Source organism: Bradyrhizobium sp. 191 (genome assembly GCF_023100985.1).
Lineage (GTDB): Bacteria > Pseudomonadota > Alphaproteobacteria > Rhizobiales > Xanthobacteraceae > Bradyrhizobium > Bradyrhizobium diversitatis.
This window is the reverse complement of the sequence record NZ_CP064692.1, coordinates 5,116,906-5,174,576: the sequence shown is the minus strand read 5'-3', so window position 1 is coordinate 5,174,576 and position 57,671 is coordinate 5,116,906. Positions and strand designations below refer to the sequence as shown.

General features: G+C 63.8%; 49 protein-coding genes (2 of these 49 only partly in view). 18 read left to right on the top strand and 31 right to left on the bottom strand.

The annotated features are described in order from the left end of the window. The 5 genes from IVB23_RS24000 to IVB23_RS23980 form a co-directional block, all read right to left on the bottom strand. On the bottom strand, window positions 1-780 hold the 5' portion of the coding sequence (locus IVB23_RS24000) for a dihydrodipicolinate synthase family protein (RefSeq protein WP_061881254.1). 162 nt of this gene lie to the left of the window's left edge; the window shows 780 of its 942 coding nt (coding positions 1-780); its start codon is at window positions 778-780; the stop codon falls past the left edge of the window. Between the two features lie 125 nt (window positions 781-905). Further along, entirely contained in the window at window positions 906-2,987 is a 2,082-nt protein-coding gene (locus tag IVB23_RS23995) for a methyl-accepting chemotaxis protein (protein ID WP_247800297.1), read from the bottom strand. 112 nt (window positions 2,988-3,099) lie between these two features. Beyond that, the gene (locus IVB23_RS23990) at window positions 3,100-3,870 is read right to left on the bottom strand and encodes an enoyl-CoA hydratase (protein ID WP_247800296.1); all 771 of its coding nucleotides are present in this window, start codon (window positions 3,868-3,870) and stop codon (window positions 3,100-3,102) included. Next, window positions 3,867-4,334: a MarR family winged helix-turn-helix transcriptional regulator gene (locus tag IVB23_RS23985; RefSeq protein WP_247800295.1), complete on the bottom strand. Its 468-nt coding sequence runs from the start codon at window positions 4,332-4,334 to the stop codon at window positions 3,867-3,869. Before IVB23_RS23985 ends, IVB23_RS23990 begins: the two co-directional genes overlap by 4 nt. A gap of 44 nt (window positions 4,335-4,378) precedes the next feature. Further along, complete coding sequence (locus IVB23_RS23980) at window positions 4,379-5,038, bottom strand: TetR/AcrR family transcriptional regulator (RefSeq protein ID WP_247800294.1); 660 nt, start codon at window positions 5,036-5,038, stop codon at window positions 4,379-4,381. 91 nt (window positions 5,039-5,129) lie between these two features. Between IVB23_RS23980 and IVB23_RS23975 the strand changes: the two genes are divergently transcribed. Together IVB23_RS23975 and IVB23_RS23970 are read left to right on the top strand one after the other, a co-directional pair. Beyond that, complete coding sequence (locus IVB23_RS23975) at window positions 5,130-6,377, top strand: HlyD family secretion protein (protein ID WP_247800293.1); 1,248 nt, start codon at window positions 5,130-5,132, stop codon at window positions 6,375-6,377. Between the two features lie 61 nt (window positions 6,378-6,438). Beyond that, window positions 6,439-7,938, top strand: a complete 1,500-nt coding sequence (locus IVB23_RS23970) for a DHA2 family efflux MFS transporter permease subunit (protein WP_247804959.1) — start codon at window positions 6,439-6,441, stop codon at window positions 7,936-7,938. A gap of 115 nt (window positions 7,939-8,053) precedes the next feature. Here IVB23_RS23970 and IVB23_RS23965 read toward each other — a convergent pair whose 3' ends face one another. From IVB23_RS23965 to IVB23_RS23925, 9 genes are all read right to left on the bottom strand, one after another. After that, the gene (locus IVB23_RS23965) at window positions 8,054-9,715 is read right to left on the bottom strand and encodes a tannase/feruloyl esterase family alpha/beta hydrolase (protein WP_247800292.1); all 1,662 of its coding nucleotides are present in this window, start codon (window positions 9,713-9,715) and stop codon (window positions 8,054-8,056) included. Between the two features lie 92 nt (window positions 9,716-9,807). Continuing rightward, window positions 9,808-11,262 carry an SLC13 family permease gene (locus IVB23_RS23960; protein WP_247800291.1) on the bottom strand — a complete coding sequence of 485 codons (1,455 nt, stop codon included), beginning with the start codon at window positions 11,260-11,262 and terminating at the stop codon, window positions 9,808-9,810. Window positions 11,263-11,265: 3 nt separating this feature from the next. Then, window positions 11,266-12,285, bottom strand: a complete 1,020-nt coding sequence (locus tag IVB23_RS23955; protein WP_061881203.1) for a patatin-like phospholipase family protein — start codon at window positions 12,283-12,285, stop codon at window positions 11,266-11,268. 160 nt (window positions 12,286-12,445) lie between these two features. Then, window positions 12,446-13,690: a phosphoglycerate dehydrogenase gene (gene serA / locus IVB23_RS23950; protein ID WP_061881255.1), complete on the bottom strand. Its 1,245-nt coding sequence runs from the start codon at window positions 13,688-13,690 to the stop codon at window positions 12,446-12,448. 344 nt (window positions 13,691-14,034) lie between these two features. Next, on the bottom strand, window positions 14,035-15,267 hold the full coding sequence (locus IVB23_RS23945) for a rhodanese-like domain-containing protein (protein ID WP_247800289.1): 1,233 nt from the start codon (window positions 15,265-15,267) through the stop codon (window positions 14,035-14,037). Between the two features lie 96 nt (window positions 15,268-15,363). After that, the gene (locus IVB23_RS23940) at window positions 15,364-16,653 is read right to left on the bottom strand and encodes a DUF1963 domain-containing protein (protein ID WP_247800287.1); all 1,290 of its coding nucleotides are present in this window, start codon (window positions 16,651-16,653) and stop codon (window positions 15,364-15,366) included. 154 nt (window positions 16,654-16,807) lie between these two features. Then, window positions 16,808-17,998, bottom strand: a complete 1,191-nt coding sequence (locus IVB23_RS23935) for a PepSY-associated TM helix domain-containing protein (RefSeq protein ID WP_247800285.1) — start codon at window positions 17,996-17,998, stop codon at window positions 16,808-16,810. Window positions 17,999-18,000: 2 nt separating this feature from the next. Continuing rightward, window positions 18,001-20,328 carry a TonB-dependent siderophore receptor gene (locus IVB23_RS23930; RefSeq protein ID WP_247800283.1) on the bottom strand — a complete coding sequence of 776 codons (2,328 nt, stop codon included), beginning with the start codon at window positions 20,326-20,328 and terminating at the stop codon, window positions 18,001-18,003. 212 nt (window positions 20,329-20,540) lie between these two features. Beyond that, a complete protein-coding gene (locus IVB23_RS23925) occupies window positions 20,541-21,425 on the bottom strand; it encodes a dihydrodipicolinate synthase family protein (RefSeq protein WP_247800281.1) in 885 nt (294 codons plus the stop codon). A 165-nt stretch (window positions 21,426-21,590) separates the two neighbouring features. Between IVB23_RS23925 and IVB23_RS23920 the strand changes: the two genes are divergently transcribed. Both IVB23_RS23920 and IVB23_RS23915 read left to right on the top strand, forming a co-directional pair. Further along, the gene (locus IVB23_RS23920) at window positions 21,591-23,003 is read left to right on the top strand and encodes an FAD-binding oxidoreductase (RefSeq protein WP_247800279.1); all 1,413 of its coding nucleotides are present in this window, start codon (window positions 21,591-21,593) and stop codon (window positions 23,001-23,003) included. Window positions 23,004-23,010: 7 nt separating this feature from the next. Further along, entirely contained in the window at window positions 23,011-23,676 is a 666-nt protein-coding gene (locus tag IVB23_RS23915; RefSeq protein ID WP_247800278.1) for a GntR family transcriptional regulator, read from the top strand. Between the two features lie 6 nt (window positions 23,677-23,682). Here IVB23_RS23915 and IVB23_RS23910 read toward each other — a convergent pair whose 3' ends face one another. Beyond that, complete coding sequence (locus IVB23_RS23910; RefSeq protein ID WP_197966529.1) at window positions 23,683-23,847, bottom strand: hypothetical protein; 165 nt, start codon at window positions 23,845-23,847, stop codon at window positions 23,683-23,685. 194 nt (window positions 23,848-24,041) lie between these two features. Here IVB23_RS23910 and IVB23_RS23905 point away from each other — a divergent pair, with 194 nt between their 5' ends. Continuing rightward, window positions 24,042-26,063, top strand: coding sequence for a YgiQ family radical SAM protein (locus IVB23_RS23905; RefSeq protein WP_247800276.1), 2,022 nt, complete (start codon window positions 24,042-24,044; stop codon window positions 26,061-26,063). Window positions 26,064-26,906: 843 nt separating this feature from the next. On the opposite strand, the gene IVB23_RS23900 is transcribed toward IVB23_RS23905, so the two are convergent. Both IVB23_RS23900 and IVB23_RS23895 read right to left on the bottom strand, forming a co-directional pair. Beyond that, on the bottom strand, window positions 26,907-27,329 hold the full coding sequence (locus IVB23_RS23900; RefSeq protein ID WP_247800275.1) for an HD domain-containing protein: 423 nt from the start codon (window positions 27,327-27,329) through the stop codon (window positions 26,907-26,909). Window positions 27,330-27,377: 48 nt separating this feature from the next. Further along, window positions 27,378-27,929 (bottom strand): cysteine hydrolase, encoded by a 552-nt coding sequence (locus IVB23_RS23895; protein ID WP_247800273.1) that lies wholly within the window; start codon window positions 27,927-27,929, stop codon window positions 27,378-27,380. A gap of 206 nt (window positions 27,930-28,135) precedes the next feature. Here IVB23_RS23895 and IVB23_RS23890 point away from each other — a divergent pair, with 206 nt between their 5' ends. The 3 genes from IVB23_RS23890 to IVB23_RS23880 all read left to right on the top strand — a co-directional run bounded on the left by IVB23_RS23890 (window position 28,136) and on the right by IVB23_RS23880 (window position 30,195). Further along, complete coding sequence (locus tag IVB23_RS23890) at window positions 28,136-28,627, top strand: GNAT family protein (protein ID WP_247800272.1); 492 nt, start codon at window positions 28,136-28,138, stop codon at window positions 28,625-28,627. Between the two features lie 702 nt (window positions 28,628-29,329). Continuing rightward, entirely contained in the window at window positions 29,330-29,545 is a 216-nt protein-coding gene (locus tag IVB23_RS23885; RefSeq protein ID WP_247800270.1) for a hypothetical protein, read from the top strand. Continuing rightward, window positions 29,521-30,195 (top strand): aminoglycoside phosphotransferase family protein, encoded by a 675-nt coding sequence (locus IVB23_RS23880; protein ID WP_247800269.1) that lies wholly within the window; start codon window positions 29,521-29,523, stop codon window positions 30,193-30,195. Before IVB23_RS23885 ends, IVB23_RS23880 begins: the two co-directional genes overlap by 25 nt. Before the next feature lie 301 nt (window positions 30,196-30,496). Here IVB23_RS23880 and IVB23_RS23875 read toward each other — a convergent pair whose 3' ends face one another. Then, window positions 30,497-31,849 carry a transposase gene (locus IVB23_RS23875; RefSeq protein WP_247800268.1) on the bottom strand — a complete coding sequence of 451 codons (1,353 nt, stop codon included), beginning with the start codon at window positions 31,847-31,849 and terminating at the stop codon, window positions 30,497-30,499. A gap of 160 nt (window positions 31,850-32,009) precedes the next feature. Here IVB23_RS23875 and IVB23_RS23870 point away from each other — a divergent pair, with 160 nt between their 5' ends. Both IVB23_RS23870 and IVB23_RS23865 read left to right on the top strand, forming a co-directional pair. After that, a complete protein-coding gene (locus tag IVB23_RS23870; protein WP_247800267.1) occupies window positions 32,010-32,543 on the top strand; it encodes an ATP-binding protein in 534 nt (177 codons plus the stop codon). A 295-nt stretch (window positions 32,544-32,838) separates the two neighbouring features. Beyond that, window positions 32,839-33,885, top strand: a complete 1,047-nt coding sequence (locus IVB23_RS23865; RefSeq protein ID WP_247800266.1) for a lytic transglycosylase domain-containing protein — start codon at window positions 32,839-32,841, stop codon at window positions 33,883-33,885. 130 nt (window positions 33,886-34,015) lie between these two features. Here the strand turns inward: IVB23_RS23865 and IVB23_RS23860 are convergent, their stop codons facing one another. Continuing rightward, window positions 34,016-34,309 (bottom strand): antibiotic biosynthesis monooxygenase, encoded by a 294-nt coding sequence (locus tag IVB23_RS23860; RefSeq protein WP_247800265.1) that lies wholly within the window; start codon window positions 34,307-34,309, stop codon window positions 34,016-34,018. Between the two features lie 556 nt (window positions 34,310-34,865). Beyond that, window positions 34,866-36,446: a winged helix-turn-helix domain-containing tetratricopeptide repeat protein gene (locus IVB23_RS23855; RefSeq protein WP_247800264.1), complete on the bottom strand. Its 1,581-nt coding sequence runs from the start codon at window positions 36,444-36,446 to the stop codon at window positions 34,866-34,868. A gap of 1,421 nt (window positions 36,447-37,867) precedes the next feature. Here IVB23_RS23855 and IVB23_RS23850 point away from each other — a divergent pair. Then, window positions 37,868-38,533, top strand: coding sequence for a hypothetical protein (locus IVB23_RS23850; RefSeq protein ID WP_246515438.1), 666 nt, complete (start codon window positions 37,868-37,870; stop codon window positions 38,531-38,533). Between the two features lie 220 nt (window positions 38,534-38,753). Here the strand turns inward: IVB23_RS23850 and IVB23_RS23845 are convergent, their stop codons facing one another. The 5 genes from IVB23_RS23845 to IVB23_RS23825 form a co-directional block, all read right to left on the bottom strand. Further along, window positions 38,754-39,677 carry an acetamidase/formamidase family protein gene (locus IVB23_RS23845; RefSeq protein WP_247800263.1) on the bottom strand — a complete coding sequence of 308 codons (924 nt, stop codon included), beginning with the start codon at window positions 39,675-39,677 and terminating at the stop codon, window positions 38,754-38,756. 73 nt (window positions 39,678-39,750) lie between these two features. Then, a complete protein-coding gene (locus IVB23_RS23840; RefSeq protein WP_247800261.1) occupies window positions 39,751-40,578 on the bottom strand; it encodes an ABC transporter permease in 828 nt (275 codons plus the stop codon). Between the two features lie 20 nt (window positions 40,579-40,598). After that, on the bottom strand, window positions 40,599-41,426 hold the full coding sequence (locus IVB23_RS23835) for an ABC transporter ATP-binding protein (protein WP_239627777.1): 828 nt from the start codon (window positions 41,424-41,426) through the stop codon (window positions 40,599-40,601). Next, window positions 41,423-42,466, bottom strand: a complete 1,044-nt coding sequence (locus IVB23_RS23830; RefSeq protein ID WP_197966520.1) for an ABC transporter substrate-binding protein — start codon at window positions 42,464-42,466, stop codon at window positions 41,423-41,425. The genes IVB23_RS23835 and IVB23_RS23830 overlap by 4 nt, the downstream gene beginning before the upstream one ends. Before the next feature lie 306 nt (window positions 42,467-42,772). Further along, window positions 42,773-43,165, bottom strand: a complete 393-nt coding sequence (locus IVB23_RS23825; RefSeq protein ID WP_247800260.1) for a transposase — start codon at window positions 43,163-43,165, stop codon at window positions 42,773-42,775. Window positions 43,166-43,345: 180 nt separating this feature from the next. Here IVB23_RS23825 and IVB23_RS23820 point away from each other — a divergent pair, with 180 nt between their 5' ends. The 3 genes from IVB23_RS23820 (at window position 43,346) to IVB23_RS23810 (ending at window position 45,568) form a co-directional block, all read left to right on the top strand. After that, on the top strand, window positions 43,346-44,284 hold the full coding sequence (locus IVB23_RS23820; protein WP_197966518.1) for an acetamidase/formamidase family protein: 939 nt from the start codon (window positions 43,346-43,348) through the stop codon (window positions 44,282-44,284). Between the two features lie 115 nt (window positions 44,285-44,399). After that, window positions 44,400-44,858: an Rrf2 family transcriptional regulator gene (locus IVB23_RS23815; protein WP_197966517.1), complete on the top strand. Its 459-nt coding sequence runs from the start codon at window positions 44,400-44,402 to the stop codon at window positions 44,856-44,858. A gap of 26 nt (window positions 44,859-44,884) precedes the next feature. Next, on the top strand, window positions 44,885-45,568 hold the full coding sequence (locus tag IVB23_RS23810) for a class I SAM-dependent methyltransferase (RefSeq protein ID WP_247800259.1): 684 nt from the start codon (window positions 44,885-44,887) through the stop codon (window positions 45,566-45,568). Window positions 45,569-45,583: 15 nt separating this feature from the next. Here the strand turns inward: IVB23_RS23810 and styB are convergent, their stop codons facing one another. Next, window positions 45,584-46,069 carry a styrene monooxygenase NADH-dependent flavin reductase subunit StyB gene (styB, locus tag IVB23_RS23805; RefSeq protein WP_247800258.1) on the bottom strand — a complete coding sequence of 162 codons (486 nt, stop codon included), beginning with the start codon at window positions 46,067-46,069 and terminating at the stop codon, window positions 45,584-45,586. Between the two features lie 23 nt (window positions 46,070-46,092). Beyond that, the gene (gene styA / locus IVB23_RS23800; RefSeq protein WP_247800257.1) at window positions 46,093-47,343 is read right to left on the bottom strand and encodes a styrene monooxygenase subunit StyA; all 1,251 of its coding nucleotides are present in this window, start codon (window positions 47,341-47,343) and stop codon (window positions 46,093-46,095) included. A gap of 103 nt (window positions 47,344-47,446) precedes the next feature. Here styA and IVB23_RS23795 point away from each other — a divergent pair, with 103 nt between their 5' ends. The 4 genes from IVB23_RS23795 (at window position 47,447) to IVB23_RS23780 (ending at window position 51,092) form a co-directional block, all read left to right on the top strand. After that, window positions 47,447-48,376, top strand: coding sequence for a LysR family transcriptional regulator (locus tag IVB23_RS23795; protein WP_247800256.1), 930 nt, complete (start codon window positions 47,447-47,449; stop codon window positions 48,374-48,376). A gap of 30 nt (window positions 48,377-48,406) precedes the next feature. After that, the gene (locus IVB23_RS23790; protein WP_061879567.1) at window positions 48,407-49,429 is read left to right on the top strand and encodes an LLM class flavin-dependent oxidoreductase; all 1,023 of its coding nucleotides are present in this window, start codon (window positions 48,407-48,409) and stop codon (window positions 49,427-49,429) included. Between the two features lie 99 nt (window positions 49,430-49,528). Continuing rightward, the gene (locus tag IVB23_RS23785) at window positions 49,529-49,990 is read left to right on the top strand and encodes a DUF2846 domain-containing protein (protein WP_247800255.1); all 462 of its coding nucleotides are present in this window, start codon (window positions 49,529-49,531) and stop codon (window positions 49,988-49,990) included. Between the two features lie 28 nt (window positions 49,991-50,018). Next, window positions 50,019-51,092, top strand: coding sequence for a M48 family metallopeptidase (locus tag IVB23_RS23780; protein WP_247800253.1), 1,074 nt, complete (start codon window positions 50,019-50,021; stop codon window positions 51,090-51,092). Window positions 51,093-51,466: 374 nt separating this feature from the next. On the opposite strand, the gene IVB23_RS23775 is transcribed toward IVB23_RS23780, so the two are convergent. From IVB23_RS23775 to IVB23_RS23760, 4 genes are all read right to left on the bottom strand, one after another. After that, window positions 51,467-52,786 (bottom strand): aminotransferase class V-fold PLP-dependent enzyme, encoded by a 1,320-nt coding sequence (locus IVB23_RS23775; protein WP_247800251.1) that lies wholly within the window; start codon window positions 52,784-52,786, stop codon window positions 51,467-51,469. 201 nt (window positions 52,787-52,987) lie between these two features. Further along, window positions 52,988-54,241 carry a GGDEF domain-containing protein gene (locus IVB23_RS23770; RefSeq protein ID WP_247800249.1) on the bottom strand — a complete coding sequence of 418 codons (1,254 nt, stop codon included), beginning with the start codon at window positions 54,239-54,241 and terminating at the stop codon, window positions 52,988-52,990. 164 nt (window positions 54,242-54,405) lie between these two features. Then, the gene (locus IVB23_RS23765; protein ID WP_247800247.1) at window positions 54,406-56,550 is read right to left on the bottom strand and encodes an exopolysaccharide transport family protein; all 2,145 of its coding nucleotides are present in this window, start codon (window positions 56,548-56,550) and stop codon (window positions 54,406-54,408) included. 187 nt (window positions 56,551-56,737) lie between these two features. Further along, window positions 56,738-57,671, bottom strand: the 3' portion of a protein-coding gene (locus IVB23_RS23760) for a gamma-glutamyltransferase (RefSeq protein ID WP_061879572.1). It continues 677 nt past the right edge of the window; 934 of the gene's 1,611 nt are visible here — the last part of the coding sequence; the start codon falls outside the window, past its right edge; the stop codon is at window positions 56,738-56,740.

Below are 57,671 nucleotides of genomic sequence, written 5' to 3'. Positions count from 1 at the left end.
ACGGTTCTCGTAGTTGATCAGCGGCAGCCAGCGCTCATAGGCGGCCTTCGCTTCCTCGCGCTTGCCGGCGAAATAGGGATCGATGATCTGGCGGATGCCGTCGGGATAGCCGCCGCCGGTCATGGCGCCGGTGGCGCCGGCGTCGAGATCGGCCAGCAGCGTGATCGCCTCCTCGCCGTCCCAGGGGCCTTCGATGTCGCCGCCGCCCGCCTCGATCAGGCTGCGGAGCTTTGCAGCCGCGCCTGCCACCTCGATCTTGAAATAGCGGATATTGGCGAATTCGCGCGCCAGCCGCGCCAGCAGCTCGACCGACAGCGGCGTGCCGGCCACCGGCGCGTCCTGGGTCATGATGGGGATGTCGATCGCGCCCGAGAGCACCTTGAAGAATTCGACGATGCCCTTCTCGGGGACCCGGAAGGTCGCGCCGTGATAGGGCGGCATCACCATCACCATGGCGGCGCCGGCCGCCTCGGCCTGCTTGCTGCGCGCCGCGCACACGGCCGAGCTGAAATGCGTGGTGGTCACGATCACGGGAACCCGGCCAGCCACATGTTCCAGCACCGCATGCATCACGGCCTCGCGCTCGGCGTCGGTGAGCACGAACTGCTCGGAGAAATTGGCGAGGATGCAGATGCCGTGCGAGCCGGCATCGATCATGAAATCGATGCAGCGGCGCTGGCCCTCGAGATCGAGCTCGCCGCGCTCGTCGAAGATGGTGGGCGCGACCGGGAACACACCGCGATAGGGGCGCTGGGCCTTGTGTTGGGGCGTGACCGGCATCGAACTCTCCATCCCTGATATGTCTTACGTCTGTCGCCACGCTCGCGGAGCGAGGCGCCACAGATGTACCCGCCACGCGGACCGGCGGCAATGCCCGCGCGACGTTGGATGGTGAGAGAACGAAACTACGCGGTCTTCACGGCGCCCAGGAAGCCCTCGACCGCGACGCGCAGGCGATCGGCGTCGGCCGACATCTTCTTGACGGACTCCGACAGCACTGTGCCGGCGTTGCCGGTCTCCTGGTTGAGCCTCGCGACGCTGCCGATGGTGTCGGTGACCTCGCGGGTGCCTTGGGCAGCCTGCTGGAAGTTGCGCGAGATTTCCGTGGTCGCCGCGCGCTGCTGCTCGACCGCGGCCGCAATCGCCGTCATCTTCTCGTCGATGCCGCTGATGGCGCCGCCGATCGAGCGGATCGCGGCGACGGCCTGGCCGGTGGCACCCTGGATCTCCCCGACCTGGCGCGAGATCTCTTCCGTCGCTGTGGCCGTCTGGGAGGCGAGGCTCTTGACCTCGCCCGCAACGACGGCAAAGCCGCGGCCGGCCTCCCCCGCGCGCGCGGCTTCAATGGTGGCGTTCAGCGCCAGGAGGTTGGTCTGGGCGGCGATCGCGTTGATCATCTTCACGACCTCGCCGATGCGGCTCGCGGTCTGGTCGAGGATCTCGACCGTCGCGTTGGTCTGCTCGGCCTGCGCCACGGCCTCGCGGGCCTCGCGGGCGCTCGACTGCACCTGTGCGGAAATCTCGCCGACGGACGCGGACAGCTCCTCGGTCGCGGCCGCGATGGTCTCGAGATTGTTGGTGGCCTGCTCGGCGGCGGACGAAACCGCGGCGGTCTGGCTGCTGGAGTCCGAGACCAGCGAGCGCACGCCGGTCGCGGTGGCGTCTAGCTCCCGCGTCGAGGCCACGACGCTCTGGATGACCGCCTGCACCGTATCATCGAAACTGCGGCAGGCGGCATCGACAGTGCCCGACCGGGCGAGCTGAAGCGCCTGTTGCGATTCGCGTTCCAGGCCCAGCCGTTCCGCGGTCGCCGCGCTCTCGCGCAGGCTCTCGAGCGCGGCGGCCATGGTGCCGAACTCGTCGGGGTGGCGGGATTGCGGAACCGGCGTCGCATAATCGCGCGCGCTGATGCGCGCAATGGCATCGAGGATGGCACGCACCGGACGCATGAGGCGATGGCGCACTACGAACACGCCGGCCACGGTCACGGCCAGCGCGAGCATGAACGCGAACGACTGCACGATGAGATTGGTCAGGGCTTTCGCCTGAACCGCCTCCGCGCGCGCGATCGACAGGTCGAGCGCCTTGCTGGCGACCGCGACGATGGACGCGAAGGGCGACTGGCACAGCGCATTCCATTCCGAGGCGGGCAGCGCGGGACGGCCGCTGTCGTCGAAGCCCTTGGTGATTTCGCCGATCTGCTTGAGGGCGCCGTCAGTCTTGGCCTTCGCCTCCTTGGCCGCGTTGACGAGGTCGGCCGGCACGTCGGGCGCAGCCAGCAGCTCCTCCATGCCAGTCCAGCCTGCGGTGACGATGCCGTTCCATCCGGCCACGGTCTGCTTCTGGGTGTCATCGAGCGGCTTGCTGGCGTTGACGTTCGGCCGCAGGGTCGAGCACTGGATGCCGTAGCGGTCGCGCACCTGCCAGGCGAGGCGGCGGGCCTGGATCATGCGGGCGATGTAAGGATCGTTCATCCAGGCGCGGTTCGAGACCGCGGTGGATGCGAGATTGGCGGTCTCGATCACCTTGGTGACCGCATCGTACCAGGGCGCGGTACGCTCCAGCTTGCGTTCCGCGCGCGGCAGCTTGGCCTCGTCGTAGAACAACTGGAATTTTGGCGCGGCCTCGCTCCAGCGCTGCTTCAACGTGCCTGCGAGCCCGTCGCGCGCTGCGAATTCGACGGTGGAGAGCGCGGCGCTGATGGCGTCGAAACCGGCCTGCTCGGCCTTCTCGGCGGCACCAAGCTTGGCGCGCGGATCGTCCTCGCCGAGCAGCGCGCTCTGGGCGTCGCCGCGATTGCTGCGCAGGGCAACAACGCCATGGAAGATCGATTTGTCGGCATTCGCCAGCCGTTCAGTCTCCAGGCTGTCGCTGTAGCGGTCGAAGGCGCCGCCCATCTGGATCGCCGTGCTGGTCAATGCGCCGGCGGCCAGCAGGGTCATCAGGACCAGGAGGAGTGTGCTTACCGAATTCTTAAAAATGGACATGGGTCAAGGGACCTAACTCTCGGGAGAGGCCACCTTGCACCGCGACATGCCAATGTTCCGTTAAGGTTTTAGTTGAATCCGTGCGATCCAACCTGCACGCATTCGGGATCCCCTATGCGACCTTGGTAAAATCCGGCGCCCGGCGCTCGGCAAAGGCCGTGAACGCCTCGCGCGCCTCGGCGGTGCGCAGGCGCTGCGCGAACTGCTCGCCTTCGGCCTGCATCTGCGCGACCAGCGCCTCGCCGTTGCGCATCAGCTTCTTGGTGGCCGTGAGCGCGCCGAGCGGCTGACGGGCGAGACGCTGCGCGAGGGCAAGCGCCTCGGCATCGAGCTTGTCGAGCGGTACCACACGGTTGGCAAGGCCCCATTCCAGCGCCGACTTGGCGGGCACGGTCTCGCCAAGCGCGAACATCTCATAGGCGCGCGCATGGCCGATGCGCGCCGGCATCAGCAGGCTGGAGGCGGCCTCCGGCACCAGCGCAAGGCTAACGAAGGGCGTCGACAATTGCGCGTTGTCGGCGAGCACGACGAGATCGCAATGCAGCAGCATCGTGGTGCCGACGCCGACGGCACGGCCCTGCACGGCTGCGACCAGCGGCCGGGTGCAGCGCGCCAGCGACTGGATGAAGCGCACGACGTTGCGGCTGCCTTCGGACTTGCCGGCTGCGACCGCGGCGAACTCGCCGACGTCGTTGCCGGCGGTGAACATGTCGCCCTCGCCGCGAATCAGGATCACGCGAGCGGACGGATCGAACTCGGCGGATTCGATCGTGTCCGCCAGCTTGCCGTACATCGCATCGGTCAGCGCGTTCTTCTTGTCGGGACGCGCCAGTGTGAGGGTGAGAATTCCGCCGTTGCTCTCGATTCGGACGTGCTCGGTCATTCGTCTGCTCCGTGTTGTTCGTCTGAACTTCTTGGAAACTTGTCCTGAATGCTCGTCAGCCAGCGTGCGACGATGTCGATCTCCGCGGCCGTAAATCCCTCCGTCAGCGCCGCGTTGACCTCCGCCGCCGAGGTCTTCGCCTGCGCCAGCGCGCTGCGTCCCTTGGGCGTCAGCCAGATTCGCCAGGCGCGGCCATCCTCGCGATCGGCGCGCCGCTCGATCAGTCTTGCGGCTGCGGTGCGGTCGACCAAGCCGGAAATACCGGCCGGCCCCATATCGAGCGCCGCGCCCGCCTCGCCGATCAGGACGCCGTCCTGCCTGCCGAGGATGAACAGCAACCCCGCCTGCGCCGGCGTCACCTCGCTCTGCGGCTGCGCCGCCATCCAGCGCTGCAATCGGCGGTGCGCGACGCTCAGCAGGTAGATCAGCCGGTGATGCTTCGCTGCGGCCTCATTATTTCGCATGCGAAGTATATAGCGAGACGGATCCGGATTGTCAAAGGGCGCCGCTAGGCCGGCGCCGCGCGACAGCCGTCGAGGAACAAGGCCGTGCAGGTCTGCACCCGGCGCTCGATCTGCTTGCGTGACGGCAAAGGCAGGCCGCCATAAATCGCCGCGCGCTGCGGCGCCGATGCGACCATACCGATCAGCATACCGGCGGCTTCCTCGGCATCCTCGATCACGATGCGCTTGCGCCTGACCTGGACGCGCAACCAGCCGGCGAGGGCCGTCACGGTGCGGGAGATGCCGTTCCTGTAGAAGTTCGCTGCGAGATCGGGAAAGGCAGCCGATTCCTGCAGCACCATGCGCTGCAACGCCACGACCTCCGGATCGAGCGCGAGATCGGCGCAGGCGAGCAGCGCGGCGCGCAAGCCGGTTTCGATATCGACCTCATTGCTTCCCTGCAGGTCGACGGCGGAGAGCAATCGCTCCAGCCGGTCGGCGCACATCGCCTCGAACAGCGCAGCCTTGCCCGGAAACAGCCGATACAGCGTCCTGGTCGAGATGCCGGCGCGGCGCGCCAGCTCTTCGGTGCTGGTCGCCTCATAACCGTCGCGGGCAAAGGCGTGCCGTGCGGCGTCGAAGACGATCCGCCTGGTCTCGTCGTCGCTGCGGACCGGTGGCCGCCCGCGCGGACGAACTTCGCTGTCCAATCTTGCCTGAGCCATGCCTTTAAATGACGCCTGTCATTCCATTGACAATTCCAAGGCTAGTCTCATTTTGGAAATTATCAAGTTTCCTAATTCAGGGGAGCCGGCCATGACCGTCCACACCACCCCATCCGCTGCCGCCCAGGCTGCTGTGACAGCAACCGCCCTAGAGGGCGTCCTGCCCGCCGCGCCGGCCCACGTGAGCCACGAAAAACCCAACCTTCGCAAGCTGTTGCTGATGGCGGCCGCGGCCGCCGCGCTGGCCGGCACCAGCTGGTACGGCTACGATTACTGGACCGTCGGCCAGTACCTCGTCTCCACCGACGACGCCTATGTGAAGGCCGACAACACCACCATCGCGCCGAAGGTCAGCGGCTATCTCAACCACGTTCTGGTCGCCGATAACGAGCATGTGAAAGCCGGCCAGGTGCTGGCCCGGATCGACGACCGCGACTTCAAGGTCGCGCTCGACCAGGCTCGCGCCGACGTCCAGGCGGCGAACGCGGCGGTCGTCAGCAAGGCGGCACAGCTCGAGGTTCAGCAAGCCGTGATCACTGCCGCCAGGGCGACCATCGATGTCGACACGGCCGCAAAGACCTTCGCGCAGCAGGAAAACAAGCGCTACACGGATCTCGCCAGGACCGGCTATGGCAGCGTGCAGAACGCGCAGCAGGCCCAGGCGCGCGACGCCGGCGCGGACGCCGCGATCGCGCGCGATAGCGCCAACCTCATCTCCGCGCAGAAGCAGGTCGATCTCCTCAAGGCCGAGATCGCGCAAGCCAAGGCCACCGCCGCGCGCGCAGCCGCGATCCAGCAGCAGGCGGAGCTCAATCTCGGCTACACCAGGATCGTCTCGCCGATCGACGGCGTCGTCGGCAATCGATCCTTGCGCGTCGGCCAGTTCGTGCAGGCGGGTACGCAGCTGATGTCGATCGTGCCGACCGATGCCGCCTATGTCGTCGCCAATTTCAAGGAAACGCAGCTCACCCATGTGCGGGCGGGACAGGCCGTCGATATCGAGGTCGACATGTTCCCGGGCCAGGTCCTGCATGGTCACGTCGATTCCATCTCGCCGGCCAGCGGCCAGGAATTCGCGCTGCTGCCGCCCGACAACGCCACGGGCAATTTCACCAAGGTGGTGCAGCGCATCCCGGTCAAGATTGTGCTCGACGACAAGTATGGGCCTGCGATCGCGCTGCGGCCCGGCATGTCCGTGATTCCCACCATTGCAACACGTTCGACCGCGCCGGCCGCGAATGCGGCCGTGACGCCCAAAGCAAAGCTCGTCTCCGGAGGGTCGTGCCATGTCAAACAGCCTCTCAATCTCGACGCAAGCAACACCGGCCGCGACGCCTGATCGCGCCGCGAGCGATCCCGACCGCGCGAGCCTCGCAACCTGGATCGCCGTGCTCGCCGCCATGATCGGCTCGTTCATGGCGATCCTGAACATCCAGATCACCAATGCCTCGCTGGCCAATATCGAAGGCGGCATCGGCACCGGCGCCGACAACGGTTCCTGGATCTCGACGTCGTATCTCATCGGCGAAATCATCGTGATCCCGCTGACCGATTATTTGAGTCGCGTGTTCACGTTCCGCCGCTACATGCTGGCGAGCGCAACGCTGTTCGCGGCGTTCTCGGTCGCCTGCGCCTTCACCCATGATCTCCCGTCGATGATCGCGATGCGCGGCCTGCAAGGCTTTGCCGGCGGCGTGCTGATCCCGATGGCCTTCACGCTGGTCCTGACCAAGCTGCCGAAACCGCAGCAGCCGGTCGGGCTCGCCATCTTCGCGCTGTCAGTCACCTTTGCACCGGCAATCGGCCCGACCATCGGCGGCTATCTCACCGAGACCTATGGCTGGCGCACCATCTTCTTCGTCAACGTGATCCCGACCGCCGTGATGGTCGCTGCACTCTATTTGACGCTGGAGCGGCAGAAGATGCAGCTTGGTCTCCTGAAGGAAGGCGACTGGGCCGGCATCGTCACCATGGCGATCGGCTTGTCGGCGCTGCAAGCCGTGCTCGAGGAAGGCAACAAGGACGACTGGTTCTCCTCCCCTTTCATCGTCAAGCTGGCGATCGTCGCAGCCGTCAGCCTGACGCTGTTCGTCGCGATCGAGCTCAGAATCGAAAAGCCGCTGATCCGGTTGCGCCTGCTGACGCAGCGCAATTTCGGCTTCGGCACCGTCGCAATGACCATGGTCGGCTTTGCGCTGTTCGGTTCGGTCTACATCCTGCCCGCCTATCTCGGCCAGGCGCAAGGCTACAACTCCGAGCAGATCGGCAACGTGCTGGCCTGGACCGGCCTGCCGCAACTCGTGCTGATCCCGCTGATTCCCAGGCTGATGCAGCGCTTCGACACGCGCTACATCGCCATCACCGGCCTTCTGATCTTCGCCTATAGCTGCTTCATGAACACGGCGATGTCGCCGGACTATGCCGGTGACCAGCTCTGGATTCCGAACATCGTGCGCGCGGTCGGCCAGGCCATGGTGCTGACGCCACTGACCTCGGTGCTGTCAGGCGGCATCGCGCCGCAGGATGCTGCCGCGGCCTCCGGCATCAGCAACATGTTCCGCAATCTCGGCGGCGCGATCGGAACGGCGACCCTCGCGACGATCATCACGAAGCGCGAGCAGTTCCATTCCAACATCATCGGACATTCGGTCACGCTCGGCCGCGAGGAGGTCCGCAGCCGCATCGCCCAGATGACGGACTATTTCATGGCCCACGGTGTCCCCGATCCCAACGCCGCACGCGAGCAAGCCATCATCGCGCTCGGCAAGACCGTAAAGCGCCAGGCCCTGGTGATGGGCTATTCCGACACCTTTGCGGTGATCGGCGCCGTGCTGGTCCTCGCCGCGATCGCAGTGCTGCTGACGCGGCGCGTGAAGGCAGCAGGTGGGCCCGCGCATTAGCTGGAGGTCGTCGTGCCCGGGGCTTGTTCCGGGCATCCACGTCAGCCGTGCGGCGTGACAAGAGCGCGCTGGCCGCAGCGAGCCCGGCCATGACGCTGCGGCAACCATCCGTGCCTCACGGCGCACAGGTAAAGCTCGATGCCTCCGTCACCGCACCCGCCTTGTAGTGCGGCCAGGCCGGCCAGCGGCACAGCGGCAGCGCGCGCAGCGTCGCGAACGACGGCGCCTCGACCTTCTGCTCGCTGACTTCGAGATCGCCGGGCGCCTTGCCGTTCTCGACCCAGTCGACCAGCACGCTCAGCATGTCGACATTGGCCGGCGCGCCGGAGCCGACATGGTCGACACCGGGCGCGGTGTAGAGCCGCGCGAATTCCGCCGTCTCGGCCTTGCCCATCTTGCGTTCGACGCTTTCGAAATAGCGGATGCCGGCATAGGGGCTCTGCGCATAGTCGGCCATGTGCTCGAGCATGATCACACGGCCGCCGCGCATCCGGAAACGGCTGAGGTCGGGATCGGTCGAATCCATCAGCTTCGAGACCTCGAGCAGCCGCGTCTTGTGGTGCTCCACGTTGTAGGTGGTGACATCGAGCTTCGGATCGCGCGCGAAGACATATTGAATGCCGCCGGCTCCGTAGATCCAGGCGATGCCGTTGTTGGGCGCAGGCGGCTGAGCCGGCGGCGCGGTGCCGAGCCACCACGCGACCCAGCCGCCGGTCGGCCCGATTGCCGGCGTGTCCTCGCCCGAGACGCCCCAGCCCGGATAGTCGTCGAGACCATTGGCGAGCGCGAATGGAAATTTGTAGGTTGCATGCAGCGTGTTGATCGCCTTGATCTGGGGATCGGTGAGGCACTGATCGCCGCTCTGGCCCGCCGCGCAGCGCAGCGTCTCGACCTTGAATGCCGCCTTGCAGGCGACCGGATCCTGCACCAGCGCATCGTCGGAGCCGTCGGCCTTGTCGCAAGCCGCCCGCACGGCATCGCCGACCAGCTTCACCTGCGCCGGATTGATCCAGCCCTCGCCCATGGTCACCAGCCCCGAGCGCGTTCCGGCATGCTGCAAGCCGACCCAGTTGATGACAGGCACCCGCGCGAAGATCCCGTCGAAATCATCGGGGTAGCGCTGCGCCATGGTCAGGCCTTCGCGGCCGCCTTCGGACGAGCCCATGAAGTACATCTTGTCCGGCTTCTTGCCATAGGCGCGCTGCATCAGGGCGACGGCCGCGTCGCGCACCTTCTTGTAGGCGCGATGGGCGAAGTTCTCGAAGGCCTCGTCGTTCAGCGCAAACAACTGCGGCGGCTCGCCCGGCCTGGATTCGTGGCCGGAGTCCGTGCCGTAGGTGACGAAGCCACGCGCGAGCGGCGACGGCTTGTCGAAGGGATAGGCCGGCGGCAGCGCAAGGCCGGTGATCAGCACGCCGTTGAAACCGCCGCCGCCATATTGCAGCGAGCGGCCGTTCCATTCGACGGGAAGGTTGACCTGGAATCTGATCGGCGGCGCCTTGGGATCGGTGGGGTCGATATGGCCGAGCACCTTGCAGAAGGCAGGATTGGCGGGCGTGATGCGCCCTGACGGCGTCGGGCCGCGCTCGGCAACAGCGAGAGTCGATGGCGGCTGAAACGTCGCGGCATCGATCTTCACGGCATCGGTGCCGCCGACCAGCCCCTTGCAGACCGTCTCGGCATCCTCCGCCAGCGTCACCGCCAACGCACCACTCGCGCTCATTGCGGCCGCAGTGCCTACGAGCCATGCACACGGCTTCGCTCTGTTTCGCTTCATCGTTTCCACCCGGCTTGTTCTGTTGCATTCGGAAGTTGGCCGCATTCAATGCAACCATCGCCCGTCCGTCAATCGCTGACGCCGGCTTTCCGTCAGAACGAGCCCAGCGCAGTGCCCAGGGCGATCACCGCCACCAGCGCCAGGAGCGAGGTCACGATGCCCACCATGACGATGTCGAAATAGCTGTCACGATGTGTCAGGCCGCAGATCGCGAGCAGGCTGACCACCGCACCGTTGTGCGGCAGGATGTCCAGCGTGCCCGCGCCGATCACCGCCACGCGATGCATCAGCGCAAGGTCGATGCCGGTCCGCGCGGCAAGCTCGACGTAGGTCGGGCCGAGGGCGTCGAGGGCGATAGTCAGGCCGCCCGATGCCGACCCTGTCAGTGCGGCCAGGATATTGGTCGCGACGGCGAGCGAAACCAGCGGTCCTCCTTCGATCGCCAGCACCCAGTCGCGCACGATCGTGAACGCCGGCAGCGAGGCCACGACGGCGCCGAAGCCGACGAGGCTGGCGACGCTGAAAGCAGGCAGGACCGACGCATTGGCCCCGGCGTCCATGGTCCGGCGCAGCGCCGGCAGGCGCGCCCAGTTCAGCGCGATGGTCGTGACGATGGCGGCAGCCAGCGCCACCGCGACCGACCACACGCCTGCAACGGCTGCAAGCGTCGTGTCACCAAAGCGTTGCTCGGCGAGATAGCTGACATCGAGCCGCGGCAACACCACCAGCGACATCACCAGATTGACGGTCACGACGACGACGAGCGGCGCCATGGCGTTCAGCACGGGCGATGGCCGCTCGCTGCGATGACCGTGCTGTAGCTCCGCCGGATCGAACTCGCGGGCAGTCGTCGCGCGCTCGCGCACGAGCTCGTCGGCAGCGGCCTGCTCGATCGCGCCCTCGGCATCGTCGCCATAGCCTTCTCCAGCGCGGCGCGCCGCAGCTTCAGCGCGATGCAGCCACCACAATCCGGAGCCGAGCATGATGAGCGAGGCGACGATGCCGAGGCCCGGCGCGGCAAACGGCGTCGTGCCGAAGAACGGCATCGGGATCGCATTCTGGATCGACGGCGTGCCGGGCAGGGCCGACATGGTGAAGGTCGACGTTCCCAGCACGATCGCGGCCGGGATCAGACGACGCGGAATCGAAGCGGCACGAAACAGCGAGCGTGCCATGGGAACGATGACGAAGAACGCAACGAACAGGCTGACACCGCCATAGGTGACCAGCGCGCCGGCGAGCACGACCGCCAGGATCACGCGCCGGTCGCCGAGACGCTCCGCCATGAAGCCGGCGACCGACGTCACCGCACCGCTGTCGTCCATCAACTTGCCGAAGACGGCGCCAAGCAGAAAGATCGGAAAGAACTGCGCCAGAAATCCCGCCGCGTTCACCATGAACACCTGGGTCAGGTTCGCGAGCAGCGGCTCACCGCCGAACAACGCGGCAATCAGTGCGGCGAACGGCGCGAGCAGCAGGACGCTCCAGCCGCGGAAGGCGAACAGGACGAGCAGGCCGAGCCCGACGAAGAGGCCGAGGAGACCCATGCGTCAGCACTCCGACAGCAGGACATCGAGATCGGCGGTCGAACGATGGCCGATCTCCGCGCCGTGCTCGGCGAGGAAGTTGTCCGCAGCCATGCGCCCCTCGGCGCGCAGCATCGAGACGAACTCCCACTCCGCGTTGAGCTTCGAGGAGGCCCCGAACTTCGCCAGCATGTCGCTCTTGACCCGGTGTGTGCGCATCTTCGCCCAGCGTGCGCCCTCGCCGCTGCCGGGGTCCGCCGCCTGGCGCAGCAGTGCGATCATGCGCAGCTCCTTCATCAGCGGCGAGTTGAATGAGATTTCGTTGACCCGGTTGAGAATCTCCGCAGCCGTCCGCAGCTCCTCCAGCCGCTCGGTCGGATTGATCTGGACGAGAATGGTGTCGTGCGCGTCGCTCTCCCGAACCAGCGGCGTGATCGTCGGGTTGCCGGCAAAGCCGCCGTCCCAATAGGGCTCGCCGTCGATCTCGATCGCGCGGAACATGGTCGGCAGGCAGGCCGATGCCAGCAGCACATCCGCCGTGATCTCCGCGTTGCGGAAGATACGGCCGCGCCCGGTGCGTACCCTGGTCGCGGTGATGAACAGCTGGATCGGCGAGCGCGCGAGGCGTTCGAAATCGATACTCTCGGCCAGCACCGCGCGCAGCGGATTGTAACCGGTCGGATTGAGGTCGTAGGGCGACAGCACACGCGACATCAAATCGGTGAGGACGTAGAAGGGCGACGTATCGAGGGTCCAGCGCCCCATCAAGCGGTCGAGCGGAGAGCGTTGTAGCGGGCTGAAGGTCGCGGCCTTCGAGACACGGCGCCAGTATCGGTCGAGCGCCTCGCGCGCGCCCTCGGCGCCGCCGGCCGTCCAGCCGTCCGCCAGAACCGCCGCGTTCATCGCGCCTGCGGAGGTTCCGGAGATTGCGGCGATCTCCAGCCATTTCTCTTCCAGAAGACGGTCGAGCACACCCCAGGAGAAGGCGCCGTGCGAACCGCCGCCCTGAAGCGCGAGATCAATCAGTACGGCGTTCCGTTCCATGGCGGACACTCACGCAACTGAAGCTCAAATTCGACGCGATTTTTGACCGGGCCGAATTCGACGACAGTGTGGGAGTAGTTGCTACAAGTTGCAACCGGAACGTGGGTGGTCCAGAGCTATTTGACGCGTTTTCTTTATATCCACGTCGCTCGAAAAGGCTTTAGTGCTCGAACACCAGCCGCGCGCCGATGGTGCCGTCGAGGGCGCGGATCTGCTGGAGCAGTTCGCCGGAGTCCTGGCCGCCGAGATCGGCGTCGAGCACGACATAGCCGAGGTCGCCGGCGGTCTCCAGATATTGCGCGGCGATGTTGATGTCGCGCTGGAGGAAGACCTCGTTCAGCCGCCGCAGCATGCCCGGCACGTTGCGATGGACATGGCTGAAGCGCGCGCCGGAGGGGCGAAGATGCAACTGCACTTCGGGGAAATTCACCGCGCCCATGGTCGAGCCGGTGATGAAATAGTCGACCAGCTTGCGCGCGACCTCGCCGCCGATCCGCTCCTGCGCCTCTTCGGTCGAGCCGCCGACATGCGGCGTGAGAATGACGTTCTCGAAGCCCTGGACCGGGCTCTTGAAGCGTTCCGCGTTCGACGAAGGCTCGACCGGAAACACGTCGATGGCTGCGCCGGCGAGGTGACCGTCGCGCAAAGCGCCGGCAAGCGCGTCGAGATCGACCACGGTGCCGCGGCTGTTGTTGATCAGGAACGAGCCAGGCTTCATCGTCCGCAGCTCCTTCTCGCCGATCATGCCCGCGGTCTCCGGCGTCTCCGGCACGTGCAGGCTGACGACGTCACTCTGCGCCAGCAGCTCTTCGAGCTTCTCGACCGGCTCAGTGTTGCCGTGACGGAGCTTGTCGGTGCGGTCGAAGTAGATCACGCGCATGCCCATGGCTTCGGCCAGCGTCGAGAGCTGCGAGCCGATATTGCCGTAGCCGACGATGCCCAGCGTGCGGCCGCGTACCTCGCGGCTGCCGGTCGCCGACTTGTCCCAACCGCCCTGATGGGCCGACACCGAGCGCGGAAAGATCCGCCGCAGCAACATCACGATCTCGCCAATCACGAGCTCGGCGACGCTGCGCGTATTGGAGAACGGGGCATTGAACACGGGAATGCCACGCTTGCGCGCAGCCAGGAGATCGACCTGGTTGGTGCCGACGCTGAAGCAGCCGACGGCTAGAAGCTGGTCCGATGCCGCGAGCACCTCATCGGTGATCTGGGTCCGCGAGCGGATACCCAGCAGCGATACGCCCTTGATCGCCTGCCGCAAATCCTCGCCGTCCAGTGCCTTGGTCAGCCGCTCGACATTGGTGAAACCCGCGCTCCTGAACAGGTCCACGGCACTGTCATTGACGCCTTCGAGCAGCAGCGCCTTGGCGCTTCGCTCAGGGCTTTGGCCTGGGGCTGACATGGAATCTCCGTAAGTCACAGCTTTGCCGCAGCTCATAGACCGTGGAGGATGTGCAGCACAATAGGGGTCGGATACGGGGAGAAGATGGCAGGAGCCCGTGCGCTTGGCATCCCACCAGCTCCGCCGTTCCCGCGCTCACAGCAGCCGTCCCGTCATCCCTGCGCAGCGGCGAAGTCGCCGACGGTGCGAGTGGCGCGATGCTTGGCATCGCGCCGGGAGCCTCGAAGGATGAACGGTCCCGATGCAGCCGGGCGTCGCCCTTCGAGGGCCGCTGAAGGAGCGGCCACCTCAGGGGTGACGGTGATAAATCAATGCGAGCGGCAAGGATCACGGCTCGCTCGCCGTCAAATCACATAAAACCCATGCGTGCCGTCGCGGCGGAGTTGCTCGACGAGGCCGTATTCCCAGTCGAGATAGGCCTGCATCGCAGCTTCGGCCACATCAGTGCCTTCATAGGGCCGGCGGTAGCGGTGTGCCGGATCCGGCTTCGGCAGGACATGCGGCGGCCCGACGTCGAGCGCACCGTCATAGCCGCCCTCGAGCACATAGACTTCCCAGCCCATCTGCGCCAGCCAGGACGCCGTCATGTCGGCGCGGATGTTCTTGTCGTCGGTCAGGAGAATGCGCGCGCCGCGCACGGGCGCGGCCATGTCGGTTTCCTGGACGAGCTGGCCGCCAGGATAATGGCGGAAACCGGGGAGATGGCCGGCCGCATAGTCCTCGGCGTCGCGCACGTCGAAACGATAGAGCGTGCGATTGGTCTGCGCAGCAAGCGCCGACATCTCGTTCGCACCGATACGGCGAACACCTGCGCGGTAGGCAACATCGCGGGCATTGGCCGGTCCGCCCTCGAATGGCCCGATCGCGCCGCGCCTGTCAGCGCCGTGATCAAGCGTATGCCGCGCCAGCGTCCAGCCGATCGTGCCATTGCGCAGTGCGCGCACCTTGTTCGGCGCGCCGGCATTGATCAGCGACTGGGTGCCGATGATCGAGCGGGTGCGGCCGGCGCAGTTGACGATGATCGTCGTCTCGGGATCGGGTGCGGCCTGCCCTGCCCGCAACACCAGCTCCGCGCCGGGCACGCTGACCGAGCCCGGGATGTTCATGGTCGCATATTCGTCGAAACGGCGGACGTCGAGGATGGCGATGTTGGCCTTGTCGGCGATGAGCCTTGCCACCTCGTCGGCGCTCAGCGAGGGCGTATGGCGACGCGACTCGACCAGTTCGCCGAACGCCTTCGAGTAGGAATTGACGTCCTCGAACACCTCGAAGCCCGCATCGCGCCACGCCTTCAGCCCGCCGTCGAGTGCGCCGACATTGGTGTAGCCGAGTGCGGCCAGACGCTCGGCACCGGACGCGACCAGCCCCTCGCCGTCATCATAGAGCACGATCGGCACATCCTTGCGCGGCAGCCGGACCTCGGCCTCGACGGCGATCCGGTCCACCGCCATATTGGCGGCGAAGAGCGGATGGCCGGTCGCGAAGGCCGCCTCGTATCTGAGATCGAGCAACGCGATCTCTTCGCGCAACAGCAGCGCACGGCGGATGTCGGCGGGGGTGACAGTCGGAAGCTTCATGGCATGGACCTTGAGGACAGAGCCAGGAGCTTTTGAACCATTGCGGCGGTGTTGACCAGCGATATCGGAGAACAGGACAATGGCGCGGAGATCGGGCTAGTCGCACTCGAATGTCGCGACGACCTGCGAGAAGTCGCGTTGATCAAGAGCATCCCGACCGATCCAGAAATGAAGCACACCGCCAATGTTGGAGTGCCAATTGAAGAAAGCAAGATCACCCTGAATCTGAAGCAACAGCACGTCCTCCAGGTGCGCCTCGGTCGCATCTTGCGGGCCGCTGCCGTATCCCAGCATCTGATGAAGCGCAGTTCTGAAGTGGCGGTGCTTGCCATCGTCCACGGTTGGCGTCTTCCAGTGATTCTGCCGCGCCAGATTCGCGACGTAGCTGGACGGGGCGTGGTCGGAGATATCGACGTCCTGAGTCGCCATGCAACGGATCGTATGGTTGATGGCGTTGCCGAGGTCGTGCGCGATTGTACCCGCATATGTGGGCACCTGCCCGTCCAGCTTCTCGTAGGCATGCACAATCTTGAACCACCAGGATCTGAAGCTCGCCTTTGTATCCGGATCAACGTCGTCCATTGGGGTAAGCGCCCGACAGCGCTCGAGCCACCCGATTGCACCAGCGCGTAGCCGCTTCAATTCAACAGTTGCTTCGTCGGTGAGCGGCTTGCCATAATATCCACGCGTCAGATCGCGTTGGACGTGCGACAATACCGACCGGACCACATAGGTGATGAGGAGCCAGTTGAAGGGCCAATCCTCGTCCTTCTCGTATTCGGACGCAGCTCTGAATTGAAGCAGATCATTCTCGTGCGCCTCCCCCGGACCCAGCGCCCTACACAATTCTTTGACCATAAGCGCCCCTCCGACGGCGTCCTCCCGGAAGTAGAAGTCGCGGAACGGTCGGAAGGAGACCGGATACTTGAACTCGACCCTGGAATGAAGATCGAGGTTGGGGTCGAGCCATCTGACCTGGGAATCACCGTCGGTGCCTGCCAGCGGCATCAGGTCTGGCGGTGGCGCGCGGTTGGGATACACGCCACCGTCCGTCGGGCTATACAGTACGCGACAAGGTGGATGTCCTTCGCCAACAAACACGGAACTACAGAAGAAATAAAGGGTGCCTCGCGTCGGAAGCGGCGACCAGCCGGCCCCAGGCACTTCAGCCAGGTCAATTTGAGCTACGAATGTAAGCGCAACCGTTTCCGGCTTTTCATTGGCCATGACCTCTGCCGTCGGCCAATCAAATTTCGGGGGCAGCTTGGGGAGCCCGCCGAAAAAGCTCCGCGCCGGGTGCGCGAGCGGCACGGGCAGATCGCTGCGTCTGACCAGCACCGCAGGCAGCGCCGTCTCCTCGATTTCGTCTTGCTCGGATCGCGCCATCGATCACCCCGACTTTCGCATGGACTTCGTCAATCGAACCATTTGTGGAGAGTTCAGACAAGTCGCTCCGATCCGCTGTGTGCGGCAGGCGTTGTTTGCACCGGCTGCGGATGAGCTATCGGCGGCGCGTGGCGCGGCGGCTAGTGCATCACTGTCATTCGCCGGGAACGAGCCGCCCGAGCGGCGGCTGCGCCGGGCGGCGCAGCTTGCGGCGCGACAGATAGAGCAGGATTCCCGTGACCGAGAACAAGGGCATCAAGACGGCGGCAATCATGAAGGCGAGCTTGCCGGGCCATCCCAGGATCGCACCGCGATGGATGTCGTAGATGGCCGCGATGATCTTCTCGCCGAAGGTCTTGTCGGCATAGCGCTCGGCGGAGACCATCTGCCCGGTGACGGCATCGATGCGGAATTCGTCGCGCGTGGTCTCGAGCAACGACGCCTTCCCCCACGACCGGATGCGGATCGTCGTGCCCTGCGCCGGCAGCGTCAGCAACGCCTTGGAGAAGCGGTCGCCCTCCTCGCGCTGGAACGTCGTCCAGGCCTGATCGAATCCGATCGGCGGCGCCGGCTGGGAGCTGGCCGTACGCGTCGGCTTCGCGGACATCTTAGGCTGTATCTTCTCGGCGGCGGCGTGCGGACGCGCGAGCAGCCAGGTCACGCCGTCCTTGTACCATTCGAAGGAGAAATACAGCCCGGTGAGCGTTATCGCCAGATAGACCGGCAGGACCCAGGTGCCGATCACGGCATGCAACGACCGGTGCAGTCCGCGGCCGCTGAGCCCGAGATTCGGCTTCAGCCACATCTTCACGCTGCCGCCCCGGCGCGGCCAGCGCAGCACGAGGCCCGAGACCAGCATGACAATGAGGCCGAGTGCGATCGTGCCGGTGATCGGGCGTCCCCAGCCCTTGCCGTCACCGGGAATGAGCAGCCACCGGTGCAGCCTGCGCACCGTTGCGAAGAACGCCTCGCCGCGCGGCGAACCCAGCACGCGCGCATCGTAAGGATCGACAAAGAGCGAGGCCGGCCTTCCGCCGTTTTCATCCCGCGCGAAGCGGACATGGGCCGCCGCCGCCGGATCGCTCGACAGCGTGACGGCCGAGACCTTGCCGACGTCCTGCTCCGCCTTCAGCCGGGCGACCAACACGTCCGGCATCAGCGCCGGGATTTGACGCGGTGGGACCTGCATGATCCCGGCGTTGAGCTGGTCGACGATCTCGTCCTCAAAACTCATGATCGCGCCGGTCAGCGCGATCATGGACACCAGCAGCGCGAGGGCGAGGCCCGCGATGGAATGGACCTGGAACAGGACGGCCTTGACCGTATACCCGATCCGCACCGTCATCGCTAGAACTTCACCGTTGCCGACAGCGAGAACCGCCGCGCATCGCCGATGGCGACGTTCAGGGCATTCCCGGTGCTGGATGTATAGTAGAGCTTGTCGAACAGATTCTTGACATTGAACTGATACGTCACGGGCAGATTATCGATCTTCGTGTCGTACGTCGCAAAAATGTCCGCCACGGTATAGGCCGGCATGAAGAACGTGTTGGCAGAGTCGCCCGCCCGATCGCCGACATAATGCGCGCCGCCGCCCAGCCGCAGGCGTCCGGGGAGCCTGTCGCCGAAATCGTAGACGAGATAGAGCGAAGCCGTGTTCATTGGAACATTGAACAGCTTGGCATTGCCGACAACGGGATCATTGATCAGGCGTGCGTCGGTATAGCCGTAACTTCCGATCATGCTCCATTCGTCGGTCAGCCTGCCGGTCACGTCCAGTTCGACGCCGCGAGACCTGGCCGCACCGGACGTGCGCGCCGCCGACTTGCCGCCGCCGATGTCGTCCAGCACCAGCACGTTCTTCTTCTCGATGTCGTAGACCGCCAGAGTGCCCGACAGCCGCTTGTTGACGTCGAATTTCAGACCGGTCTCCCACTGCGTTCCCTCTTCGGGCGCAATGGTGGAATCGACGACGAAGCCGGCGGTGAACGGCGGGATGACCGATGTCGGCTTGAGCGACTGCGTATAGCTCACGTAGTAAGAGAGCTGGTCGTTGAGTTTGAAGATGACGCCGCCGAGCGGCAGCACCTTGTCGCCCGAAAGATTGGTGGCAGTGACGAAGAGGGGCCGGCCTTTTCCGGCGAGCTGCTCGTATTCCATCCAGCGCACACCGCCGACCACGGAGAGCCAATTGGTCAGGTGGAACGTGTCCTGCGCAAAGAAGCTTCGGGTGCCGAGTTTGTCGGTCTGCTCGCTGTCGGTTGCCGAAACGGTCGTGCCCGGCGTGACCAGCCCGTAGACAGGGTTATAGAAATTGAAGCTCTGCGTCGCCTGGCGAATCAAATCGTGGCGATCGATCGTACGATACAGCGCCTCGCCGCCGAACAGGATCTCGTTGCGGAAACCGCCCACCCAGACGTCGCCTTGCAGATAGGAGGTGCCGTAGCTGGCGTTGCTCAGCGAATTGCGCGTACCGTCGTTGCTGCGGGTTTCAACGCCGGTCGTGGCGTTGACGCTGGTGATACGAAGCTGGTTCGCGCTGAAAGTCTCGGTGTTGTAGCTGTAGGCCGCCGTGACCTTCCAATTGTCGTCGAGCTTCTGCTCGACGGAAGCCTGCACCAGGTCGGACGTGCCCCACATGTTGTTGAAGGGCTCGTCGAGCCGGCGCGTCTTCGGAATCGCCAGTGGAGCGCCTTTGACGAAGGCCGTGCCGCGGTCGAACGGATAGATGAATTCGCGGTGCTCATAGGTGAGCTGCACCGTCGTTGTGTCGCCGTACCAGGCCAGCGACGGGTTCACCAGCAATTCCCTGTGGCGGCCGAAATTGCGCCAATAGTCCTCGCTGACGCCATAGCCGATGAAGCGATAGGCAAGACCGCCGTCACCGATCGGACCGGTGATGTCGAGCGTGCCGTCGGCGCCGCTGCGGTTGTTCGCATAGGTCGAGCCGAGCAGCGTGACCGAACCGTGCTGATAGAGCTCCGGACGCTTGCTGATGGTGTTGACGATGCCGCCGGGATCCATGATGCCGTAGAGCAGCGAGGCCGGCCCTTTCAGCACCTCGACGCTTTCGACCGCGGGATTGAGGCTGCGGCCCTGCACCAGCGGCATGCCGTTGCGCATGATCGAGCCGTCGCGATTGTCGCCGAAGCCGCGACGGATCACGGCGTCCTGAGTGCCCGCAAGCGTGTTGGTCTGGGCGATCCCGCTGATGTTGACCAGCGCATCGTCGATGTTGCGCGGCAGCTGGTCCTTCAGCACCTGCTCGGGCACGACGTTGACGGTCTGCGAAGTATCAAGCGGCGATGCGCCGCTGCGCAGCGTGGTCGAACTCGGCATCGCGCGATAGCCCAGCTTTGCGGCCTGTTGCGCGGCGGCATCCGCGGCCGCGCGCTCCGAGAGCGTCGGCGCTGCGGGGGCGGTATTGCGATTGGGCTGGCGGCGAGCTGTCGTTTGCGTGCGGCGCGACGGCTGCCCGGATGCGCGGGCCGGCTTCGACCGCGGTGTTGAGGCCTCCACCGTCACCGGCGGCAGCGCCGATTGCGCCTGGGCGGTCGTCATGTTGGAGGGGCATTCGGCGAGCAGCACAGCTGCTGTGATGAGAAGACCGGCGCGGCTCTTGCCGGCTCGATGACGATGGCCGCTGGCGCATTGGCCATCCAGATAAGCACGCACGTTCGATTCACTTCCAAGTCAGACGCAGCATTGAAGCTGGCGCGTCTAACAGGCCCGGCGCGCGAGCGGAACCATAAGCGGACTTGAATCGCTCTAGTATTGAATGGTTCTAAGAAAGGATCGGCGCTGAACGGCAATCTCTAATGGCCGTCTCGCCGAGCGCGGCACGCAGCACGCGAATTCGCGGCGGCGCGTGGCGATCTTGCGCGGGCTCACGCGATGGCAGGCGCCATCAACGCGTCGAGCTTCCGCTTGAGCGCGGTGCCGTCGGACAACGCGCGGAGCGGGGGGCGCACGCGCAGCCAGCCTGTATCGCCGGTCTGAGCCGCAAGGATAGCCTTCAACGTCGCGACCAGAGACGGCGTCTTCACCACGGCATCCGCCGCTGCCTGCATGCGCGCCTCGACAGCCTTGCCGTCAATCATGCCCTTGACCAGCTCCGGCAGGAGGTTGGCCATGCCGCAAATGGTGCCGGCGCCGCCCGCGGCCATCGCGCGGGCGATGTCGGGCTCGTTGCCGACGGTGATGGCGAGCTCGGGCGCGGCCGCGCGGAATGCCTGGAACTGCTTGAAGTCGCCGCTGGAGTCTTTCAAGCCGGCGACCTGCTTGCCATAGCGCTTGCGCAAGTTCGCGGCGACCGTCGTCGGGATCGCGACACCCGACACCTGCGGGATGTGATAGAGCGAGGCGCGCAGCCGATCGTCGGCAACACCATCGATGATCGCGGCAAAGGCATCCTCGATGCCTTCGGGCGTGACGCTGCGATCGAAATAGGGCGGCAGCAGCAGCACGTGGCGCAGGCCGAGGCCGAGCACGGCGCGCGTCAGCGCGATGCTGTCGGTGATGGCGGGGAAGCCGCCGCCGACCCCGATGCGTTCCGGCGCGATGCCGGCCTTGAGCATGGCTTCGATCGTCGCGACGCGTTCGCTGGCATTGAACGAGGTGCCTTCGCCGGTGGTGCCGAACAGGACGACGCCGTCGACGCCCTTGCCGAAGAGTTGCTTGGTGTGGGCGGCGAGCCGGGCGTGATCCACGCTGCCATCGGCCGCCAGCGGCGTCGCCGACGCCACCCAGAACCCGCGAATTGCCTCCGTCATCACACCGCCCTTTGCAACCGTCCCGAACTAAGCCGCTGATCTCCAACGATCTTCTGCGCTTACTGGGATCCTGTTTTTGCTTTACTTTCCGCCTTGTACCTTACATACAAGGTGGATGCAAATCTCGGCGCCATGGGCGCTGCGGAAATATTGAGGAGGTCTCGCATGGACATGGTGACCCCCGCCGGACGGCGCGACCAACTGCTCGGCGCGTTGCGCGACAGGCTCGGCGCGGCCGCGGTGCTGACTGGCAGCGAGGTGCCCGCTCGCAATTGCAACGACTGGAGCGCGAGCCTGCCGCAGACGCCGCTCGCAGTGATCCGGCCGCTCGATGCGAAAGGCGTGGCCGATGCGATTGCGACCTGCCGGCAGGCGCGGCTTCCCTTCGTGCCGCAGGGCGGACTGACCGGGCTGTGCCGCGGCGCCTCGCCCGAAGCCGGCTGGGTGGCGATCTCGCTGGAGCGCATGACCGGCATCGAGGAGATCGATCGCGCCTCGATGACGATGACGGTGAAGGCGGGCACGCCGCTGGAGACCATCCAGAAGGCGGCCGATGAAGCCGGCTTCTTCTTTCCGCTCGATCTCGGCTCGCGCGGCTCCTGTGCGATCGGCGGCAATCTCTCGACCAATGCCGGCGGCAACCGCGTGATCCGCTACGGCATGACGCGCGAGCTGGTGCTTGGCCTCGAGGTCGTGCTGCCCGACGGCACCATCATCACCAGCCTCAACAAGCTGATGAAGAACAATGCCGGCTACGATCTGAAGCATGTGTTCATCGGCTCGGAAGGCACGCTCGGCATCATCACCCGCGTGGTGCTCAGGCTGTTTCCGAAGCCGCGCTCGACCATGGCCGCGCTCTGCGCGCTGAAGGACTACGATGCTGTGGTCGCGCTGCTGGACGCGGCGCGCGGCGGGCTCGGTCCGCTGCTGTCGGCGTTCGAGGTGATGTGGCCGGATTATTGGGACGTGATCACGAATCGCGCCGGGGTAAAGCCACCGGTCGCGCCAGGTCACGGGCTCTATGTGCTGGTCGAGGCGCAGGGCACCGACGAGAGCCTGGACGCACCGCGTTTCCAGAACTGGCTCGAGGAACTGATGGAAGGTGGGCTGCTCGCCGACGCCGCCGTGGCGCAGTCGCTGGCGCAGACGCAGGCCTTCTGGCGCGTGCGCGACATCTGCGCTGAGTTCGGCCAGGTGCTGGGGCCGCACATCTCCTACGACATCGGCCTTGCGGTGGCGCGAATGGACGAGTTCGCCACGCGCTGCAAGGCCGCGCTCGCCTCCGGCATCAAGGGCTGCGAGAGCGTCTATTACGGCCATATCGGCGATGGCAATCTGCATCTCGTCTCCTGGGTCGCCGGCCTCTCGGTCGCGCAGCAGCCGAAGGAGGAGATGGACGCGATCATCTACGGTCTCGTCAGAGACATGGGCGGCAGCGTCTCCGCCGAGCACGGCATCGGCACGCTGAAGAAGCAGTGGCTGGGCCATGCCCGGAGCGAGGCCGAGATCGCGCTGATGCGGACGCTGAAGGCGGCGCTCGATCCCGATCACCTGCTCAATCCCGGCAAGGTGATCTGAGCGCGCCATGCGATCGCTCAAGCTCGATACGCCGAAATCGCTGTCGCAGCGCGTGATGCTGCGACTGCGCCAGGCCATCATCGACGGCGAGTTCGCGCTTGGAGCGGCCATCTCCGAGGAGATGGTGGCCAATTCCTTCGGCGTCAGCCGCACGCCGGTGCGCGAGGCGATGGGCCAGTTGCAGGCGCAAGGCCTCGTCGTGATCCGGCCGCAGGTCGGCAGCTTCGTGTTCACGCCGAGCGCCGAGGACATCGATGCGCTCTGCACCTTCCGCATCGCGCTGGAGCCCAGGGCGGCCGAGCTGGCCTTTCGTCACGATCGCGACGGTGCGCTTGCGGCCATGAGCGCGGCGATCGCAGCGATGGAGCCGGCCGTCGCGGCAAAGGACAACATCGCCTATGGCCGCGCCGACGCCGCCTTCCACGAGGCGCTGTTCACCCATTGCGGCAACCGCTACCTCGCCGAATCCTATCAGCTCGTCTCCGGCCGCGTCGCCGCGCTCCGCACCAATCTGACCTCGCCGATCGACGTGCGCACCCGCACGTCCTTCGACGAGCACCGCAAGCTGCTCGATCTGTTCGCGCGCGGCGATTTCGTCGCCTTCGGCGAATTGATGACGACGCACATCACGAATTCGGGAATGGTCTATGCCACGGCGCTGAAGGCGGATTGAGCGCGTCTACCGCTCCTCCTTCGATCCCGGCCTGTCCAGAAAATCCAGCGCGGTGTTGATCTGCTCGAGCTGGTGCTCGATTCTATCGCGGTCCTCGACCGATGGCGCCTTCTCGAGCTGTTCCACGAGCTTCTGCTTCCGCAACAGCAAGTTCTCTATGACCGTACCCACGATTCCCCCATCGCCAGAGGCGACGTCACGGACGCCGAAACGATGCGCGCACAACCGGGCCCGCGTCGAACCCGTAGCCAGAATGCCCGCGGGCGCGGTTGGTTCCTGCGGCCACATCCGATCGGCGCCGGAACCGCATCATCGGCACAGCGAGCGGTTGAATTCGCCCGCCCCCGGCCCTATGCGTAGGCGCCATGGACACCCAGATGATCACCGCCGAAAAGCCGCTGATGGCCCGGGCGCAACCGCGCAAGCCGGCGCCGTTCCTGCCCATGAGCCGCGCCGAGATGGATGCGCTCGGCTGGGACGCCTGCGACATCGTGCTGGTGACCGGGGACGCCTATGTCGACCATCCGAGCTTCGGCATGGCCATCATCGGCCGGCTTCTGGAGGCGCAGGGCTTTCGGGCCGGCATCATCGCCCAGCCGGACTGGCACTCGGCCGAGCCCTTCAAGGCACTCGGCAAGCCAAAGGTGTTCTTCGGCGTCACCGGCGGCAACATGGACTCGATGGTGAACCGCTACACCGCGGACCGCCGCATCCGCAGCGACGACGCCTATACGGCCGGCGGCGAAGGCGGCAAGCGGCCGGACCGCTGCACGATCGTCTACGCCCAGCGTTGCCGCGAGGCGTTCAAGGACGTGCCGATCGTGCTCGGCGGCATCGAGGCCTCGCTGCGCCGGATCGCACATTACGACTACTGGTCCGACAAGGTGCGCCGCTCCGTGCTCGCCGACGCCAAGGCGGACTTGCTGCTCTACGGCAACGCCGAGCGTGCCGTCGTCGAGGTCGCTAGCCGCCTCGCCGCCGGCGAAGCGCCGCGCGAGCTCGACGACATCAGGGGCGTCGCGCTGTTCCGCAAGGTCCCTGCTGACTACACGGAGCTGCACGCCGACGACCTCGATTCCGCCGACGAAGGCGCATCGCGCCAACGCGGACCGACCGTGATCCGCCTGCCCGCGCTGGAGCAGGTCGAGCACGACAAGGAAGCCTATGCCCGCGCCTCGCGCGTGCTGCACCGGGAGAGCAATCCCGGCAACGCGCGGCCGCTGGTGCAGCGTCATGGCGACCGCGATCTCTGGCTCAACCCGCCGCCGATCCCGCTGACCAGCGAGGAGATGGACGCGGTCTACGACCTTCCTTACGCGCGCGCACCGCATCCGTCCTATGGCGATGCCAAGATCCCGGCCTGGGACATGATCAAGTTCTCGGTCACGATCATGCGCGGCTGCTTCGGCGGCTGCACTTTCTGCTCGATCACCGAACACGAAGGCCGCATCATCCAGAACCGCTCGGAGGGCTCGATCCTGCGCGAGATCGAGAAGATCCGCGACAAGACGCCGGGCTTCACCGGCGTCATCTCCGACATCGGCGGCCCCACCGCCAACATGTACCGGATGGCGTGCAAGGACCCGAAGGTCGAGGCCGCGTGCCGGCGGCCGTCCTGCGTCTTCCCCGAGATCTGCCCGAACCTCAACACCTCGCATGACGACCTGATCCGGCTCTATCGCAAGGTGCGCGAGACCAAGGGCATCAAGAAGGTGATGGTCGCCTCCGGCGTGCGCTACGACCTCGCGGTGGAGAGTCCCGAATACATCAAGGAGCTCGTCACCCATCACGTCGGCGGCTATCTCAAGATCGCGCCCGAGCATACCGAGCGCGGGCCGCTCGACAAGATGATGAAGCCGGGCATCGGCGCCTACGACAAGTTCAAGCGGATGTTCGACGAGGCGGCCGAGCGCGCCGGCAAGAAATATTACCTGATCCCCTATTTCATCGCGGCGCATCCGGGCACGACCGACGAGGACATGATGAACCTCGCGCTCTGGCTGAAGAAGAACCGCTACCGCGCCGACCAGGTGCAGACCTTCCTGCCCTCGCCGATGGCGACCGCGACCGCGATGTACCACACCGGAGTCAATCCGCTGCGCGGCGTGCGCCACGGCGGCAGCGACAAGGTCGAGGCGATCAAGGGCCTGCGCCAGCGCCGCCTGCACAAGGCCTTCCTGCGCTATCACGACCCCGACAACTGGCCGGTGCTGCGCGAAGCCCTGATCGAGATGGGCCGCCGCGACCTGATCGGCTCGCAGCCGCACCAGCTCGTCCCCGCGCACCAGCCGCCCGGCACCGGCAAGGCCGCCGGCACGCGGCGACCGGTCCGTCCTGGCGGCAAGACGCAGCGGTTCACGACCAAGGGCCTGCGGGTGATGAAGTAGCGCGCGAGAGCCGGGTTTGGCCCGGTTCGGCGGCGCTTTCGCACCTTCCAAAACAAAAGTTCGAAAACAACCCCATGCACAGTAGCCGGGGGCAGCAAGATCAACGGCTTGCGGGCGCGATGAGATCGGCGCGGTCGCCGAGCGCAAATCGAGGCAGGATCTCCCCCGGGAAACGGTCAATTTCCGTTTTTACGAAATTTGCTTGATTGTCGGGCAAAACAGGCGTATGATGCCACCATCGCGGAACGTGGGTGATCGAGGGCTAACCGCACCTGGTCGTCGCCACGCCTTGCCCGATCGAGCGCGATCTCGTCGAACGACCGTTACGCATTGCTGATTTTACGAATACACTGCGCCGTCGGGCAAATCAGGAGCAGAATGGCAGCATCGGAAGGACCGGGTCAGGACGCCCCTTCCGTTGCTCAGTGCCAGCGTCGTCGAGATCACGACCGCGTCACGCGCGCAATCCGCTCCGCGGATCGACGCATTGCAGGGGATGGCGCTCCTGATCGCATGATCACCTTGCAGTCCAGCAAAAGCCTGCGATACCCGCTGCTGGCTTTGCCCTAGCTGCACGGCGCTTAAGGTGCTCGCCGCTGGTGACCCATCTACGAAGTTGTGTGGGGTCTGGCGGAGGTCCGCTCATCGCGGCAGAGCGGATCAGATTTGCTAAACCTTGGTTCTTCGGATTTTGACCCAAAAGCGGTCATGATGCGCTGCTATCGTCGAATCCGGGACGGCCACTTTGCTTCGGTGCAAGGGTAACGATATCGACGATGCGCCTAAAGGAAATTGCGTGCTTCTCCAAAATATTTCTCGACAATATCGCTTAAGTAGGAGCGCTCAGCCGAGCTGACGGCGCAGCGCCGCGTAAGAGTCCGTTCGGTCCGCATCCAAAATCGCGGCACGTCCTAGTCTCTCGTCGATGACGGCAACGGCATCCGCCGTCTTCAGCACGTCGGCGAGCGCCGTATCAGCCTGCACGCCTGTGCGGTGATCGTGCGCCGCGATCGCGTGCTGAGCCTCAACGGGAATGTTGTCGCCGAGCCAGCTGACGGTGACGAGTCCGTGCTGACTCCAGTTGTTGGACGTGTGGAAGTAATCGAGATCATGGCATAGCCCAACGACCTCCCACAGATCAGCGGAGGCGGAAAAGGTAGGAGCAAGCTCCCGCATGATGTGAGCTACAAAACGCGAGTGATTGGCTCTTGGCGTGTCACCCAAGTACTGTTTGACCAAGAAGTCCGCATCAACGACCGTCAGCATTCTTCGCTCCGATCAGCCAAGACACTGGGTTTGAGCCGTAGGTCAGCTTCAATTGAGAGATCCGATGATGTCCGCTACAGTTGCAACCTTGGCAATTTTCCCGTCCATATAGTCTAGCGACACACGCTCGTGCAGCTCGTTGTTAGAGCCAACGCATTCCCTGGCAATGACTACACGATAGTCTCGCTGGTAAGCGTCGATTGCCGCCATTCGAACGCAAGCGTGCGTATTAACCCCGCAGAGCACCAGTTCGCCGGGATCAATCTTGGCCAGAGCCTCGTCAAGCGGAGTTTTGAAGAAGGCGCTATAACGCTTCTTAACGAACGTGAGATCAGTAGATCGCCAATCAAGCTCCCCGTGCAACATTGAACCGCGCGTTCCCTCGATGGCGACGGCGATGCCTTTATCGCGCATCTCCAAGAACGCGTCGCTCAAATCTGGACGGAACTCCTGTCGTATCCATATGATAGGCAAGTCGAACCGCCTAAAGTTCTCGATCATCAAGTTTGTGTTGCCAACCAGCCGATCTACCCTCTCGGTCACACAGCGATCGAGAAAATCATTGAGCATGTCGATTATGATGAGACAGCGCTTTGGCATTGGAAACATCCAGTTTAGAAGCTCCTATTTTAGACCAGAATTATCGGGTGAGTAAGGTCGTACGTCCGCGGTGAATCAAAACTGATGCGGCCCGGCAGCGGGGCGAGGTCAGCTGTCGGATAGGCGACATCGGTCAGGCCTTGAGCTAGTGTGAACCCATGCGACAGGCAGTGCCCAGTCTCTCAGGCTCAAACGTCATAGTCAGAATGGTTCGTCCCGAGGACCGCGACGGCTTTTTCGCGTTGCAAGGGGATTTAGAAATACACGAAATGTTCGGAGGAAGCCGCGACACCTTTCGCGTCATGACTCGAGAGACCGCGGATTCCATGGTAAAGCGACTGACGGATCATCCGTTTGCATGGGTGATTGAGCATGGATCAAGAGTCATCGGCGAAGCCCGGCTAGATCGCGTTGACGTGCAAGATCGGCGCGCATCGTTTGCCATTGGCATTCTTGACCCACACTGCCTGGGACGGGGCATCGGAACAGAGGTTATGCGCCTCGTCCTGCGCTTCGCCTTCGAGCAGTTGAAACTGCATCGTATATCGGTGCGAGTACTTGCTTACAATTTGAGAGCTATTCGTGCCTACCAGAAGTGTGGCTTCGTCATCGAAGGTTATGAGCGAGAGGCGGCGTTTGTGAACGGCCACTGGCACGATGATGTGATTATGGGCCTGCTCGATCGAGAGTTTCGCTGAACGCCTTTTTGTCGTCACCTTAATCCGGCGCGCGGAGAGTAACCTTGCAGCAAACGGTGATCATTCACATCTGTTCATCCGCGTTGTGGGCAGCTGCTAAGCACAGCGAGTATCGCTGTGCTTCGCTGGAGAGCCAGGGCTTCATTCACTGCTCAATGCCCGATCAGGTCATTGAAGTCGCGGATTACCTATTCCGAGGCCATCGCGGTCTCATACTGTTGGTCATCGATCCGGATCGTGTGATCGCGCCTATTCGGTATGAAGACGCGGGTAATGGGAAACTGTACCCACATATATATGGCCCTCTTAATTCGAGCGCCGTTCTTGCGGTAGAGCCATTTGAGCCAAACGCCGACGGAACGTTCGATCTACCGCCACGCCTTAGGTAGCTATCAAAAGATGTCGGCTTCCGGTTAAGGGCTGCCCTTAGGCAGCCCCACGCCGACATTCCGCTCTGCTCTCGAGAGCGGGCAACCCGAAGCGATAGTCAGCTAAGGGTCAAAATCGGCGGTACAGACCGCTGCAATCAGTTTCCGCTCTACACCCGACGGCCGGCGCCCCACCGACCATTGCGCTGGGCAGCGATGGGCCAATACCAGACTGACCGGCGCTCTTGTCAATCGCACCTGTACTGGCTCGGAGCTGGTTGCAAACCTAACCCCGAAGTCGTTAGCTGGCACCTGCCCTGCGGAGACGATGACAATGGCGTCGCCGCGACGACTGACTTTTGATCTTGATCTCGATCGTGTTCGAGCGATTGTTCGTGATCTCGACACAACTCTTGATCCCGTTAAGATTAGCCGCCTTCATGGTGGCAGCACCGAGGTCTATCGTATCGACCTGGAGGGGGAGGCAGACCCGCTGGTGCTCAAGATCTACGACGACGAGCCGGCATGGGCACGGCCAAAGAGGCGCTAATTGCCGGCCTCATTCCGAGCGAAGTTGGAGTCGCGATCCCGCGCTGGTTACGTGTCGACGAACGGCGCCTCCATATGCCGCTCCGGTTCGCGCTGATGACGTGGCTGCCGGGCGAGACAGTGCGCACGCTGATGGCCACCCTCGACATGACGCAAGTCTATCACCAGATGGGCGAGGTCTTAAGGCGTGTGCATCGCATCCCTATGAGCGCCTACGGCTACATCGGTGCGGACGGCGTGATTGCACCCGAACCCACCAACGATGCTTACATGCGTCGGGCTTTCGCGTCCGCTTTCCGGCAATTCCGTGACCTATGCGGAGACGCCAACCTCGCACGACGTTTGGAAATCGAAGCGCAGTCCCGCTTCGGACTTTTGGCTTGCAGCGCCGGCCCCGTTCTTTGCCATGACGATTTCCATCAGGGCAACGTGCTCGTGACGGGCAACGCGGCCGTTAACTTCCAAGTGTCTGGATTGGTCGATTTCGGCAACGCCCGTGCTGGCGACGCCCTGTTCGATCTGGCCAAGACGCTGATGTGCTCGACCCATGAGGACCAGCGAAGCCCGGAGGCACTCTTCGCAGGGTATGGCAAGATCGACCATCCGGATCCGATCGAGGCGATTTGGCTCTACACGCTTTCCATCGCGTAGGCATGTATAACTGGCTCACGCGCATCGGCGACGATCCCGCGTCGAGTGGACCCAATGGACTGTTGCGAGACCTGGCGGAGATGATTCCATAGCCCGCGGTACACTGAATATCAGCTCGTTCTCGCCTTTGGGTCACAAGCGCCGGTTTGAACGGCGCCGCGTCACTTCCGGTGTGCCCTGATCTGCTGACCATATCTGGGCCAAACTGCACTTCGCCATCGGGCCGATTCCGTTGAAAAAGGCCGGCAGTATTTCGTTGTAATGGCTCCGTCGCGATGTGGCCGAACCGCTCTACCGGCCTCTATGCGAGCCTCGGGGTGGGTATCGGGATCAGCTTGGCCATCTTTCGAAGGTTCTGAGCGGTGGCTGCGAGGATGAACTCGTCGCGCGCGCCGTTTGGGCCTCGTAGACGTAAACGGTCGAGCTTGAGAATGCGCTTGAGGTGCGCGAACAGCATCTCGATCTTTTTGCGGAGCCGGCGCGAAGTGCGGCCCTCCAATGATCTTGCGATCTGGCGCGCCATGTCGCGAGCGCCCTCGTAGATCGAGCGCGGCACCCTCCGTGAAGGCTGCTTAGGGCAACACCGGGACTTCAATGCGCAGCGATCACAATCATGCTTGCTGGCGAGGTAAAGCATGGTGGCGCCATCATTCACCAGCGTTCCAGTCGTGGTAAGAACTTTACCGCTGGGACAACGGTAGAGGTCCCCGGCATGGTCATAGGTGAAGTCATCGCGCGAGAATATCCCGTCTGTGCGGGCGGACTTGTCGAAGACTGTAACATGCGGCTCGATGCCGTGCTCATAGACCAGCCAGGCAAGCATCTCGGCCGAGCCGTAGCCGCTGTCACCGAGGAGCCGGTTCGGATAGAGATCGAACCGTTTGAGCGAGCGCTCAATCATGCGTTTGGCGGCCAACACCTCCGCCTGCCGGATTGCCGTCGTCGCCTCGACATCGACGATGATCGCGTTCTCGACGTCGATCAGGTAGTTCGTCGAGTAGGCGAAGAAGGCTTGGCCACCATGCGCCCCCGTCCAGCGTGCCGCCGGGTCGGAGGGCGACACGAACTTCGGCGTGACCTCGGTCGCAGCTCCGAAAGCGGCATCATCGAGGACAGCCAGATACTCATCGATCGCTCGGCCGGCAGCCTCCGGCGGAAGTCCCCTGTCGCCTTCGATCCCCTTCTGCCGATTGGCATCGGCCTTGATTAGGCTCGCGTCGACGGCAAATCCTTCGCCGCCGACCAGTCGTTCCTTGATGCAGCGGCCCAACACGCTCTCGAACACGCGACGGAAGAGATCGCTCTGCCGGAAGCGGCCATGCCTATTCTTGGAGAAGGTCGAATGATCCGGCACCGCCCCATCCAGACCGAGCCGGCAGAACCATCGGTAGGCCAAATTGAGGTGAACCTCATCGCACAGGCGCCGCTCCGACCGGATGCCGAAGCAGTAGCCGATCAGGAGCATCCGGATCATCAGCTCGGGATCGATCGAAGGTCGACCGATACTGCTGTAGAAGGGCGCCAGGTCCTGCCTAATCTGTTCAAGGTCGACAAATCTATCGATCGACCGGAGCAAGTGGTCGGCGGGGATGTGCCTTTCGAGTGAGAACTCATAGAACAACGCAGCCTGTTCGACTTGCCGATGCCCCATCATGATCTTCAGTCCTGCCAATTAGACAGACTGAATCACTGATACCTCTGCGTCGCAACCGCTGCCTTTTTCAACAGAATCGGCCAATTGCGGAAGTTGCTTTGGCAGATCAAGCAAAGTACCGTTCGCCAAGGCCTTGAGGCTGGCGTATGCGGCGGCGACGATGGGACTAGTCATTCTTACGGGTGCCTCGGGTTCGGGCAAAACGACGATTGCAGAAATGATCGAGCAGCAACACCCGGAGCGGGCTCGCGTGTTCCGATTTGACAGCATTGGAGTGCCGTCGCCTGACGAGCGCATAGCGAGATGGGGGGCGGGCTCGGGGCCGGGAGGCGGATGGCAGCGCGCGATGACCATCGAATGGTTGAAACGGATCGCGAGAGAACGTCACACTCTTCCTGTGCTATTTGAAGGCCAGATGCGCCTGGAGTTCATAGCGGAGGGATTAGCATCTGCCGGAATTGATGTGGCTCGCATAGTGCTAGTGCACTGTGACGACGCAACTCGAACGCATCGTCTCTTTAACGAACGCAATCAGCCCGATTTGGCCAACCCCGATATGATGAACTGGGCGAGGTTTCTTCGAGGCGAGGCTGAAGCGGGTGGATTTGAGGTGTTGGACACGTCAAAGATTTCGATCGCGGACAGCGTTGAATACGTATGCGAGCGTCTCGGGATCTGGCGATCTGCCGAATAGTCCGCTTCGGGGCCCTTGACTGTCGCCAGCCCGAAGCGCCGCAACGTCCGCTTTCCGTAGATGTCCTGAACAAAGCATGTGAGCGGGACAAGGCGGCCTTTGACCTATGACCGACCCCATGAGCGTCTTCCGCCAGGAGCCCGCACGCGCCCCAAAGGGGACACATCGGGTTGCGAGGCAAAAAGCTCTCGTTCACCACATTTAAACCTTAAGATTCTACGAAGAGTACTCACCCCACGGGCCGCAGGATCATGCGAACAGCGTTCGTACAGAAGCCATCGGTGGCCTTCCGGCCATGAAGACCTGGCAGGCCAGCTGCATCGTTGCTGTTCTCGCATCCGTGGGACTCTTCCTGACCGCTGCTAACAGACCGGCCGCGACTATGCCGGATCTCATGTCGGAAGCGACAGCGAGCATACCGGCTGCGGCGCGCATGGCGGCTCCTGCGAACCTGGTGACGCCGGCCGCGTACGCAGACGCATCCGCCAGACTCGCGGCAGCTCTTCGGGCGGAAAGAGCAGAGCTGGGCGCGGCGACGTCGGCCGATTCCGGGCCGCTACGTACCGAAGCCGAGATTGTCGATGAACCCGCCGTGCCGAAATTGGCGTCGTTGGGACAGGATGTCGTCCACTCGCTGCCGCCGGAACGCGATGCGACCAACGGTGCTCCGAAGGCGGCCTCGACGCAGGATTTCCGTCATCTGGTCTACTACGTCTGGTCCGAACTGCCGCCCGCCGAGAAACCGGCGGAGATCGTCTTGCGTGCGTTCAAGGACATTCCGGTCGGAACGCCGACTGAGGAGATCAAGCGCGCCGCCGACGCGTTTGGTCTCGATTTCAACTTCATGATGGCAGTTGCCAAGATCGAATCCGGATTCAACCCCAATCAACGCACGGGGTCGTATATCGGGCTGTTTCAGCTGAGCCATTACGAGTTCGGGAAGTTCGGCTTCGGACAGATTCGCAGTCCGCGGGATAACGCCGTTGCGGCCGCGTACAAGATCATCACCGAAGGCGTCCTGTTCCAATGGATCACCCACCGCAAGCCTGATATGAGCGACCTCTACCTGATCCATCAGCAGGGCTGGGAAGGCGCCGCCGAGCACATCAGCAAGCCCGCGCGCCTCGCATGGAAATCAATGTGCGCCACCAGCGAAGGCAGGGAGAAAGGTGAGAGGTGGTGCAAGCGCGCGATTTGGGGCAATGCACTTCCGGCCTTCAAGCGCAGCTGGAAATCGGTGGACAACGTGACGTCAGAAGCGTTCGTCGGCATGTGGCGCGGGCGGGTCGCCGAATTCTACGGGAAATATGTGGCGACTGCCGCTGCGGCGGCAAACCAATGACTCCGTCGTCGGCAGCGCCGCGCCTGCTTTGCCTTTGGCTCGTAGATCGGTAGAGCGCCAGCGAAACCCATCAGCCCTCCGCCTGTGGCGAGGCATGACGGGTTTTGCCATCGCGGGGCCGCTCGCCTGCCTACAGCGCCAGCACCACCGCTCCCGACACGGCATCCGTCACGCCGCGGCCGTTGCCCTGGTCCTCGAGCACGGACCTGAAACTGTCGAGGGTCTTGATCATCGCCGATCGTGCCGCGACCAGCGCGTCCTGACTGGACCAGGTGCCGATGAGGCAGAAGGTCTGCTCGCCGGTCTTGATGATGACGCCATGCTCCAGGCCTGGCCATTTGGCCTTTCCGTCCCGGTGCGCGTCGAGGAAGGCGGCTTCCGCGCCGGGCTTCACCCTGAACTTCACCACATTGTAAACCTGCATGGTGGGCCTCCGAAAAATGGATAGATGAAAACGGGCGCCGCGCGAGGTCACGACGAAACGTCCGCGGGTCGCCCCGACGGATTGTTGTCCCCGCGCACGGCGGCGTCACCGTGACAAATCGGCATGGCGACACCGGTCTTTTCGGTCAGCTGAAACAAAAACGCGAAAACAACCCCATGCACAGTATCCGGCCCTAGTGGGATCAATGGCTTAACGGGATTGCCGAGACGATAGCTCCGTCGGGCAGAAATCCGTTGCTCCGTCGGGCAAAATAGGCGCAGAATGCCAGCATCGAAAGGATCGGGATCGGGAGCCCCTTCCGTTGCTCAGTACTGGCGTCGTCGAGCTCACGACCGCGTCCCGCGCACAATCCGTTCGGCGGTTCGACGGGCTGCGGTGCTCCTGATCGCTTGATCACCGGCAGCTCAGCAAGGGCCTGCGATACCCGCTGCGAGCTTTGCCCTAGCCGCATCGGGCTTAACGTGCTCGGCTTGTGACCCGTAGCAAACTTTCAAAGCGATGCCGCTGAGGGCCGCTTCTGACTCCGAAGCCGACATCATCCCTCGGGCACGCAGGCCAGGCGCAAGCCCCTATATATCCGCTCACGCATGGCAAGATAGGTTGGGTTATCGCTTAATACGCCGTTACGGAAACGACGAATGCTAAAGCTGGAATCGAGCGCGAGTCCTGCCTTCGCGGTTGCTTTCGCCTGATCCGTGGAGCCGAGCAGCGCGAGTGCGCCAGCGAGCAAAAAATGCGTAATGGGGTAGTTTCGGTTGGCTTCAAGGCTTCGTCGCCACCGGCTAACCGCCTCGTCATCCGCTAAAAGCTGAAATTTGGCGGCGCCGGCGAACAGCAGCCAGCGATAAGCGTTGATGTCGCAGGGCGAAAGGCGAAATGCCTCGTTCATGTGGGCCTCGGTCTCAGCTGCGCGACCCATGACAAATTTGGCGGCGCCAATCTGCGCATGCGCCCCGGCTAAATTGCGGTCCAAGGACAACGCTCGCTCGCACTCGGCTATCCCTTGCGTCGCACGGTTCGTTAGAATTAGAAGGTCGCCCAATACTAAATGGGCAATGGGATAATTCGGTGCATGAGACAGCGCTTTCACCACAGACACCTCAGCCATTGCGAGACGCGCAGCCCGGTCCGGTGAATATAGGCCCGATCCAATTGTCAAATCGACCATCGCCATACCGACCATCGCTGCGGTGTTCTTGGGATCAAGCGCTAACGCCCGCTCAAAGAGATCATGTGCTTGTGCCATGTACCCTGGGGTTCGCCCCTTGTTCAATGAAGCTGTGCCTTGAAAATACAGGTCCATTGAATTCAGATGAGAACTCTGTTCGGACCGCCTGGCCTCGTGCTCAGTAAGTTGAGCTTCTAGCGTGTTTGCGAGACGCGATACGATCTCGTCCTGCATATCGAACAGGTCGGCTACAGGTTTGTCAAAACGGTCGGCCCACAGGTGCGCGCCAGTTGCCGCGCCAACGAGTTGAACGTTTACCCGAAGTCGATCACGGTTGCGCTGCACCGAACCTTCGAGCACGTAGTGCACGTTCAACTCGTGACCAACCTGCTTGAGATCGACCGCCTTACCTTTGTAAGTGAATGCGGTATGTCGACCGATTACGAATGAGCCGCTGATGCGTGACAGGTCTGTCGTCAGGCTCTCCGTTATCCCGTCCACGAAATAGTCCTGCTCAGGATCACCGCTGAGGTTGGCGAACGGCAGCACCACGATGGAAAGACGAGGTGGTGAAAGCGGCCTTTGCGCCGTGTCGCCGTCCTGCGGCGCCAAGCCGACCGGCGCAATTACCAGCCTCTGCGCTTCCCGCACCGTACCAACGAAGCGGAAGCCCATGCGCGGCAGTGTTTTTATCAGCCGCTGTTCTTGGCCGGAGTCGCCGATTGCGCTTCTGGCGGCGTTCATACGGGTGGTCAGCGCGGCATCAGATACGATGCGTCCATTCCAAATGACATTGATGAGGTCGTCCTTACTGACGACGCGTTCCCTGTTGCGGATCAGGTAATCGAGCAAGTCAAAAACCTGCGGTGTGATCGACACCGCATCAGCTCTCCGATGCAGTTCACGCCGTTCGGTGTCAAACGTGTAATCCTCGAAGAGATAGCGCAAGCTACCATTCCTTCTTGGGGCACCTCTGTCGTACCCCTGGAGCACGAAGAATAAGCCGCCAGTAAGGAAAATGTAAGCTACCTGTTGAGCGAGCCAGCGCTTGTCCCGTCATCATCGTCTGGGTGAAGCAGTCTAGCCTGGGTAATCGCAATGAATACGATTCATGGGGTCACCGAGCTCGAAAAATATTGGGATGCATTTCAAGAGTGGCGCAAACGCGAGAGGCTGCGAACCCGGTTGTGCCGCCTGAGCGAAAAGGAGCTAAGGGATATCGGCATTACTCGCGGTGAGATCGACTACGTCGCCTCGAACAGAGCTATCGACCCACGAGGCGTCCGATCTGCCGAATGAGTCAAATATCTACCAATGGTGGGCAGCCAAATCCTCCGGTATTGGGACAATGGCTCCGAGAAACTCGTCGCAAAACGGCTGGCGCACCGACGGCGCGGAGCCATCGCCGGCTGTGCACGTCTTTATGACTGCTATTGGCCCTGGGCCGTCCAATCGCATGACCATTCGAGCGTCGGTTGTCAGACGGATACTGGAAGTGGCAATCCGCACGGACACTAGAGAGGCTGGTAGGATGGATAGATGCCAGCGAAACCCATCAATTCCCCGCCTGTGGCAAACATGATGGGTTTGGCAAGGGCTCAACCCATCCTACGTGCTGGGTTTTGCTGGCAGTAACTAGTCAGTCTGCTGTTGGGTCATCGGCGAAGCTGCGGCTCGCCCCCTTGGGGTCCGCCTCACGGGGTCCAGCGGACTGGAATTGCTCGCGTTGAGCTTTCCTAAAGTGCCCCCAACAGACCTTCCGATGCCTGTTTGATTCAGCGAACGGTTCGCCGTTACCGGTCCGTCTCAATGCAGCCAAGATTCCAGGAGCCACCCAGCTGTTCTGGAGTTGGCGCGTCATGTGAAGCACTTCACATCAGGGCCCCTGGGGTTCGACTACTCTGATTGCGGAAGTCGCGGCGCAAATCTCTTTGCTTGCTTGAGGAGATTGCAGTGACGAAGACAATTCTGATGGCCGCCATCAGGGCGGTAATCGTGCTGCTGGCATGGTCCTTCGCGGCGCACGCATGATCAGAGCCGCCCCGAGCTCAATGGCTGGTTCGAGAGCCCAAAAAGCGGCAGCTTGTACGATTGGACGCTCGGCAAGGCGCCGCGGATCGAGATCCGTTGTTTCATCCCCCGGGGGCCATGATAGCGTTTTCAAACGAAGCCTGTCCTACGCCTGGTGATCGTTGTTGGCCGAAGCTGTTCTGGCGGAACGATACTGAAGCAGTTTTCTGATCGTCGATAAGCGCGCGCCTTGCACAAGAGAGGCTGCCATGGGCTTAGTTCTTCATCAGGAAGTTGATTGCCGCGTCCGACATGATCGTTCGACAAGGGGGCATCGCAACCGCCGTCTTGTTTGCGCGATGCTCTGCGCGGTGGGCATATTCCAACTCGCGAGTGAAGCCCGGGCGCAATGCACCGCACGAGATGTCTTGCAGAACCATTTGACGCTCAAGAAAGCTCCTTCGGCTGGCATGCCGCAGGTGCCGGTCAGATCCGCCACCGATGTCCCAACGTGGAAAACGATTGCGCTGGGGACTTTTGCAGACTCGCTCGCTCTCCGTAGCGCGCTGGACAAGAAAGGCTGCAGCGTCGGAGGGCTGGCTGCGGAAATTCTCGCTCGACCGGCCTTTGTCGTTGGTTCTACGAGAACAGACGTGGAGCTCGTCGCGGTATCGGCGGTCGAACTCGGCTTCCGAACCGACGTCGCAACTCTGGCTTCGATCTATGCGCGTGCTCAGCGATTCGGTTTTGAACTTGCGGCTGCGGAGGTCGGTCCACAATTGAGGCTTCAGTATCTAAACCAACCCATGGGTGAATTTCTCATCATCGGAATGGAACCAATCAAGACGTGGAGCGGCGAGCCAGTCATTCTAAATGTGGCAAATGGCGGGGCCGGACTTATCCTCATTGGTCAAGATGGCCGACCTGACGCAGAAATAGCCGCAGTCTCCCGCATTGTATTCGTACGGTCCAACAGAACCGTGCTTGACGAGCTTGCGAAGGCGGCAGCACTCCCGCCGCCCTGAACACGATGCGCCGGCAGCGCCGGATGCCTTTCGAGCCGACCGCAGTGTGCGACCGGTGGCATATTTCCGCACTTCGGCCGGCCCTCAGCGATCGAACTCCATGTCCGCTCGCAGTCGGCATCAAAGGCAAAATTTGTTTCGGTCTTCTAGGTTGACCCTGGCAGTTGTTGGGGCCGATTTAGAAGCGTCAGTCACTGGTGCGCACACCGCTGACGACCGCTCAGCCGTAGTACCGCTCGAGCAGGCTTCGTTCGACCTTGCAGATATACGTGTACTTTGGATTGACCACCTGCGTGCAGCGGGCTTCTGCGATCTGGCCCAGCAGCATGTAGCCTTCGGCCGCTGGAATCTTCCAGTCGTCCTCCATCCAGTAGACCATCTCCTCGAAAGCCATGCGCATCGCGTCTTCGAGCGGGCGGGCGCATCCCAGCGTGCAGATGTGGGTCGCGGTCTCGATGCGCGGATGATTCAATCTCGCGGGGGCCTTGGCCAGCGAGACCTTGACGGTGAGATTGGCCGCGATCTCGATCGCACCCATTCCGTTGCATTCGCCGTCGCCCTGGATGGCGTGACAGTCGCCCAGGAAGAGATGCGCGCCGTCCTTGTTGACGCGGAAGAAGATGCTGTTGCCCGTGGTGATTTCCTGGACGTCCATGTTGCCGCCATGCGTCCCGTTGTCGACGGTGAGAACCGCTCCGTGCACAGGGGCGACGCCGGCCACGCCGATCATCGGCTTGACCGGCAGGCGGAGATGCTCGTTCCAATGCACGTGGCCGTCCTTGACTTCGACGACGCGTGTCTGGATGCCGAATTCCTTGCGCCTGACCCAATCGGGAAACATGCCAATGCCCGGCCAGAGCGCCGTGAAGCCGAGTTTGTCGAGCTCCATGTTCAGGACATCGAGACGCAGCATATCGCCCGGCTTTGCGCCGCGCACCTCGATCGGTCCGGTGGCACCGTTGACGAACGGCATCGTCACGTCCGCCTCGGTCAATTGCTGTCCGAGATGACGGATGGTGCCGTCATTGGCATTGATGGCGCATTCCACCACGAAGGTTTCGCCGGGCTCGACGCTTGCGATGAACTTGTCGTCGCCGGACAGTGCGTATTTGATGTTACCGGCCTTGCTGATGCGCTTGGACATGGTCTCTCCATGGACATTTGCGGATGTGATGAGGTTGACGCGCGAAGCGGATGAGAGTCGCAGACGATCTTCACTAAGCCTGTCGGCGCCAGGGCATCAGCAGCCGTTCGATCTTGCCGACCAGCCAGGTAAGAACCAGCGCAAGCACGATCGTCACGACCAGCGCGGCGAAGACCTTGGGAATGATGTAGAGCGATCCGGCTTTGAAGATGGCGTGTCCCAGCCCCTCTGACGACGACATAAACTCGCCAACAATGGCGCCGATCAACGCGAAGCCGACCGTCAGCTTCAGCCCTGCGAAGATATCGGTGAGCGACGCCGGGATCACGAGCTTCCGGAAGATCTGGAATTTCGAGGCCCCCAGGGTCTTCATCAGATAGATCTGGTCGCCGTCGACGCCGACGGCTCCCTTGTAGGATGTCACCAGCGCGACGATCACCACCGACAGGGTCGACATTGCAACCTTCGAGACCAGTCCGGTGCCGAACCAGATGATCACGATGGGTGCGAGCGCGATGATGGGGATCGAGCCGAGTGCGATGACGAACGGTTCGACGACCCGGGACACGAAACGCGAGTACCAGAGCGACAGGCCGAGCAGAGTGCCGACCAGGTTGCCCATGAAGAAGCCGAGCAGCGTCTCCATGCCGGTGACCGCTGCATCACGCCACAGGCTGCCGTCCTGTGCCATCTGAATCAGGAAACCCGCGATCGCCGACGGCGATCCGAACATGAAGGCGGCCGGGCTGCCCTTCGGCGTGGCGCGTTCCCAGACGACAAGAAGAGCGGCCAGAACGAGAACTTGAGTCGCCAGCACGGCGATGCCGAAGCGCAAACGCTTCCACTTTGCACGTATCGCCGGCGACGGAACGCTTCCGGCAGGCTTCGACGCGTCAACCATGCTGGTCCCGATATCCGTCGTCATTGGATCGCAACGTCGAGATCGGCCCAGATGCGCCGGACGTAGCGGCTGAAATCCGGGTTTTCGCGCAGCGAGATGACGTCGGCGCGATCGGAGCCGAGTTCGATCTCGTAAGCCGCCTTCACCGCAGTCGGCCGCCGCGTCAGCACGATGACGCGATCCGCGATCGAAACCGCCTCCTCGATGTCATGGGTGATGAGCAACATCGAGCGCCCGCCTTTGCGGACCAGACTGACCATGTCACTCTCGATGAGCAGCTTGGTCTGAAAATCGAGTGCGGCGAACGGCTCGTCCAGGAGCAGCACGTCCGGGTCATTCACCAGCGTGCGCGCCAACGCGACCCGCTGCCGCATACCGCCCGACAACGTCGCGGGATAGTGGTCTGCGAACCCATGCAGTCCAAGCTGGTCGAGCATGGCCCGGCTGCGGTCTTCGGCCTCGGCAGCAGGAACACCCCGGATCTCCAGGCCGAGCATGGTGTTGGCGAGCGCCGTGCGCCACGGGAACAGGAGGTCCTTCTGAAGCATGTAGCCGACGTTCTGAGGCTGACCAACGACCTGCCGGCCGTGCCAGCGGATGCGGCCGGCATCGGGCGCCAGCAGACCACAGAGCGTGTTGAGCAATGTGGTCTTGCCGCAACCGGAGGGACCGACAATGCTTACGATCTCACCCTTGCGCAGCGTGAGGCTGAGATCGGCAATCACCGGCACGACCTGCCCGTTGAGGTCGTAGCCCTTTGCGACATGCTCGACGACGAGCGGGAGAGCAGTGCCGTTCACGGCCTCGCCCTCGCCAGGCCTTGCGTGTGTGGCAGCCTCAACGCTCATTTCAGGCTGGCAATCGCCTTTTCGGCAAACGAGTTGTCGATGATCTGATCGAACGGGACTGATCCCTTGGCGTTGCCGAGGTAGATCTGCATGTCCATCAGGTTCTTCCACTGATCCTGCTTGGTAATGACCGATTGCGCCGGGATGAGATATTTCAGCTCGGCGTCGATCGCCTTGTCGACGACGTCGCCGGGAAGATCGGGGAATTCCTTGCGGGCGACTTCCTTGGCGAAGGCGGGATCGGCGTAGGTCTTGCGCGAGGCCTCCTCGAAGGAGGTGACCAGCGCCTGCACCATGGCAGGGTCCTTCTGGAGCGTCGAGGGCAGCACCATGATGCCGGTATTGCAGAACGGCCCGACATAGTTCGAGAAGTCGAACACGACCTTGGCGCCTTGAGCCTCCGCGGCGGCGACGCTCGGCTGATAGGCGACCGCCATGTCGGCCTGCCCGGCCAGCATCGCCGCGATCTCGGTGCCGGGATTGACCGGAACGATCGTGGCGTCGGTGCCCAGCTTCAGGCCGGCCTTCTCCAGCATCCGCTTGGTAACGCTGAAATTGGTGTTGGGCTCGGGCGACGTGACGATCTTGAGACCCTTGAACTCCTTCGGGTCGGTGATCGGCTTGAGCGTCTTGGACACCCCAAAATAGTGCGCGCGCTGCACGACCGTACCGACCACGACGCCGGGGCCGCCGTTCTCGCGAGAGATCTGCGCCATGGTCGCATCGCCAATCGCGAAATCCGCGGAGCCGCCGAGCACCGCCGCAAAGGTCTGGGTGTCGCCGCCGGCGGCGGTCACCTTCATGTCGAGACCGTTCTTCTTGAAGATGCCGGCATGCATGCCGACGTAGAGGTTGATGTAGCCCAGATTGTGCACGGCCTCGCTGAAGCGAACGGTCTTGAGCTCGGCGGCGGAGGCAATGCGGGATCCGAGCAACGGCGCGGCGCCGATTCCAGCGGCGACAACGGACGAGGCGGCAAGAAAGGCGCGGCGGCTGAGCGCGCGGCTGCTCGACGCAGCAGGACGAACACGGTCGGTCATGGCGCTGACTTCTCCAGGGAAATGCTGACAGGCAGCCCAAAGACTAGGCGCCGACTGCTCCGCATCAAGCCGAAATAAGCGACGCGATTTGCTTGCGATTTGGCGCGGCCCGTCAATATGTCACGCCATTGACGCAGAGTGCCGGTGCATGGCCTGAAGACGCGGCTTTGCTGCCCGCCGCATCATCGCGCTGCCGAATTCAGCACCGCGCGCGAATGGTTTTCGTCATTTCTGACATTTTGACTGCATAAAAAATTTGCAGGCCGCGCAGCGTATAGCCATGCCGTCCGCGACGGCCGCACGCGACTACGGATTGACGCGCACCGAGGAGAAGCGGCCAGTCAGGGCCCCTCCGCATTTTTCGGCCGCGATGCGGCTCGCCCGGGTCGGCTCGCGCGGCGGCGCCGCGGACTGCAAAGGAACCCCGTCCTGCCTGACGCCACCATCCGCCTTGCGCAGAAGTTCGAAGAGATTATTGACCAGCCCTCGCAAACGCAGATTCTCCGATTTCAGATCGTTCATCCGCTGGACGGCGGGAACATCGAGCGTGCCGAAGTTGCGACGCCACCGGTAGAAGGTACGTTCTGTGATGCCGGCGGCCTTGCAGATTTCTGCAATGGACACCCCGGAACTCGCCTCGGCGAGGAGATGAATGATCTCATTCTCGGTGAATCGGGATCGCCTCATCGTTCTCTCCATCGGCCCGTCATTTGCAGAGGCTCGAACGCCGGCCCCGCGCTGGGCCTGAGGTCAGTATAGCCGAAGGATTGCCGGCGCCTAGAATATCCGAGGACGATTTTGCCGATCGCAGCCGTGGCGATCCGGGGCGGATTGCTCTTGGAGCCCAAAATGCCGAACCGCTACGCCTGGAGTTGTCCAATGCAGCGCCGCCACGAGATACCCGCCACGCCCGAAAACATGGTGTGGGGCTATTTGGACTGCAACACGCCGCCTGTCCTCGAGGTCAATTCCGGCGACAGCGTGACACTGCACAGCTTCCCGGCCGGAGGAAAGGAGACGCTGCCGGACGATCGGTCGTTGGTCCCCAAAGACTATCTGCTCGCCCTGGATACCATGCAGCCCGGGCCGGGGCCTCATTTCATTACCGGGCCCGTCTATGTGCGCGGTGCCAATGTCGGCGATACGCTCCAGGTCGACATCCTCGACGTGAAGGTGCGCCAGGACTGGGGCTTCGTGTCGGTCCTTCCTCTGCTCGGAACGCTGCCGGACGAGTTCACGGATTATGAAACGATCCATCCCAGGATCGACCGCAAGCGCGACGTCTGCATCATGCCGTGGGGCACTGAGATCCCACTCGCTCCCTTTTTCGGCATCATCGCCACTGCCCCGCCACCGAGTTGGGGCCGCTGCGGCTCCCCCGTTCCGCGCGCGTTCGGCGGCAACATGGACAACAAGGAGCTGCGGGCCGGCACGACGCTGTATCTGCCGGTGTTCAACGAGGGCGCATTGTTCTTCGCCGGCGACGGCCACGGCGTGCAGGGCGACGGCGAAGTCTGCATTACCGCGCTCGAGACCGGCGTGACCGGGACGTTCCGCCTGACCGTGCGCAAGGACATGGATATCAAATGGCCCTTTGCCGAGAGCGCGACACATCTCATGTCGATCGGCCTCGACGAGGATCTCGACGATGCCGCCAAGCAAGCGGTCCGGGAAATGGTCAAGCATGTCTGCGCACGGACGAACCGAACGCGCAACGAGGCCTACATGTTGTGTTCGCTGGCCGGCAATCTGCGCGTCACGCAACTCGTCGACGGCAACAAGGGCATCCATATGCTGTTGCCGAAGGCGCTTCTTTAGCGGGCTGGCGCGAAAGACGTCACAATATCCTTCTCGGCGTACAAGCCTCACCGGTCCGCCGGCGCGGCACGGTCAGCGCTTGACATCAACGCTATCATGTAACATATGACGTTACATGAAACGCGATTCCCGTTTATCCGGCGTGCTCCACGTCCTGCTGCACATGGCGCAGCAGCCCGGGCCGTTCACATCCGAGACGCTGGCGAAAGCCATGACCACGAATCCCGTGGTGATCCGGCGCATCATGGCGGGGCTTCGCGATCTCGGTTACGTCCGCTCCGAGAAGGGGCATGGCGGCGGCTGGCGGCTTGCCTGCGACCTCTCGAAGGTGACGCTTCGCGACGTCTACATGGCGCTCGGCAGTCCCTCGCTGCTGGCCATGGGCAACCGGACCGAGGCGCCGGGCTGCCTGGTCGAGCAGGCCGTCAATGCCGCGCTCGATCAGGCCTTTCGCGATGCCGAGGCACTGCTGCTGTCGCGGCTCGGCGAGGTCACGCTGGCGATGTTGGGCGAGGACCTGCGCAAGCGGCTCGGGTCTCGAAAGATCCACGATATCAGCGCGCATCGCGCGTGAATGGCTCCATTCACGGGGACACCATCATGACCGACATTCAAGCCGCATTCTCCGATCCGCAATTCGTGGCGAGATACACGGAGGGGCCGCGGCGCTTCGTGCCGGGCTATGACGCCATGCAGTCGATGGCGGCGATTCTCCTGGCCGAACGCGTCCCCGGCGATGCGCGGGTGCTCGTCCTCGGCGCCGGCGGCGGCCTCGAGCTCAAGGCCTTTGCGCAAGCGCACCCCGCCTGGAGCTTCGACGGCGTCGACCCGTCCGCGGCGATGCTGGCGCTCGCCGGCCAGACTCTGGGCGAACTCGCACCACGCGCACGCTTTCATCAGGGCTATATCGACGATGCCCCGGAGGGGCCGTTCGACGGTGCCACCTGCCTGTTGACCCTGCACTTCGTCGACGTCGAAGAGCGGCGCCGCATCGCCTCTGAGGTGCGCCGCCGCCTCAAGCCCCGCGCGCCTTTCGTGGTCGCGCACCTGAGCGCGCCCCATGGCGAGGCGGAACGCCCGCTGTGGCTGTCGCGCTATTCCGCGTTCCTGGCCGCATCCGGCGTCGAGCCGGACCAGGCGGCGGCTGCGCGGGATGCCGTCAGCAACCATCTGCAGATCCTCGCGCCCGCGCAGGATGAGGCTATTCTGCGCGAGGCCGGCTTCTCCGACCCCACCCTGTTCTACACCGGCTTCGCCTTCCGCGGCTGGGTGGCCTACGCCTGAGGCGCCACGGCTCCGTCACCGATCGACCGGCACGCCGGGGCCGAGATGATATCGACTCGAGAAGAACACCAGCGGCGTGGAGTCGCGGTGGTCGCAGCCCGAGACTTCAGCGATGATGAGCGTGTGGTCGCTGACCTCGACGTGCCGTGTGACCTCGCAGGCGAACCAGGCCATGCAGCCGGACAGGCGCGGCAGGCCGTCGACGATCTCGTAATGCGGTGCCGCGCCGGTGTTCGGCTGGCTCGCGAAATGCCGCGACAGATCCCGGCCGTGATCCGGCAGGACGTTGACGCAATAACGTCCGGTCGCCGAGATCGCGCGGTGCATACGGCCGGGCATGACGGAAACCAGCACGGTTGGTGGCGAAAGGCTGACGGTGACGAAACTGTTCGCGGTCATGCCACAGACAGAGCCGTGCTCGTCCAACGCGGTCAGCACGGCGACGCCGGTCGCAAAGCGCGACGCGGCCTCGCGGAACGAGGCGGGATTGACGCGGGGCATGTCAGTCTCCGCTCGCATCGATTTCAAGCAATCGCCCTGACGGGCTCAGGCGGCGCCGACATGCGCTCGATCCAGGCCTGGATGCGCCGCGGCGTGGAGATGCGGTCCCACTGCCGGTCCGGATAGTTGAAATTCTCCGTGAACTCGTTCGCCAGCGCCGGATTCTGGCTCATCGCGCCGATCAGCATGCCCAGCGCTTCCGTCGGCGGCTGCAGCATCACATTGGTCCAGCGCGAGGCCGCCAGCACGCGGTCCTGCCGCTTCAGGTCGATCTTCTCGCAGAGGCGCGCGTCCAGCGCATCGGCGTTGACGATCTCCTCGCCGAGCACGAAGGCCGCATAGGAGGCGACATTGGCGCCCTGGCCCATCATGGGATCGACGATCGCATGGACGTCGCCGAGCGCGATCGCGCATTTGCCGTCGTCGAATTCGACCACCGTGTTGCGGACGGTCGGAACGACGCCGCCTTGCAGCAGATCCTGCGGCTGCGCGAGATCGAAGCGCGCGGTATCGATGCGGTCGTAGGTGGTCGGGTGGTGCTTCTCCAGCTTGCCCAGCAATACCTTCAGGAAGTGCTTCGGGTTGTCGTCGTAGCTGAGCGTCGCCAGCTCCTCCATGTCGCCACCCGGGACGTTCTCCATCAGCAGCGCGTTGGCAATCCCGCCGAAGGTAATGGTCGGGATCACGATCATTTCGCCATGCCCGGGCGCGACCGAAAGCGTGACGTTCATGGGATCGGGCTGCCGCACGCCGCTGTAGAGCCCGACGCACAGCCGCCGCTGCGGCTGCGAATAGGGCGTGTGCTCAGGACGATAAGTGAAGAGCTGGCCGAGCGGCCCCTTGCCGGTGGAGACGACCAAGAGGTCGAAGCGCGAGACCAGCGGACGGATGTCGCGCTCCTCGATGCGGCGATATTCGAGCCTGCCGCCGCGCGTCGTGAAGTCCTGCATCAGGGCGGGAAGATAGATCCGGTAATCGACCGCGCGGCTCGGCTTGGAGAAATCGCCGCGAAAGCGCAGCGGCTGCGGGAAATTGAAGACGTGGTCGTGGTAGTAGTAATGGTCCTTCGGATCGGGCCAGTGATTGACGCCGAGATAGTCCTCGCGTGCGAGCGTCACGTGGTGATGCGCGACGGTGTTGAGCAGCCGGATGTTGCGGTAGTCCTCGGGCGGCCGATCGGTGATGACCGTGGCGTCCACGCCATGTTTTTGCAGGTAGAGCGCGAGATGCAGGCCGGCGATGCCGGCGCCGACAATTCCGATATGGCGTGCCACGTGACTCCCTCCCGATTGCTTTGTTTTGAGGGAGCCTAGCGGCCGGACCTGTTGCGCACTACGGAATATATGGGATATCATTTATTCCGGATCGGAATGAATTATGGACCGGATCGATTGCCTCCGCGCTTTCGTTCGCACCCTCGAGGGCGGCAGCTTCTCGGCGGCGGCCAAGGAGCTCGGCATTGGCCAGCCCGCGATCAGCAAGCGCATCGCGATGCTGGAGAGCGAGTTCGGCACGCAGCTGTTCTCGCGCACGACGCGCACGCTCAAGCCGACGGCCGAGGCGCACCGGATCTACGATCTCGCGCGCCAGATCCTCGACAATTTCGAGATGGCGCGGTCGAGCGTCGAGCACGCCGCGCCCCGCCCGACAGGCACGCTGCGGATCGGCGTGCCGTCGTCGTTCGGGCGGCGCTATATGATGCCCGTCATCGCCGAATATGTGCGTCACTATCCTGAGGTTCGGGTCGACATCCGCTTCAGCGAGCGGTTCGTCAATCTGGTGGAGGAAGGCATCGAAATTGCCCTGAGGATCGGAAACCTGGAGGCGAGCACGCTGGTCGCCCGCCGGCTCGGCACCGTGCAGCGCTACCTGGTCGCGACACCGACCTATCTGCACGGCCGCCCAATGCCGCGGACGCCCGACGATCTCGGCGCGCACCAGTGCATCGTCTATTCCAGGATGTCGCCGGCGCATCAATGGGCCTTCGAATCCGAGCATGGCCGTCACGTCGCGTCCATCAACGGACCGATTCATGTCGACGATGCCGACGCGATGCAGGAGGCGACGATGCATCATCTCGGCATCGCCGTCCTGCCCGATTGGAATGCTGCGGACGGCCTTCGCAGCGGCGAGCTCGAGCATCTGCTGCCGGACTACACGATCGCGGCGCTACCGCTGCATGCGGTCTATCCGGAGACGCAGTGGATGTCGCCACGCGCGCGAACCTTCCTGGATCTCCTCGTGGAGCGCGCCGAACATTTCGCAATGTCCTGGCCGCAGAGCACCGGCATCCGTGCAGATGGTTGACGCCGTCCCGTGCGTCATTAAATGACGCCCATGAAAAAGATCGGATTCCTCTCCTTCGGGCACTGGACGCCCTCGCCGCAATCGCAGACCCGCTCCGCCGGCGACACGCTGCTGCAATCGATCGAGCTTGCCGTTGCGGCCGAACAGTTAGGGGCAGACGGCGCCTATTTCCGCGTGCATCACTTCGCGCGGCAGCTGGCCTCGCCCTTCCCGCTGCTCGCGGCCGTCGGCGCCAGGACCAGCAGGATCGAGATCGGCACGGCCGTGATCGACATGCGCTATGAGAACCCGCTCTACATGGTGGAGGACGCTGGTAGCGCCGACCTCATCGCCGGCGGCCGGCTGCAGCTCGGCATCAGCCGCGGCTCGCCGGAGCAGGTGATCGACGGCTGGCGCTATTTCGGCTATCAGCCGGCCGAGGGCCAGAGCGATGCCGACATGGGCCGGCGCCATGCCGAGGTCTTTCTCGACCTGCTCCGCGGCGAAGGTTTTGCCCAGCCCAATCCGCAGCCGATGTTTCCGAACCCGCCGGGCCTGTTGCGCCTGGAGCCGCATGCGCAGGGCCTGCGCGAACGCATCTGGTGGGGCGCCGGCTCGAACGCGACCGCGGTGTGGGCGGCGAAGCTCGGCATGAACCTGCAGAGCTCGACGCTGAAGAACGACGAGACCGGCGAAGCTTTCCATGTGCAGCAGGCTGCTCAGATCCGAAGCTTTCGCGCGGCATGGAAAGAGGCCGGCCACACCCGAGAGCCGCGCGTGTCCGTCAGCCGCAGCATCTTCGCATTGATGGACGACCGCGACCGCGCCTATTTCGGCGGCGAGCGCGGCGGCGAAGACCAGATCGGCTTCATCGACCCGCAGACCCGGGCCATCTTCGGCCGCTCCTATGCCGCCGAGCCGGATGTGCTGATCGAGCAACTCCGCCAGGACGAGGCGATCGCGGAGGCGGATACCTTGCTGCTGACGATCCCGAACCAGCTCGGTGTCGATTACTGCGCGCATGCGATCGAGGCGATCCTGACGCACGTGGCGCCGGCGTTGGGGTGGCGGTGACATGGACCGGCGCGGCACGACCAGACGTCGCGATTGACTTCGTGCACCACCCCCGCCAATGATCCCTTGGGGACTGTTGGACTGAATCAGGGGTTGGGGATGGGCTTGCGTCCGGGGATCTTCGTTGCGGCTTTCTTGCTTGCGGGGTGTGCGTCAGGGCCGATGGGCAGCGCGGCTCTGACAGATAACGTCAATGCAAAAACCGCACGGCTGGTGGTCTATCGCTCGTCCGCCATGGGTTTCGCAGTCCAGCCAAGCTATGCGGTCGATGGACGCGTCATTGGCGGCAGCCAGGCTGCGGGGTTCGTCGCCTGCGAGCTGCCTCCGGGCCGCCACGAGGTTACAGTCAACAATCTTCCGCTGAGCAGCAACCTGTTCGGGCAAGGAAGCGAGAAGGTGAGCCTCGATCTGCGTGCCGGCAGCACCACCTACCTCTCTGCCCAACCGCAGATGGGAATCGTCACTCCCGGTGCAATTACGTTGATCCAGGTCACGGAGAGCCAGGGCCGTGCCGACGTCGCCAGCTTGCATCAGAGCAACAGCTCATGTGGCAAGGCATGATCTGAGGCGCTCCGTTGCCGAAACGCGGATGAAACGCCTTATCCTGCAAATCATCTTGCGCCTTGGCCGCTATGCGATCCTCCCCGTCGTCGCGCTGGCTTGCACGATTCTCGCCATCTGGCTGATGATCATGGACCGGTACACGATTGCGGCGCTGGCCACCGCACCGATTGTGTTCACGATCTTCATGGCCGCGATGGCACTCGCAATTGGGCTGCTGTTCCTACCTTCGCGCAAGCATCGCAGCTTCGAAGCCGACGAAGAGACTGCCCCGGGGCTCTGGGCGGTATGGAAGCAGCTCGATCGCAGCTTTGTCGGATCGAACCGCACTCTGCGGGTCGACACCGATTTCAACGCTTCGATCTCGGAAGAAAGCCGGTATGCCGGATTGTTCGGGCAGCATGTCACGATGACCGTTGGTCTGCCATTGTTGATGATCCTGGATCAGCGGGCGGTTCGTGCCGTTATCGCTCATGAAGTCGCGCACGCCCGGCTTCGGCACACCTCGGGATGCACCAACCTCGCGGATTTCATGGCGGCCGCGGAGAACGTTTTCTTCTATGCCGATCCGGAGCACACCGTTACCGGATATACTGTCCGCATCCTCCTCCATTCTCTGCTCGAAAGGCTCGAGAAGGAATACCGCGCGTTGTCACGGGAGAACGAGCTTGCCGCCGATGTCGAAGCGGCCGAGCAAGTTGGACGCGAGGAGATGGCACGCGCGCTGGTGATGATGGAGGTTTGTGGAGCACGTCTGACCGATCTCGTATTCGCCCCGCTGCAGAAGGAAGTGCTCGGCGCGATCAAGGCGCCATTACCACCGTTCGCGCGAATCTTAGATCAGATCGCAGCGATAAGAGCGCCCGGACCCATGACCGCCGCCGTCGCCAGTCTGAGCCGCGAGCACGATCCCGATTCGACACATCCGCCTTTTGGCCAGCGGCTGGCGAACCTCGGGTACACCGACATACCTGACATCGGCGAGGTACAAGCCTCCGCAGTCGACCAGCTTCTCTCACCGGACGCCGCCAACGAACTCACCTGCCGATTCGATGAGGAATGGCGGAAGAAGGTCCAGGAGTGGGTCAGCGTCGGCAGATGAATGTGCGGGCTGTGGATGAGCGGCCGTCATGCATGTCCAGTTGCTTCATTGCCCGATGGCGCCTGATGCCGATCGTTCGACATTTCATGTCTGCGAGCTGTATCAGCCTGGCGTCGTGCGTGCGTTCGTGAAGAAGACGCAGAAGACCCCGCGGGCGCCGCTGGTGGCGGTGGTTGGCGAGGCGATATGCCCCAGAGGAATCACATTTGGCCTCTCACACAAAAGATCGTCACGCCCGGGCTTGTCCCGGGCATCCACGTTCCCGGTGCGGCGTGGCGAGGCGTGGATGGCCGGGACAAGCCCGGCCATGACGATGTGGGGACTATCGTGCCGCAAGCTACCTCACATGCGATAGCCCTGCCCCTCCCCCACCCTCACCCCGTCTTCGTCCCCGTGATGACGGCCAGCGCCTCGACGAGGCGGTCGAGGTCGGCCTCGTCAGTGTAGAGGGCGGGCGTCACACGGATGCACTGGCCTTTGGCGACGCCGGCGCGGCGCACCGTCATGATCCTGTAGCTGTCGCGGAGCTTCACCACGATGCCCTCGTTGTCGACCTTGCTGGTCTTGCCGGCGAGGCGGAAGGACGTGATCGCGCCATATGAGCCGGCTTCATCGGGCGTCAGAATCTCGATGTCCTTGAATCCGCGGACGCGGCTCACCCAGTAGTCGCGCAAATGGCGCAGGCGGGCCTGCTTGGCCGCCGCGCCGATCTCTTGATGCAGCACCACGGCCGTGGGCACCGTCAGCATCGTGGCGAAATTGACCGTGCCGGTATGCACCCGCGAGCGGATGCCGCTCTCCGGAAAATCCTCGTCGCCCATGTCGCGATCGATGGCCGCAAGGCGGTCCTTCCTGATGTAGAGGAAGCCGACGCCGAGCGGGGCGCCGATCCATTTGTGCAGATTGAACCCGACGAAATCGGCCTCGAGCTCGCCCACCCGGAAGTCGATCTGTCCCCAGGAATGGGCGGCGTCGACGATGACGTCGATGCCCTTGGCCTTCGCCATGCGGGCGATCTCGGCGACCGGCATGACGAAGCCGGTGCGGTGGCCGACATGGGTCAGGAGCAGAAGCCTCGTCTTCGGGTTCGCCTCGATCGCACGGGCATAGGCGTCGAGCACCGCCTGGCGGGTGGCGGGCTCCGGCACGTCGAACTTGACCACATCGACGCCGCGGCGCGCCTTCAGCGCGTTCATCGCATACTGCATCGAATCATAGTCGAGATCGGCATAGAGCACGCCGTCGCCCGGCTTCAGCCGGTTGTAGCCGCCGATGAGGAGCTGAAGCGCTTCGGTGGCGCCGCGGGTCAGCGCGATCTCCTCGGGCAGCGCGCCGACCGCCTCCGCCACCTTGGTGCGCACGGCCTCGAAATCCGTCCCCGCACGCAGCCGCGCGTAATAGGTGTTCTGATAATTGACCATGTCGGACTGGCGGATGAACTCGCGCCTGACAGGCTCGGCCATGATGCCCCAATAGCCGTTCTCGAGATTGACGACATCAGGCGTGACGGCATAGAGCCCCTTCACAGCCGCCCAATAGGCCTTGTCGATGGCGACAGCGGCCATTGAGCCGGTCGGCCGCGCCGGAAGGCCTTCAGCCGCCATCGCCGGTGCCGCAAGCGGCACCACGGCTGCCGCCGCGAGGCCCTTGAGGACCAGCCGGCGGTCGGCCGAAATCGTCTTGATCAGTTGCATGTCGACTCTCCCCAGAGCGTTCTCGAGCGACGTGACGTCCGGCTCCGCGTCAAGAGAGCGCGTCAAGCAGCAATCCAGAGCTCGGTTTCGATATCATCGGACCCGAAGAGGCTCTGGCGCGCCGGGAAAAAAGCAACGGACCATGCAGCTGAGATGACCGGATCATGACAATGCGATGATCGAGCAAAGCAGATTGCAGGATCAGGCTGCCGCCTGCTTCGTTGCGGCTCGCGCGTCTTGAGAAGGCGGAATCAGACGGTCTGCAGACGCGTCCGGCACGAGCGGAACGAGCTCGTCCACCGCGCTCTCGACCCGATTGCGGCCAAGCGCCTTCGCCGCGTAAAGCGCCTTGTCGGCGCGCTCGCATAAGGCCTCGATGCCGGCGGGCTCGCTATCCGCGTGTGCGAGGCCGACGCTGACCGTGGCTGCGACCGCAACACCGTCCATGACACGCGCGGCCGCCGCGAAGCTCTCGCGGACGCGCTCGGCGGCAGCGATCGCCGCCTGCCGGTCAGGCCCCTTGAGGATCGCGGCGAACTCCTCGCCGCCGAGCCGGCCCGCAACGCCGCCTCGCGGCAGATTGGCGGACAGTGTCTGCGCGAACAAGCGCAGCACGCGGTCGCCCATCGCATGGCCATGGGTGTCGTTGATCGATTTGAACAAGTCGAGATCGAACAGCAGGAACGCGATCGTCCCGTTTGCGGGCGCTTTCAGGCATCGCTCGCCGAATTCCAGGAAGGCGCGGCGGTTGGCGAGACCGGTCAACGCGTCCGTCATCGAGGCGCGCTTGTGCACGAGCTCGCTCCGCTCCTTGGTGAGCGCAAGAAACAGATAGCTGATGGCGATGATGAAGAGCAGGGTAAACGTGCTTACGATCGCGAACCAGAACGACTGCAGCGCCTCGAAGCTCGTGACCGGCGCCGCGGCGAGCGGATGCGCAACGGCGAGCGGAATGCGCACGAGAAACAGGCCGCCGCCGAGCGCGGTCAGCACGATCAGCGGCCATCGCGACAGCAGCGGCTCCGCGCGGCCGGTCCACAGCACGTAGGCGCAGCCGAGCGAATAGAAGCCCATGGCCGCCGAGACGACGATCATGCGCGCCGTGGCGGACTCGTACAGCGCCGGGACCTGGCAGACTGCGATCCATGTCACAGCGCCGGCGAGCAGGAGAAACGGGCTCGCCCGCCGGCCTTCGAAGCAACGCGCCCCCTCCAGCATCAGAGCGCAGGCCGTGAACAGGACGGCGTAGGCGAGATCGACCGAGTAGACATCCGGGATCACGCCGCGCAGGCAGAGCAGGCCAAGCGCGGCTGCCATGACCAGCACGGCGCCACCCCACCAGGCAAGGGCGCGAACCGTGCGATTTTGCAGCCACGCGAAAAACGTCAGCGCGCCGAGCAGCACCATGACTGCCAGCATCAGCACATAGATCGTCGGGACATAGAGCAGCGGCATGGTTCTCACCCTGTCGCCGGCGCTATACCAAGCCGCCGCTACGATTTGCTTGCGATGATTGGTAAACGCAGTGGTAACGGCCGTGGTGACGCCGAGCTACGTCACAGTCTGGCAGCCGGCAGCATCGCCGCGACCAGCAGACCACGGCGCAAACGCCGTCGTCGTCAAACCGCAAGGCCCAATGCGCCACCCTCGGGCTGAGGCGCCACTGAGCCGGCGGGCACATGATTGACGACGAGGCCGGTCGGCACCGCCGCATGTTTTGACAGCGCCGCGGTTACCCTGCGCATCGCGGCTGAACCGAGCTCGCCGGCGCGCGCCACCAGGACGATCAGGTCCGCATGCGCGGCCAGGGCGATGGCGTCGGGCTGCAAGGCGAGATTGCCGGCGTGGACGATGATCAGGTCGAACTCCGAACGAATGTCGTCCTCGGGCCGCGCATCGGGCTTTCGGCCGGCGCTCAGCAGTTCCTCGATCGATTGAAGGCCCGCCGTGGTCGAACCGTCGTGCCATTCGGTCACCGGCGGCTGGTGACTTGCGAATTCCGGCTGGAGCCGGATCAGCACGCTCATCATGCCCCGATTCACGGCGGCGCGATTGAGGGAGCGCGCAACCGTGTTGCCGCCGGCGCTTTTGCCGACCGACAACACCAGCGCGACCTTGCAGCCGCGCACCGGCACACGGTCGATGCGTTCGAGCAGCGGCCGCAGATGGGTGCCGACATCGAGCTCGGCCGAGGTGGCAACCGGTTTTTGCCAGACGGTGCTGATCCCGGCTCCGGATGCCAGCTCGGGGATACGAACCCAGACAGGAAGGCTGGGCATCGGCTCGGCCCGGGGCACGGCGGCGGGCGGTGGCTGGACTTGCCGGTTGGGCGCCTCCTCCGCGTTCACAGATGCTGGCGCCTGAACGGACGCGGGCTCGTCGGCGGACACGCTCGTCATCACCGCAACGGCGCCGGTCGACGTCAACAGCGAGCCGATCGCCAGCGCCGCGAGCAGCAGGGCGAGCGGCGGACGCGTCGAGCGCACCGGCGGAATGGCGATCGAGGCGACCTTGGTCTGGGACGCCTGCAGCTGACGCTGCTCGCTGGTCGTCTTGAACCTCGACAGGAACTGCTCGTAGATGTTCCTGTTGGCGTCGGCGTCGCGCTGCAGCTCCTGCAGCTTGACGAGAGCCTGGCCATCGACCAGCATCTTCGTCTCGACGGCCTTGAGCTGCTTCTCCAGCGCGTTCTGCTGCTCGCGCTGGGCCTCATATTCGGACTTGGCCGTGTCGATGTTCTTCTTCCGCTCGATCTCGATCTGCCGGTTGATGTCGGCGAGCTGGCTGTAGGAGATCGCGAGGTCGGGATGGCGATCGCCATACACCGCCTTCTTCTGCGCGATCTGGTCATTCAAGGTCGAGCGCTGCGCGCGCAGCATGCTCAGCAGATCCTGCTTCACCGGCCCTTCGACATTGGCCTTGAGGTCGCGTTGCACCTGCTCGTAGCGCGCCTTGGCCTCCTCGGTGCGCGCGCGGGCGGCGGAGACCTGCTGGGTCAGATCGGTCACCCGCAATTGCTGCGTGGTGGATTCCTTGCCGGCATTGACGATGTTGTGCTCGAGGCGGAAGGCGGCAACGGCATCTTCCGAGCTGCGCAGGCGCTCGTTCAGCGTCTTCAACCGGTCCTTGAGCCAGTCGGCGGCCTCGTCGGTTGCCTCGGTGCGAACGCGGCCCTGGCTGGCAACGAATGCCTCGGCGATCGCATTGGCGTAGTAAGCGGCCCGCTCGGGGCGGTTCGAGGTGAAGGAAATCGCAATGACGTAAGTGAGCCCGCGCCGGGTGATCTCGAGGCGGTTGCGGAATCTTTCGAGCAAGCGCGTCATGTCGGTGTAACCGCCGGCGACATCCTCGTCGTCCGCGATCTTGAGCTGCTCGATCAGGGGACGGAGGAAACCGTCGGATTTTGCGATCTCGATCTGGCTCTGAAGCGCCGCGGCATCCTGGCCGATACCCGGCAGCACCTCCTGATCCGAGGTCACGCGCAACTCGCGGGGATCGAGCACGACCAGGGCCGTCGCGGCGTAGCGGACCGGAAGAACCACCAGGACGACGATGCCGAGGACGAACAGCGCCGCGGCCAGCGTCAGAATGCGCCGGCCGTTCTCGCGCAGAAAGGAGAGTGTACCGAAGACGGTCAGCGATCCCATGGTCATGCCAGGCGAGACGCCGTCAGGCTTCGCCTTCGCAGCCCGCGGCGCTTCCCACGAAGCCGCTTGCTCCGTCGGGGCGATGCTTCGCGGAGATGCGCTTCGACCGAACGCCATGGGGTTGGACTCGAAATCAACTGACAGGCCTGGAGGCTTGCCGCACCGTAAATATCCATGGTTAACCGGCGGTTACGGCTGGGCTGGCCTTGGGCGGTGAACGATTCGTTAACGAGACGCGGCCAGCCATTCAGGCCGCGGAACGTATCGGCGGCGTCTGCCCGCACCCGCCTCGATGTGCGACCGCTCACAAGCCGATGACATACCCGTCCCGCCTCGGATCGGCGGCCCCCGTCATCACGCCGGTTACCGGATCGAGCACGACGGCCTGCATGCCTCCGCAGAGCATGGTCCATCCGGTGTCCAAAATCTCGATCTCGTGGCCGCGGCGCTTCAGTTCGGCGATGGTCTCCGGCGCGATGCGGTTCTCTGCCTGAATGAAGCGGCCGTCCCACAGCCGTGAACGCGGCGCCTCGATCGCCTGCTGCAGCGGAAGGCCGAACTCGACGTGCTGCACATAAGCCTGGGCCTGGGTTTGCGGGATGCCGTAGCTGCCGGGCGTCCCCAGCGCGAGCACCGGACGGCTGCCGCGCGTCGCAATCGACGGTGCCATCGTCACCGGCAACGCGTCGCCCGGCCTGGCGAGGTTCGGGCTTCCCGGCTGCACGTCGGCCCAATGCAGATGATTGTTGAGGCAAACGCCGGTCCCCGGCACCACGACGCCGCTGCCGAACGGGCTGCCGAGACTTTGCGTAATGCAGACCAGATTGCCTTCGGCGTCGGCGATCGAGAACGAGGTGGTGTGGCCGGGATCGGCACGATCCTGCGGCATCCATTGCTCTGTCGGGCCCGTGATCGGCCGGCCGTCGCTCACACGCTGGCGAAGCCGCGCGATCGTCGCATCGGACATTGCTCCAGCGGCTTGATCCGGTCCCGGATTGCCACGGGCGATGCGCTCGCCGGCGGCGAGACGGATCGCGCGATAGACCGTATCGAGATGATCGGCGCCGTCCTTCGGCAGACGCCCGAGGTCGAAGCCTTCAAGGATCTTGAGGGTCAGGGCGAACTGGAAGCCGCCGCATTGCTGCGCCGGGACGTGAAGCTCGAGCCCCCGATAGGACACGGTCAGGGGATCGAACCAATGCGGCTTGACGGCGATGACATCGTCCAGCGTCAGGCTG

Bases quoted from the DNA above. Each gene is read 5' to 3' on its own strand.
- IVB23_RS23995 (WP_247800297.1), bottom strand. From the start codon at position 2,987: ATGTCCATTTTTAAGAATTCGGTAAGCACACTCCTCCTGGTCCTGATG.
- IVB23_RS23990 (WP_247800296.1), bottom strand. From the start codon at position 3,870: ATGACCGAGCACGTCCGAATCGAGAGCAACGGCGGAATTCTCACCCTC.
- IVB23_RS23985 (WP_247800295.1), bottom strand. From the start codon at position 4,334: ATGCGAAATAATGAGGCCGCAGCGAAGCATCACCGGCTGATCTACCTG.
- IVB23_RS23980 (WP_247800294.1), bottom strand. From the start codon at position 5,038: ATGGCTCAGGCAAGATTGGACAGCGAAGTTCGTCCGCGCGGGCGGCCA.
- IVB23_RS23975 (WP_247800293.1), top strand. From the start codon at position 5,130: ATGACCGTCCACACCACCCCATCCGCTGCCGCCCAGGCTGCTGTGACA.
- IVB23_RS23970 (WP_247804959.1), top strand. From the start codon at position 6,439: ATGATCGGCTCGTTCATGGCGATCCTGAACATCCAGATCACCAATGCC.
- IVB23_RS23965 (WP_247800292.1), bottom strand. From the start codon at position 9,715: ATGAAGCGAAACAGAGCGAAGCCGTGTGCATGGCTCGTAGGCACTGCG.
- IVB23_RS23960 (WP_247800291.1), bottom strand. From the start codon at position 11,262: ATGGGTCTCCTCGGCCTCTTCGTCGGGCTCGGCCTGCTCGTCCTGTTC.
- IVB23_RS23955 (WP_061881203.1), bottom strand. From the start codon at position 12,285: ATGGAACGGAACGCCGTACTGATTGATCTCGCGCTTCAGGGCGGCGGT.
- serA (WP_061881255.1), bottom strand. From the start codon at position 13,690: ATGTCAGCCCCAGGCCAAAGCCCTGAGCGAAGCGCCAAGGCGCTGCTG.
- IVB23_RS23945 (WP_247800289.1), bottom strand. From the start codon at position 15,267: ATGAAGCTTCCGACTGTCACCCCCGCCGACATCCGCCGTGCGCTGCTG.
- IVB23_RS23940 (WP_247800287.1), bottom strand. From the start codon at position 16,653: ATGGCGCGATCCGAGCAAGACGAAATCGAGGAGACGGCGCTGCCTGCG.
- IVB23_RS23935 (WP_247800285.1), bottom strand. From the start codon at position 17,998: ATGACGGTGCGGATCGGGTATACGGTCAAGGCCGTCCTGTTCCAGGTC.
- IVB23_RS23925 (WP_247800281.1), bottom strand. From the start codon at position 21,425: ATGACGGAGGCAATTCGCGGGTTCTGGGTGGCGTCGGCGACGCCGCTG.
- IVB23_RS23920 (WP_247800279.1), top strand. From the start codon at position 21,591: ATGGACATGGTGACCCCCGCCGGACGGCGCGACCAACTGCTCGGCGCG.
- IVB23_RS23915 (WP_247800278.1), top strand. From the start codon at position 23,011: ATGCGATCGCTCAAGCTCGATACGCCGAAATCGCTGTCGCAGCGCGTG.
- IVB23_RS23905 (WP_247800276.1), top strand. From the start codon at position 24,042: ATGGACACCCAGATGATCACCGCCGAAAAGCCGCTGATGGCCCGGGCG.
- IVB23_RS23900 (WP_247800275.1), bottom strand. From the start codon at position 27,329: ATGCTGACGGTCGTTGATGCGGACTTCTTGGTCAAACAGTACTTGGGT.
- IVB23_RS23895 (WP_247800273.1), bottom strand. From the start codon at position 27,929: ATGCCAAAGCGCTGTCTCATCATAATCGACATGCTCAATGATTTTCTC.
- IVB23_RS23890 (WP_247800272.1), top strand. From the start codon at position 28,136: ATGGTTCGTCCCGAGGACCGCGACGGCTTTTTCGCGTTGCAAGGGGAT.
- IVB23_RS23885 (WP_247800270.1), top strand. From the start codon at position 29,330: ATGGCGTCGCCGCGACGACTGACTTTTGATCTTGATCTCGATCGTGTT.
- IVB23_RS23880 (WP_247800269.1), top strand. From the start codon at position 29,521: ATGGGCACGGCCAAAGAGGCGCTAATTGCCGGCCTCATTCCGAGCGAA.
- IVB23_RS23875 (WP_247800268.1), bottom strand. From the start codon at position 31,849: ATGATGGGGCATCGGCAAGTCGAACAGGCTGCGTTGTTCTATGAGTTC.
- IVB23_RS23870 (WP_247800267.1), top strand. From the start codon at position 32,010: ATGGGACTAGTCATTCTTACGGGTGCCTCGGGTTCGGGCAAAACGACG.
- IVB23_RS23865 (WP_247800266.1), top strand. From the start codon at position 32,839: ATGAAGACCTGGCAGGCCAGCTGCATCGTTGCTGTTCTCGCATCCGTG.
- IVB23_RS23860 (WP_247800265.1), bottom strand. From the start codon at position 34,309: ATGCAGGTTTACAATGTGGTGAAGTTCAGGGTGAAGCCCGGCGCGGAA.
- IVB23_RS23850 (WP_246515438.1), top strand. From the start codon at position 37,868: ATGCTCTGCGCGGTGGGCATATTCCAACTCGCGAGTGAAGCCCGGGCG.
- IVB23_RS23845 (WP_247800263.1), bottom strand. From the start codon at position 39,677: ATGTCCAAGCGCATCAGCAAGGCCGGTAACATCAAATACGCACTGTCC.
- IVB23_RS23840 (WP_247800261.1), bottom strand. From the start codon at position 40,578: ATGGTTGACGCGTCGAAGCCTGCCGGAAGCGTTCCGTCGCCGGCGATA.
- IVB23_RS23835 (WP_239627777.1), bottom strand. From the start codon at position 41,426: ATGAGCGTTGAGGCTGCCACACACGCAAGGCCTGGCGAGGGCGAGGCC.
- IVB23_RS23830 (WP_197966520.1), bottom strand. From the start codon at position 42,466: ATGACCGACCGTGTTCGTCCTGCTGCGTCGAGCAGCCGCGCGCTCAGC.
- IVB23_RS23825 (WP_247800260.1), bottom strand. From the start codon at position 43,165: ATGGAGAGAACGATGAGGCGATCCCGATTCACCGAGAATGAGATCATT.
- IVB23_RS23820 (WP_197966518.1), top strand. From the start codon at position 43,346: ATGCAGCGCCGCCACGAGATACCCGCCACGCCCGAAAACATGGTGTGG.
- IVB23_RS23815 (WP_197966517.1), top strand. From the start codon at position 44,400: ATGAAACGCGATTCCCGTTTATCCGGCGTGCTCCACGTCCTGCTGCAC.
- IVB23_RS23810 (WP_247800259.1), top strand. From the start codon at position 44,885: ATGACCGACATTCAAGCCGCATTCTCCGATCCGCAATTCGTGGCGAGA.
- styB (WP_247800258.1), bottom strand. From the start codon at position 46,069: ATGCCCCGCGTCAATCCCGCCTCGTTCCGCGAGGCCGCGTCGCGCTTT.
- IVB23_RS23795 (WP_247800256.1), top strand. From the start codon at position 47,447: ATGGACCGGATCGATTGCCTCCGCGCTTTCGTTCGCACCCTCGAGGGC.
- IVB23_RS23790 (WP_061879567.1), top strand. From the start codon at position 48,407: ATGAAAAAGATCGGATTCCTCTCCTTCGGGCACTGGACGCCCTCGCCG.
- IVB23_RS23785 (WP_247800255.1), top strand. From the start codon at position 49,529: ATGGGCTTGCGTCCGGGGATCTTCGTTGCGGCTTTCTTGCTTGCGGGG.
- IVB23_RS23780 (WP_247800253.1), top strand. From the start codon at position 50,019: ATGAAACGCCTTATCCTGCAAATCATCTTGCGCCTTGGCCGCTATGCG.
- IVB23_RS23775 (WP_247800251.1), bottom strand. From the start codon at position 52,786: ATGCAACTGATCAAGACGATTTCGGCCGACCGCCGGCTGGTCCTCAAG.
- IVB23_RS23770 (WP_247800249.1), bottom strand. From the start codon at position 54,241: ATGCCGCTGCTCTATGTCCCGACGATCTATGTGCTGATGCTGGCAGTC.
- IVB23_RS23765 (WP_247800247.1), bottom strand. From the start codon at position 56,550: ATGGCGTTCGGTCGAAGCGCATCTCCGCGAAGCATCGCCCCGACGGAG.